Annotated in this window: 60 protein-coding genes and 2 pseudogenes (2 of these 62 running past the window's edge); 20 read left to right on the top strand and 42 right to left on the bottom strand. The window is 72.5% G+C overall.

Translation table 11 applies throughout. From position 1 onward, the window contains the following. Positions 1-214: the start of an NB-ARC domain-containing protein gene (locus tag ACIQE0_RS27345; RefSeq protein WP_366335474.1), read on the bottom strand. The gene continues 1,817 nt to the left of window position 1, outside the view; 214 of the gene's 2,031 nt are visible here — the first part of the coding sequence; it begins with the start codon at positions 212-214; the stop codon falls past the left edge of the window. Positions 215-852: 638 nt separating this feature from the next. Between ACIQE0_RS27345 and ACIQE0_RS27340 the strand changes: the two genes are divergently transcribed. Further along, a complete protein-coding gene (locus tag ACIQE0_RS27340) occupies positions 853-1,011 on the top strand; it encodes a hypothetical protein (protein WP_402337030.1) in 159 nt (52 codons plus the stop codon). Between the two features lie 112 nt (positions 1,012-1,123). Here ACIQE0_RS27340 and ACIQE0_RS27335 read toward each other — a convergent pair whose 3' ends face one another. Together ACIQE0_RS27335 and ribA are read right to left on the bottom strand one after the other, a co-directional pair. Next, on the bottom strand, positions 1,124-1,564 hold the full coding sequence (locus ACIQE0_RS27335) for an SPW repeat protein (protein WP_402337028.1): 441 nt from the start codon (positions 1,562-1,564) through the stop codon (positions 1,124-1,126). Between the two features lie 157 nt (positions 1,565-1,721). Next, the gene (ribA, locus tag ACIQE0_RS27330; RefSeq protein WP_366335468.1) at positions 1,722-2,375 is read right to left on the bottom strand and encodes a GTP cyclohydrolase II; all 654 of its coding nucleotides are present in this window, start codon (positions 2,373-2,375) and stop codon (positions 1,722-1,724) included. A 98-nt stretch (positions 2,376-2,473) separates the two neighbouring features. Between ribA and ACIQE0_RS27325 the strand changes: the two genes are divergently transcribed. Continuing rightward, positions 2,474-3,223, top strand: a complete 750-nt coding sequence (locus ACIQE0_RS27325; protein WP_402337025.1) for a creatininase family protein — start codon at positions 2,474-2,476, stop codon at positions 3,221-3,223. Then, a complete protein-coding gene (locus ACIQE0_RS27320; RefSeq protein WP_402337022.1) occupies positions 3,207-4,073 on the top strand; it encodes a RibD family protein in 867 nt (288 codons plus the stop codon). The genes ACIQE0_RS27325 and ACIQE0_RS27320 overlap by 17 nt, the downstream gene beginning before the upstream one ends. A gap of 20 nt (positions 4,074-4,093) precedes the next feature. Here the strand turns inward: ACIQE0_RS27320 and ACIQE0_RS27315 are convergent, their stop codons facing one another. From ACIQE0_RS27315 to ACIQE0_RS27270, 10 genes are all read right to left on the bottom strand, one after another. Further along, on the bottom strand, positions 4,094-4,474 hold the full coding sequence (locus ACIQE0_RS27315; RefSeq protein WP_366335462.1) for a hypothetical protein: 381 nt from the start codon (positions 4,472-4,474) through the stop codon (positions 4,094-4,096). After that, positions 4,471-4,728, bottom strand: coding sequence for a hypothetical protein (locus ACIQE0_RS27310; protein WP_366335460.1), 258 nt, complete (start codon positions 4,726-4,728; stop codon positions 4,471-4,473). The genes ACIQE0_RS27315 and ACIQE0_RS27310 overlap by 4 nt, the downstream gene beginning before the upstream one ends. A 519-nt stretch (positions 4,729-5,247) precedes the next feature. Next, the gene (locus ACIQE0_RS27305; protein ID WP_366335454.1) at positions 5,248-5,502 is read right to left on the bottom strand and encodes a type II toxin-antitoxin system RelE/ParE family toxin; all 255 of its coding nucleotides are present in this window, start codon (positions 5,500-5,502) and stop codon (positions 5,248-5,250) included. Continuing rightward, on the bottom strand, positions 5,499-5,846 hold the full coding sequence (locus ACIQE0_RS27300) for a hypothetical protein (RefSeq protein ID WP_366335452.1): 348 nt from the start codon (positions 5,844-5,846) through the stop codon (positions 5,499-5,501). Before ACIQE0_RS27300 ends, ACIQE0_RS27305 begins: the two co-directional genes overlap by 4 nt. 251 nt (positions 5,847-6,097) lie before the next feature. Further along, on the bottom strand, positions 6,098-6,307 hold the full coding sequence (locus ACIQE0_RS27295; protein ID WP_402337017.1) for a hypothetical protein: 210 nt from the start codon (positions 6,305-6,307) through the stop codon (positions 6,098-6,100). Positions 6,308-6,672: 365 nt separating this feature from the next. After that, a complete protein-coding gene (locus ACIQE0_RS27290; protein ID WP_402337014.1) occupies positions 6,673-7,746 on the bottom strand; it encodes a lysylphosphatidylglycerol synthase domain-containing protein in 1,074 nt (357 codons plus the stop codon). Next, on the bottom strand, positions 7,746-8,633 hold the full coding sequence (locus ACIQE0_RS27285) for an SAM-dependent methyltransferase (RefSeq protein ID WP_402337210.1): 888 nt from the start codon (positions 8,631-8,633) through the stop codon (positions 7,746-7,748). Before ACIQE0_RS27285 ends, ACIQE0_RS27290 begins: the two co-directional genes overlap by 1 nt. Then, positions 8,630-9,742, bottom strand: coding sequence for a glycosyltransferase family 4 protein (locus tag ACIQE0_RS27280; protein ID WP_402337012.1), 1,113 nt, complete (start codon positions 9,740-9,742; stop codon positions 8,630-8,632). Before ACIQE0_RS27280 ends, ACIQE0_RS27285 begins: the two co-directional genes overlap by 4 nt. Before the next feature lie 13 nt (positions 9,743-9,755). After that, positions 9,756-10,154: a 6-pyruvoyl trahydropterin synthase family protein gene (locus tag ACIQE0_RS27275; protein ID WP_402337009.1), complete on the bottom strand. Its 399-nt coding sequence runs from the start codon at positions 10,152-10,154 to the stop codon at positions 9,756-9,758. A gap of 58 nt (positions 10,155-10,212) precedes the next feature. After that, positions 10,213-11,202: a zinc-binding alcohol dehydrogenase gene (locus tag ACIQE0_RS27270; protein ID WP_402337007.1), complete on the bottom strand. Its 990-nt coding sequence runs from the start codon at positions 11,200-11,202 to the stop codon at positions 10,213-10,215. A gap of 123 nt (positions 11,203-11,325) precedes the next feature. Between ACIQE0_RS27270 and ACIQE0_RS27265 the strand changes: the two genes are divergently transcribed. Beyond that, positions 11,326-12,072, top strand: coding sequence for a CDP-alcohol phosphatidyltransferase family protein (locus ACIQE0_RS27265; RefSeq protein WP_402337005.1), 747 nt, complete (start codon positions 11,326-11,328; stop codon positions 12,070-12,072). Between the two features lie 16 nt (positions 12,073-12,088). Here ACIQE0_RS27265 and ACIQE0_RS27260 read toward each other — a convergent pair whose 3' ends face one another. After that, complete coding sequence (locus tag ACIQE0_RS27260; protein ID WP_366335441.1) at positions 12,089-12,490, bottom strand: DUF6126 family protein; 402 nt, start codon at positions 12,488-12,490, stop codon at positions 12,089-12,091. A gap of 373 nt (positions 12,491-12,863) precedes the next feature. On the opposite strand from ACIQE0_RS27260, the gene ACIQE0_RS27255 reads away from it, so the two are divergent. Further along, on the top strand, positions 12,864-13,643 hold the full coding sequence (locus ACIQE0_RS27255; protein ID WP_402337001.1) for an alpha/beta hydrolase: 780 nt from the start codon (positions 12,864-12,866) through the stop codon (positions 13,641-13,643). A gap of 7 nt (positions 13,644-13,650) precedes the next feature. On the opposite strand, the gene ACIQE0_RS27250 is transcribed toward ACIQE0_RS27255, so the two are convergent. Beyond that, complete coding sequence (locus ACIQE0_RS27250) at positions 13,651-14,523, bottom strand: siderophore-interacting protein (RefSeq protein ID WP_402336998.1); 873 nt, start codon at positions 14,521-14,523, stop codon at positions 13,651-13,653. Between the two features lie 370 nt (positions 14,524-14,893). On the opposite strand from ACIQE0_RS27250, the gene ACIQE0_RS27245 reads away from it, so the two are divergent. The 3 genes from ACIQE0_RS27245 to ACIQE0_RS27235 all read left to right on the top strand — a co-directional run bounded on the left by ACIQE0_RS27245 (position 14,894) and on the right by ACIQE0_RS27235 (position 18,330). After that, the gene (locus ACIQE0_RS27245; RefSeq protein ID WP_402336995.1) at positions 14,894-15,733 is read left to right on the top strand and encodes a TetR/AcrR family transcriptional regulator; all 840 of its coding nucleotides are present in this window, start codon (positions 14,894-14,896) and stop codon (positions 15,731-15,733) included. 344 nt (positions 15,734-16,077) lie between these two features. Further along, complete coding sequence (locus tag ACIQE0_RS27240) at positions 16,078-17,178, top strand: right-handed parallel beta-helix repeat-containing protein (protein WP_366335433.1); 1,101 nt, start codon at positions 16,078-16,080, stop codon at positions 17,176-17,178. A gap of 120 nt (positions 17,179-17,298) precedes the next feature. Next, the gene (locus ACIQE0_RS27235; protein WP_402336992.1) at positions 17,299-18,330 is read left to right on the top strand and encodes a methyltransferase; all 1,032 of its coding nucleotides are present in this window, start codon (positions 17,299-17,301) and stop codon (positions 18,328-18,330) included. Between the two features lie 80 nt (positions 18,331-18,410). Here ACIQE0_RS27235 and ACIQE0_RS27230 read toward each other — a convergent pair whose 3' ends face one another. The 7 genes from ACIQE0_RS27230 to ACIQE0_RS27200 form a co-directional block, all read right to left on the bottom strand. Then, the gene (locus ACIQE0_RS27230; protein ID WP_384091520.1) at positions 18,411-18,740 is read right to left on the bottom strand and encodes a TcmI family type II polyketide cyclase; all 330 of its coding nucleotides are present in this window, start codon (positions 18,738-18,740) and stop codon (positions 18,411-18,413) included. Between the two features lie 57 nt (positions 18,741-18,797). After that, on the bottom strand, positions 18,798-19,274 hold the full coding sequence (locus ACIQE0_RS27225) for an SRPBCC family protein (RefSeq protein ID WP_366335427.1): 477 nt from the start codon (positions 19,272-19,274) through the stop codon (positions 18,798-18,800). A 1-nt stretch (position 19,275) separates the two neighbouring features. Then, positions 19,276-19,542 carry an acyl carrier protein gene (locus tag ACIQE0_RS27220; protein WP_366335425.1) on the bottom strand — a complete coding sequence of 89 codons (267 nt, stop codon included), beginning with the start codon at positions 19,540-19,542 and terminating at the stop codon, positions 19,276-19,278. 12 nt (positions 19,543-19,554) lie between these two features. Continuing rightward, positions 19,555-20,808, bottom strand: a complete 1,254-nt coding sequence (locus ACIQE0_RS27215) for a beta-ketoacyl synthase N-terminal-like domain-containing protein (protein WP_366335423.1) — start codon at positions 20,806-20,808, stop codon at positions 19,555-19,557. Further along, positions 20,805-22,073 (bottom strand): beta-ketoacyl-[acyl-carrier-protein] synthase family protein, encoded by a 1,269-nt coding sequence (locus ACIQE0_RS27210; RefSeq protein WP_366335421.1) that lies wholly within the window; start codon positions 22,071-22,073, stop codon positions 20,805-20,807. Before ACIQE0_RS27210 ends, ACIQE0_RS27215 begins: the two co-directional genes overlap by 4 nt. Then, positions 22,070-22,513 (bottom strand): cupin domain-containing protein, encoded by a 444-nt coding sequence (locus ACIQE0_RS27205; RefSeq protein ID WP_366335419.1) that lies wholly within the window; start codon positions 22,511-22,513, stop codon positions 22,070-22,072. Before ACIQE0_RS27205 ends, ACIQE0_RS27210 begins: the two co-directional genes overlap by 4 nt. A gap of 93 nt (positions 22,514-22,606) precedes the next feature. After that, positions 22,607-23,725 carry a SchA/CurD-like domain-containing protein gene (locus ACIQE0_RS27200; protein ID WP_402336985.1) on the bottom strand — a complete coding sequence of 373 codons (1,119 nt, stop codon included), beginning with the start codon at positions 23,723-23,725 and terminating at the stop codon, positions 22,607-22,609. 291 nt (positions 23,726-24,016) lie between these two features. On the opposite strand from ACIQE0_RS27200, the gene ACIQE0_RS27195 reads away from it, so the two are divergent. From ACIQE0_RS27195 to ACIQE0_RS27180, 4 genes are all read left to right on the top strand, one after another. Beyond that, on the top strand, positions 24,017-25,654 hold the full coding sequence (locus ACIQE0_RS27195) for an FAD-dependent oxidoreductase (protein WP_402336982.1): 1,638 nt from the start codon (positions 24,017-24,019) through the stop codon (positions 25,652-25,654). Positions 25,655-25,890: 236 nt separating this feature from the next. Further along, positions 25,891-26,160, top strand: coding sequence for a hypothetical protein (locus ACIQE0_RS27190; RefSeq protein WP_366335413.1), 270 nt, complete (start codon positions 25,891-25,893; stop codon positions 26,158-26,160). Further along, positions 26,157-26,645, top strand: a complete 489-nt coding sequence (locus tag ACIQE0_RS27185) for a glutathione peroxidase (protein ID WP_402336978.1) — start codon at positions 26,157-26,159, stop codon at positions 26,643-26,645. Before ACIQE0_RS27190 ends, ACIQE0_RS27185 begins: the two co-directional genes overlap by 4 nt. A gap of 277 nt (positions 26,646-26,922) precedes the next feature. Further along, positions 26,923-27,264, top strand: a complete 342-nt coding sequence (locus ACIQE0_RS27180; RefSeq protein ID WP_402336975.1) for a hypothetical protein — start codon at positions 26,923-26,925, stop codon at positions 27,262-27,264. Positions 27,265-27,407: 143 nt separating this feature from the next. Here the strand turns inward: ACIQE0_RS27180 and ACIQE0_RS27175 are convergent, their stop codons facing one another. Beyond that, positions 27,408-27,539: a hypothetical protein gene (locus ACIQE0_RS27175; RefSeq protein ID WP_366335408.1), complete on the bottom strand. Its 132-nt coding sequence runs from the start codon at positions 27,537-27,539 to the stop codon at positions 27,408-27,410. Between the two features lie 637 nt (positions 27,540-28,176). Next, on the bottom strand, positions 28,177-28,524 hold the full coding sequence (locus ACIQE0_RS27170) for a hypothetical protein (RefSeq protein ID WP_402336972.1): 348 nt from the start codon (positions 28,522-28,524) through the stop codon (positions 28,177-28,179). Positions 28,525-29,962: 1,438 nt separating this feature from the next. Between ACIQE0_RS27170 and ACIQE0_RS27165 the strand changes: the two genes are divergently transcribed. The 3 genes and pseudogenes from ACIQE0_RS27165 to ACIQE0_RS27155 form a co-directional block, all read left to right on the top strand. Further along, a complete protein-coding gene (locus ACIQE0_RS27165) occupies positions 29,963-30,844 on the top strand; it encodes a helix-turn-helix transcriptional regulator (RefSeq protein ID WP_366335406.1) in 882 nt (293 codons plus the stop codon). After that, positions 30,841-31,038 (top strand): DUF397 domain-containing protein, encoded by a 198-nt coding sequence (locus ACIQE0_RS27160; RefSeq protein WP_366335404.1) that lies wholly within the window; start codon positions 30,841-30,843, stop codon positions 31,036-31,038. Before ACIQE0_RS27165 ends, ACIQE0_RS27160 begins: the two co-directional genes overlap by 4 nt. Positions 31,039-31,141: 103 nt before the next feature. Then, a pseudogene (locus ACIQE0_RS27155) lies at positions 31,142-31,252 on the top strand (glutathione peroxidase); the annotation flags it as partial. Between the two features lie 354 nt (positions 31,253-31,606). Here ACIQE0_RS27155 and ACIQE0_RS27150 read toward each other — a convergent pair. The 4 genes and pseudogenes from ACIQE0_RS27150 to ACIQE0_RS27135 form a co-directional block, all read right to left on the bottom strand. Next, a pseudogene (locus ACIQE0_RS27150) lies at positions 31,607-31,975 on the bottom strand (GNAT family N-acetyltransferase); the annotation flags it as partial. Positions 31,976-31,993: 18 nt separating this feature from the next. Then, positions 31,994-32,215, bottom strand: coding sequence for a hypothetical protein (locus tag ACIQE0_RS27145; RefSeq protein ID WP_402336968.1), 222 nt, complete (start codon positions 32,213-32,215; stop codon positions 31,994-31,996). Between the two features lie 190 nt (positions 32,216-32,405). Next, a complete protein-coding gene (locus tag ACIQE0_RS27140) occupies positions 32,406-32,927 on the bottom strand; it encodes a DUF6879 family protein (RefSeq protein WP_402336965.1) in 522 nt (173 codons plus the stop codon). A 246-nt stretch (positions 32,928-33,173) separates the two neighbouring features. Next, a complete protein-coding gene (locus ACIQE0_RS27135; protein WP_402336962.1) occupies positions 33,174-33,731 on the bottom strand; it encodes a GNAT family N-acetyltransferase in 558 nt (185 codons plus the stop codon). 849 nt (positions 33,732-34,580) lie between these two features. Here ACIQE0_RS27135 and ACIQE0_RS27130 point away from each other — a divergent pair. From ACIQE0_RS27130 to lnt, 3 genes are all read left to right on the top strand, one after another. Further along, positions 34,581-36,155: a GAF domain-containing protein gene (locus ACIQE0_RS27130; RefSeq protein ID WP_402336959.1), complete on the top strand. Its 1,575-nt coding sequence runs from the start codon at positions 34,581-34,583 to the stop codon at positions 36,153-36,155. Positions 36,156-36,343: 188 nt separating this feature from the next. Beyond that, positions 36,344-38,341, top strand: coding sequence for an ABC transporter ATP-binding protein (locus ACIQE0_RS27125; RefSeq protein ID WP_402336957.1), 1,998 nt, complete (start codon positions 36,344-36,346; stop codon positions 38,339-38,341). A gap of 203 nt (positions 38,342-38,544) precedes the next feature. Next, positions 38,545-40,122 (top strand): apolipoprotein N-acyltransferase, encoded by a 1,578-nt coding sequence (gene lnt / locus ACIQE0_RS27120; protein ID WP_402336954.1) that lies wholly within the window; start codon positions 38,545-38,547, stop codon positions 40,120-40,122. Here lnt and ACIQE0_RS27115 read toward each other — a convergent pair. Further along, a complete protein-coding gene (locus ACIQE0_RS27115; protein ID WP_402336951.1) occupies positions 40,103-40,999 on the bottom strand; it encodes a Gfo/Idh/MocA family protein in 897 nt (298 codons plus the stop codon). The two genes, lnt and ACIQE0_RS27115, sit on opposite strands and share 20 nt — an antisense overlap. A gap of 75 nt (positions 41,000-41,074) precedes the next feature. Beyond that, a complete protein-coding gene (locus tag ACIQE0_RS27110; RefSeq protein ID WP_366335388.1) occupies positions 41,075-42,280 on the bottom strand; it encodes an FAD-dependent monooxygenase in 1,206 nt (401 codons plus the stop codon). Positions 42,281-42,459: 179 nt separating this feature from the next. Here ACIQE0_RS27110 and ACIQE0_RS27105 point away from each other — a divergent pair, with 179 nt between their 5' ends. Beyond that, entirely contained in the window at positions 42,460-43,080 is a 621-nt protein-coding gene (locus tag ACIQE0_RS27105; RefSeq protein ID WP_402336947.1) for a TetR/AcrR family transcriptional regulator, read from the top strand. Between the two features lie 83 nt (positions 43,081-43,163). On the opposite strand, the gene ACIQE0_RS27100 is transcribed toward ACIQE0_RS27105, so the two are convergent. The 9 genes from ACIQE0_RS27100 to ACIQE0_RS27060 form a co-directional block, all read right to left on the bottom strand. Next, on the bottom strand, positions 43,164-43,730 hold the full coding sequence (locus tag ACIQE0_RS27100; RefSeq protein ID WP_402336944.1) for a hypothetical protein: 567 nt from the start codon (positions 43,728-43,730) through the stop codon (positions 43,164-43,166). Between the two features lie 137 nt (positions 43,731-43,867). Next, positions 43,868-44,536 (bottom strand): uracil-DNA glycosylase, encoded by a 669-nt coding sequence (locus ACIQE0_RS27095; protein ID WP_402337207.1) that lies wholly within the window; start codon positions 44,534-44,536, stop codon positions 43,868-43,870. 128 nt (positions 44,537-44,664) lie between these two features. Continuing rightward, entirely contained in the window at positions 44,665-45,627 is a 963-nt protein-coding gene (locus ACIQE0_RS27090; RefSeq protein WP_366335382.1) for an aldo/keto reductase, read from the bottom strand. Positions 45,628-45,763: 136 nt separating this feature from the next. Then, complete coding sequence (locus ACIQE0_RS27085; RefSeq protein WP_366335380.1) at positions 45,764-46,534, bottom strand: SDR family oxidoreductase; 771 nt, start codon at positions 46,532-46,534, stop codon at positions 45,764-45,766. A 43-nt stretch (positions 46,535-46,577) separates the two neighbouring features. Further along, positions 46,578-47,339: a 3-oxoacyl-ACP reductase FabG gene (fabG, locus tag ACIQE0_RS27080; protein WP_366335378.1), complete on the bottom strand. Its 762-nt coding sequence runs from the start codon at positions 47,337-47,339 to the stop codon at positions 46,578-46,580. A 219-nt stretch (positions 47,340-47,558) separates the two neighbouring features. After that, the gene (locus tag ACIQE0_RS27075; RefSeq protein WP_402336939.1) at positions 47,559-47,954 is read right to left on the bottom strand and encodes a DUF3037 domain-containing protein; all 396 of its coding nucleotides are present in this window, start codon (positions 47,952-47,954) and stop codon (positions 47,559-47,561) included. After that, positions 47,951-48,775 (bottom strand): HipA family kinase, encoded by an 825-nt coding sequence (locus ACIQE0_RS27070; RefSeq protein WP_366335515.1) that lies wholly within the window; start codon positions 48,773-48,775, stop codon positions 47,951-47,953. The genes ACIQE0_RS27075 and ACIQE0_RS27070 overlap by 4 nt, the downstream gene beginning before the upstream one ends. Positions 48,776-49,113: 338 nt before the next feature. Further along, positions 49,114-49,611, bottom strand: a complete 498-nt coding sequence (locus ACIQE0_RS27065; protein ID WP_402336936.1) for a hypothetical protein — start codon at positions 49,609-49,611, stop codon at positions 49,114-49,116. 253 nt (positions 49,612-49,864) lie between these two features. After that, positions 49,865-50,263, bottom strand: coding sequence for a VOC family protein (locus ACIQE0_RS27060; protein ID WP_366335372.1), 399 nt, complete (start codon positions 50,261-50,263; stop codon positions 49,865-49,867). Between the two features lie 112 nt (positions 50,264-50,375). Here ACIQE0_RS27060 and ACIQE0_RS27055 point away from each other — a divergent pair, with 112 nt between their 5' ends. Further along, a complete protein-coding gene (locus ACIQE0_RS27055) occupies positions 50,376-51,371 on the top strand; it encodes a helix-turn-helix transcriptional regulator (protein ID WP_402336933.1) in 996 nt (331 codons plus the stop codon). A gap of 4 nt (positions 51,372-51,375) precedes the next feature. On the opposite strand, the gene ACIQE0_RS27050 is transcribed toward ACIQE0_RS27055, so the two are convergent. The 3 genes from ACIQE0_RS27050 to ACIQE0_RS27040 all read right to left on the bottom strand — a co-directional run. Further along, positions 51,376-52,638 (bottom strand): MFS transporter, encoded by a 1,263-nt coding sequence (locus ACIQE0_RS27050; RefSeq protein ID WP_402336930.1) that lies wholly within the window; start codon positions 52,636-52,638, stop codon positions 51,376-51,378. 115 nt (positions 52,639-52,753) lie between these two features. After that, positions 52,754-52,969, bottom strand: a complete 216-nt coding sequence (locus ACIQE0_RS27045) for an MbtH family NRPS accessory protein (RefSeq protein WP_366335366.1) — start codon at positions 52,967-52,969, stop codon at positions 52,754-52,756. A gap of 112 nt (positions 52,970-53,081) precedes the next feature. After that, positions 53,082-54,357: the end of an amino acid adenylation domain-containing protein gene (locus tag ACIQE0_RS27040; RefSeq protein WP_402336926.1), read on the bottom strand. 13,904 nt of this gene lie beyond the right edge of the window; 1,276 of the gene's 15,180 nt are visible here — the last part of the coding sequence; its start codon lies beyond the right edge, outside the window; its stop codon occupies positions 53,082-53,084.

Raw genomic sequence — 54,357 nt, 5'->3', positions numbered from 1 at the left:
CGCCCTGTAACGGCCACATCGGGGCCCACCGGACGCCGTCGGGAAATCGCGGGGCTGCGGCCCTGGCGGCCCGCACCGCGATCCTGGTCTTGCCCACCCCGCCGGGGCCGGTCAGAGTGATCAGCCGATGCTGCATCAACTCGCTGCCAAGGCGCCGCAGTTCGGCTCGGCGGCCGACGAAACTCGTCGACTCCTCGGGAATGTTGCTCGCCACCGGCCCAGTTTGCCCCACGAGACCGGCCGCGCGTCCCCCGCGGACCCGGCGGAATCAGGAGGTGACGGAGAGGAAGGCGGGGTTCGGGGCGCTGAGCAGGGCGAGCAGCCCGTGGCGGGCCGCACCGGGCTCACCCTCCTGAGTGACGGCGGTCAGGACGCGACCACGGGGCCGTTCCCCGAGCCGGGGTGCGGCGAGGCGGGGACACGGGCCGACTCCGGTGGCCGGCACGTCCGATGCGGCCGGACATGTCCCGTGAGGGGCCGGGGCTCGGGGCGCGGGCGGTCGTGCCGCGGCCGGCCGTCGGCGCCGCGCGGTCCCGCTGCGGTGATGTCCGATCAACGGCGTTACGCGCGGGCCCCGGCAGGGCACAACAACGCCTGTGTGCCGTTGCGCACCACCCAGGGCCGCCTCTGGTCACACGCCTCTAAGCTGACCCGACCTTCGCGGCCCTGCCGCACCTCCACCGCCTGTCCGTTCGGCGCGAATGGCAGCACCACCCGGGAGAGGAGGGACGCTCCCTGTCCCCCGACGACGATCGTCAACTCCGCGACCTCGCGGAACAGTTCCCACCCGACGCCGCCCCCTGTCCGTCCGCCGGCATACCGGCGGCGCCGACGACACCGTTCCGGCGCGGCGTGGTCTGGCTGATACTGGCCACCGCGCTCGTGGTCCTGGTCACCGGTGTGGCGCTGGCCCAGGGGCTGATCCTGGCGGGCGGGCTGGTGCTGGCCGGGGTCGCCGGCCAGCTCTTCGCTCCGCCCCGCACCGTCCGAGGCCGCCACGACCGCTGGTAGTCACCCAGGGACCATCCGCAGGCCGCCGGACGTGCCCGGCCCGCTTGCCGTCGTTCCAAGACCGTTCGATGGGCAAGCGGGCCGGTGGTCTGAGCGCCCCCGAAGGCGCGCCTCATGTGGCGCGGCGACTCTTCATCGCCACGGCGACACAGAGCGCGCCCAGCAGGAACGTCAGGGCGCCGATGACGATGTTGTTCCAGATGACCCCCGCGTCGGGCCCGCGCCCGACGACCCAGGGCGACACGATCATCCAGGCGCCGATCGCGCACATCGCGCCACTCAGGCCGTACATGCGTTCCGGAGTGACGGTGAACCCGATGGCCAGGAGGGCGATCGCGATGCCGACGATGAGGTTGTGGGTCATCAGCGCCGGCTGCGAGGCCGTGAAGTGCACGACCCACGGCGATACCGCGCAGTACAGACCGACCAGGAACACCGGTCCGTCGACGAGCACCACGTCCCGCCCGCCGAGCGTCCGCTCGAACCGGTCCCTCATCTCGGAAATGTCGGGGTGACCTGCGAGATCTCCCCTGTGGTGTGAGACGTCGGCCATACGACTCGCCTCCTTCGGTCTCCAGCCGGGGCCGCGTCGCGCGACCGCAGCCGCGCATCTTTATCTTGCCCTTACACGGCCATTTTGCCCTTATGTCGACTTTATGTGTAGGCGTCGCGCTGAGAATTTGGCGGGATTTGACGGAGGGGGCCGCCACTCAGGACGGACCCGGGCCACCCTCCAGATGCGGGAGGTCGTGGTCCAGTCGCTCCCGTTTGGCACGGAGGTAGCGGAGGTTCTCCGCGCCGGGCGCCACCAGCAGCGGAACCCGCTCGGCGACCGCCACGCCGTACCGCTCCAGCGCCTCGCCCTTGCGCGGGTTGTTCGACAGCAACCGCACCGAGCGGACGCCGAGATCCTTGAGCATCCCGGCCGCGGCGCGGTAGTCGCGAGCGTCCACCGGCAGCCCGAGCGCGAGGTTCGCATCCACCGTGTCCAGGCCGTCGTCCTGCTGGAGCTTCATCGCCCGCAGCTTGGCCAGCAGCCCGATACCGCGGCCCTCATGCCCCTGGAGGTAGACCAGGACACCGCGCCCCTCCCGCGCGATCGCCCGCAAGGACACGGCCAGTTGCTCACCGCACTCGCAGTGCCGGGACCCGAAGGCATCGCCGGTCAGGCACTCCGAATGCAGCCGGGTGAGCACCCGTTCGCCCGCCGGATCCCCCTGGACCAGGGCCACTTGCTCCGCCCCCGTACGACCGTCCAGATAGCCCACGGCCCGGAACTCGCCGTAGGCGGTGGGCAGTCGGACCGCGACGACCCGTCGCACACCCGGATCCTCGACGTGCACAGCGGCATCTGAGTCCGTCATGGCATGATCGTACCCACGTTCGGACCGACTTGGCGGCCGTAGCCAGACCGCCAACTCCCCTCCCCGCACAGCGGGTTGCCGCCGATCGGAGACCGTCGATGCCAACGACCGCGCCAGGCCCGACTTCGCCCACCGCACTACCGACCGACACCACCGAGGACATCCGCACCCGGCGCCCCGCCCTCGCCCTGCTGCCCATCGGAAGCTTCGAACAGCACGGCCCCCACTTGCCGTTGACCACCGACACCCTGATCGCCTGCGCCATCGCCGAGGAGATCGCCGCCCGCCACGAGGTGCTGCGGCTCCCGCCGCTGACCGTCTCCTGCTCCCACGAGCACGCCGACTGGCCCGGCACCGTCAGCATCTCGGCCCGCACCCTGCACACCGTGGTCACCGACATCGCCGCCTCACTGCACCGATCCGGTCTCACCGCACTGGTACTGGTCAACGGCCACGGCGGAAACTACGTACTGCGCAACGTCGTTCAGGAGGCCTCGGCGGGCGACGGCATCCGGATGGCCCTCTTCCCCGGCCCGGCCGACTGGGCCGCCGCCCGCGCGCGAGCCGGCCTCACCACCCCCGCCCACGGCGACATGCACGCCGGCGAGACCGAGACCTCGATCCTGCTGCACACCCGGCCCGACGCGGTCCGGGCCGGATACGCCGCCGCCGACCACCGTGCCGACGAGCGGCCGCACCTGCTCACCCTCGGCATGGCCGCCTACACCGCCTCCGGGGTGATCGGGACGCCGTCCCTGGCCTCCGCCGAGAAGGGCGCGGCACTGCTGGCCGGGCTGGCCGAGGCGTTCGACGACTACCGGGAGGCATGCGGTGCCCACCGCCACTGACCCGCTCGGCGCGGACGCGGCCTGGGAACTGCTGCTCGGCATCCGCGACGCCCGCGCCGCGGCGGACGCCGGGCTGCTCCCGGACGGCGCGGACGACGGCCGGCACTGGGCACGGCCGGCCGCACCCGCGGCGGAGGAACTGGCCGCGCGGTACCTCCCTCTGTGCCTGGCCGGCCCCCGGACCGTCTTCGCCCAGCTCGGGCAGAGCCTGGACGGTTTCATCGCGACCCGCACCGGCGACGCGGACTACGTCACCGGCGAGGCGGACCGCCGCCATCTGCACCGGCTCCGGGCCCTGGCGGACGCGGTGCTGGTGGGCGCCGGGACCGCGGTGGCCGACGATCCCCGGCTGACCGTCCGCGCCTGCCCCGGCCCCGACCCGGTACGGGTGGTGCTCGACCCGCACGGCCGGGTGCCGCGGACCCGGCGGGTGTTCACCGACGGTGCGGCACCGACGCTGTGGCTGATCGGCCCCGAAACGGCCGCGGAGCGCCTCGGGGACGGGGTCGAGGCGCTGGTCCTGCCCGGCCCGGACGCCTTCGCGCCCCGGCGGCTGCGCGCGGCACTGGCGGCACGCGGCCTGGGCCGGGTGCTGGTCGAGGGCGGCGGGGTCACCGTCTCGCGGTTCCTGCGGGCCGGCGCACTGGACCGGCTGTACCTGACCGTGGCACCGGTCCTGCTCGGCGACGGCGTCCCCGGCCTGCGCTTCCCCGGCACACCGGTGATGCGCCACGCCCTACGCCCGCCGGTACGGCGCACCGCACTCGGCGAGGACACACTCTTCGAGCTGGACCTACGGCCGGCGGGGCGGACGCCGCCCGGCGGCCCGGCGGACGAAGCGCCCCAGTAGGGCGGAGGGGCCGGCCCCGTTCAGGGAGTGAGGTCGAGGACGCGGACGGGCTGCCCGTGCCAGCGTTGCGGGTCGGTGGTGGCGATGACCGCGCCCTCAGGACGATCCGGTGTCGGTTGCGCGGTGTGCCGGCAGTGCGCAGCCGCCCACGACGCCTGCCGGGCGACGGCGAGCGCGGCGGGGAGGTCGAGGTCGAGGACTCTGATGCCGGGCAGTGCTGCAAGGTGTTCGGCAGTGCCGGGGCGGGTGCGATCGGCTTCGACTAACGCGCAGGTCGGGGCGTAGAGGTACCAGCCGGGCTCGGCGTGGGCGCGGTGGATGAGCCGGGAGGCCAGGACGTTGCCCTTGCCGGCGGCGGCCATCGCGGTCTCGTCCAGGATGATGTGCAGCGCGTCGCTCACCGTCCGGCCGCCTCGGCCAGACGCCGATCGAGCTCGTCGTCGAGATCCTGTTCCTCGGCCGAGGTGGGGGCGTAGCCGCTCCACTCCTGCAGAACCGCCCGAGCCTTCTCCGCGCGCTCGGCACGCTCAGCCGGGGTCAGCAGGGTCTCGGCCAGCCGCGCCAGGTAGGCGCGCAGCGAGAGACCTTCGGCGGCGGCTATGGCGGCGAGGCGGTCTTTGGCTTCTTCGGGGATGCGGATGTTCGCATCGGACATCGTCAGGCTCCCTTCCCTTTCCAGGGTACGGGTACGTACCCGTTTCACACCCTGCCTCCCCTGGCCCGCCTCTGTTCACGAGATGAAGAAGCCGATCGACGGCCTGGACAGCCGCGTAAGCGAACTGGACCGAGAACTACGATCGGCGTTTCTCACAGAGATCAGCGACTCAGGCACCACGATTTTCCGGACTAAGGCCAGCCGGACCTGTGTTCGATGGGTAGAGGCAAGTGCGCGATCATCTGGACCGTGACCTCTGTGACTCCACCCCAGCCTGTCGCTGCTGAGAGCAACCGGATCAAGGTGTGGTACCGCGTGAAGGCTGGCTTCCCTATGGCACTGAGGGGTTGTGGGCCACGCGGCCGGCGGTGGCCTTGCCGGGGTCGCAGCGGTGCCGGGACGGGCACGGCCGGCTTCAACTCACGTGCAGGGCTGGCATATCCGGGTGGCAGTCGGGCTTCGGGTCGGCTGAGGATCGCGATCGCCGCCTGCCGAATTTCCCTGCGGACGTCTGCAGCGTCAGGCTGGTGTGGCGCCGACGGTCAGGATCTTCACGGCGATGTGGGCTCCGTCGATCTCGTAGGTGGCACGGAAGTCCCCGACCCGTAAGCGGCGCAGGTTGGTGCCGCCGAGCTTGCTGCTGCTGATCGGCTCGGGGGTGTCGGCAAGGGAGTTGACGGCTCGAACGAAAGGTTTGACGGCCTCGCCGTATTTGGCGCGTAGGCGCTTGAGTCCTTCGGAGGCGGCGCGTTCCCAGATGACGGTGTGGCTCACGAGGCCTTCCTCGCGATCATCTGCTCGACTTCGTCGGACGTGTACGTCGGCCCGCCCTCGGCGCGGACGTGGAGTGCGATGGCGACGTCGGCGAACTCGATAGCCGCTTCCTTGGCCTCGTCGTCGAGGGTGGCATCGGCCAGGGCCTGGGTCCACCAGTGATTAAGGAACGCCTCGAAAGCGCCGCCGCCGTCGAGGGCGCCGAGTTCTTCGTCGAACTCCTGTCGCCGGTCGGCCCGTAGGCGTTCTCGGACCGCGTCGACGGTGCGGGGGATGTCCTCGCCGGCGTAGCCGGTTGCTTCCCGAGCCTGGTCCACGGCCCCGGTCCAATCGAGCTCAGCCATGCTCTGCTCCCTTCCTTTCGCGCGGGCATCACGCTACTCCGATATCGCTGGCGTGCGGACGCGATCGCCCCCTGCACCCGTCGGCCGGCGCTGATCACACTTGCCTTCATGCCCTGCGCCTTCCTGCTGGTGACGCGGCCCTGGCGGTAGCCATAACCACGCTCACGTGAACACAACGCAAGCTTGGGTGTCCGGGGCCGGGTCCGGGTCGAGGAAGCACCTGTGCAGATCGCCGGCGGCGTGGAGAGTTCCTAGGGCGAGGGGGCCGGAGGGGCATCGCGGCCGTCGAGTGTGCGGCGCAGCAGAGCTGCGGTGGTGCCGGCGGCCCTGCGCTCGGCTTCGTCCTCGCTGACGCGGGCCCGTTCCTCCAGCAGCACCGCGGCGGCCTGGAGGAGGCCGGCCTGGGCCGGCACCGTCTCCAGCGCTGCGAGCGCGGCCGCGGCCTGTTCCGCGGCCGGCATGCCACCGGATCCGCCTTGCGGAATCAGCATGCTGACGCCGCATCCGAGAGCGCGGTCGCGGGGCGACGGGGACGGGACTGTGGTCACCGGCACATCATCCCACTGCTCATGGGCTGTTCACCGGAACGGGGACGGGACTGTGGTCACCGGCACATCATCCCACTGCTCATGGGCTGTTCACCGGAACGGGGACGGAGGGACAACGAGCACCTCGACAACTGCATCGGCCTGCGGAACGACCCCGAGCATGCCCGTCGACCATGCCGTCGTACCGGGAAACTCCAAGATCCCCGGCAGGGGCAAGCCAGGGCGTGTCGTCAAACTGACGCCTGCCGTACGGCTTCTGGCACGCATTCCGCCACGTCTCAAGGTCGCGGGGGACCCTCATGCGGCGTTGTCGGACTGTCCCGGCCAGTTTCGGGGCAGTCCTCCGCCATGCGAGCGCACGCACCGGACGCCGCACGGCCCGGCCTCCGGCCGGACACCGCCAGTGTGACGGCACGCCCCAGCAGCACCCCGGCACCCGGCAGGCTCGCGGCCAGGGCGAGCACGCCGTAGACGACGGCAGTGGCCAGGCCCTGCGCGGCGCCCAGCCCGGCGGCGCCGAAGGCCCAGGCCGCGACGCCCTCCCGCGGCCCCCAGCCGCCGACGTTCAACGGCAGCGCCATGGCCAGCAGGGCCAGCACCACCAGCGGCACCAGGTCGACGACCGGCGCCCGCACCCCGGCGACCCGCGCCGCCAGCAGGAACGTCCCCACATAGCCGGCGAGCACGACCACCGACGCGGCGGCGACACCCGGCCAGATCGCGGGCGCCACCAGCAGCCGCCGAGCCCGGGCCACCGCACTCCGCCCAGCACCACCGCGCCGTTCGGGCGCCCCTTCGACCCGCCGCCGGCGCGCCCGAGCGACCAGCCAGAACCCGACGACGCCCGCCACGGCCACGGCGACCACCGCGGACACCGCTACGCCCGCCGGCCCCCCGAGCACCCTGCCGAGCGCCGCCCGGACCGGGGACGGACGGACGGCCAGCACCACCGCGCCGACCGCCAGCAGCACCACCTGTCCCGCGGCCCGCTCCCAGACCACGGCCCGCACGCCCCGCCCCACGTCCCCGGCGTCCCGCCCGTGGCGCACCGCCCGGTGGACGTCCCCCCACACCCCGCCCGGCAGCGCCGCGTTCAGGAACAGCGCCCGGTAGTAGTCCGCCACCGCCCGCCCCAACGGGAGCCGCAGGCCCAGGCCGCGGGCCACCAGGCACCATCGCCAGGCGCTGCACACCGTCGTCAGCGCCCCGATGCCCACACCGGCGGCCAGCGCGGCCGCGTCGATCCGGCGCAGCCCGTCCAGGAGGGCGACGGAACCGAGGTGCCACACCAGCCCGACCAGGAGGGCCACGCCCCCGAACACCCGCAGCCACGGCAGGAGTCGGCGCCTCATCAGGCCGCGACGAAGGCGCCGGGCAGCGACGGACCCGGCAGCGCCAGCAGGTCGGTGTGGTGCACGGCGACCGTCAACTCACCCGCCGCGCACGCCTCCAGCCGACGCCGCAGATACCCCTCGGCCCCGGCGGCCAGCTCCGGCCGCTGCTCCCGGGCGGCGCCCACCCATCCGCGCAGCCAGCGCTCGGTCAGTGCGGACTCGGGCCCGCCCAGCCGCCATGGGCTGGGACGGGTCACCACCCGCGCCCCGCGCCGGACGAACGCCTCGGTGGCCGCCGCGACCGCGTCCGGGCCCAGCAGCCGGCGGCCGCCCTCGGTGCGCCGCTGGTGCGCGTTGAACGCGGCGGAGACGGCCGCGTCGAGGGGGTCGGCCGGGGTGAGTTCGACCCGGCCGGTGACCGAGAGCGTCAGCAGGGCCGGGCAGCCGGCGCCCGTGCAGGCCGCGGCGACGCTCTCCAGCGCGTCCCGGGTCAGCAGATCGAGCAGCGCGGAGGCGGTGACCAGGGAGGTGCCGGCGAGCTCGGCGGCGGTCAGGCCGGCCAGATCGGCGTAGGCGGTGACGGCCGTAACGGGCCGTCCGTCGGCGGCACTTGACGGCATCCGGTGCGCGGCCTGGACCAGCAGGACCGGATCGTGGTCCTGAAGGACCCAGTGCTGGGGGCCGGGCAGCCGGACCGCGAGCCAGCGCCCCATCGCGGCCGTACCGCAGCCCAGGTCGCGGATCACCAGGCCGTCCGTGCCGCCGAAGCGCTCGGGGGCGGGGGCCGCGGCGAGCCGGTCCCGCAGCGGGCGGAGCAGCTCCGGCGCGCGGGCCGCGGCGTCCGCCCGCTCCCGCAACTCCAGCCACTTCGGGCAGAACCCCGGTCTGCCGACGGCGTCCGTCAGGGGCCCCGCGGCGCGGTCCGCAGCCGCTCCAGCACTCCGGCCAGACTGTGCGACGTCATCTCCCACCCCTCCAGCATGGCACGGCGACCGCGTGCCGAGGCCGCCAGTCGCCGCCGCAGTTCCGGATCGCCGAACCAGGCGCGCAACGCCGCACCGAGCGCGGCCGGTTCACCGGACGGGACCAGCAGCCCGGGCACGCTGCCGTCCGGGGCCCGCCCGACGGCCTCCGGCACCCCGTCCACGGCCGTCGCCAGCACCGGGACCCCGCAGGCCAGCGCCTCGGTGAACACCATGCCGTAGGTCTCGGCATGGGAGGCGAGCAGCATCAGATCCGCGGCGGCGTAGCAGTCCGCCAGCGCGGTGCCGGTCAGCGGCCCGGCGAACCGGATCCGCTCGCCCAGGCCCAACTCCCGCACCCGTGCCCGCAGCTGGGCGACGTACTCCGGGGCGTGCCCGGTGCCGCCGGCGAAGGTGCAGGTCCACGGGGCGTCGGCGACGGCCGCGAGGGCGTCGACCAGGCGGCGGTGGCCCTTGCGCGGGGTGATCGACGCCACGCACAGCAGCCCGCCGGCGCCGTCGGTCCCCGCGGCGAGCGGCGCCCGGTCGACTCCGGGCCGGGCGACCGTCACCGGCGGCAGCCCGGGCCCGTGCAGGGCGTCGATCCGCCGGGCCGCCCAGTCGCTGGTGGCGATCACCGCATGGGCGGTGTGCAGCGCGCGCCGTTCGCGGCCCGCCAGCTCCGCCGCCGTACCGGGGGCCAGGCCGGTCTCGTCGGCGAGCGGCAGATGCACCAGGACGGCGAGCCGCAGCCGGCCCGCCGCGGCCCGGAGGACATCGGGCACCCCGCACGCCACCAGGCCGTCCAACAGCACCACCGCACCGTCCGGCAACTCGGCCAGCAGCCGGGCCAGTCCGGCGGTGGCGGCCGCGTCCGGGCGCGGCCAGGCACCGGGCAGCGGATGGCGGTGCACGCACCAGCCCAGGGCCGGCAGGTCCCGGCAGACCCGCAGGTCGTAGACGTTGCCGCCGCTGAGCGCCGTGGGGTCGGCGACGCCGCCGGGCAGCACGGCGTGCACCACCCGCGCACCGCCCGGACCGGGCCGGATCACCGGGCCCGCCGCGTCACAGCGCGCGCTCGTAACTGGCCCAGGCGATATGGGACTCGTGCAGGGTGACGGTGATCCCGGCCAGCTCGCGGGCGCCCTCGCCGAGGTTGCCGGCGTGCACCCGGTCGGCGAGCCGGTCGGCGATGACCTTGGCCAGGGCCTCGGTCGAGGTGTTGGTGCCGGCGAAGTCGGCTTCGTCGTCGAGGTTGCGGTAGTTGAGCCCGGCGACCACCGCGCCGAGTTCCCGGGTGGCCAGGCCGATGTCGACCACGATGTCGTCGCCGTCCAACGCGGGGCGGCGGAAGGTGGCGTCCACGAGGTACGTCGCGCCGTGCAGGCGCTGGGCGGGCCCGAAGACCGCGCCGCGGAAACTGTGGGCGATCATCAGGTGGTCGCGGACGGTGATGCTGAACACGGGGGCACCTCCAGGGGCGTCGTCAACGGGATGGCGCGGGCGGGGAGTCGCCTACGGGTCACTGCCCGTCGCCGGTCGGGTAGCGGATGCGGTGGCAGAGCGCCGGGAGGGCCCCGGAGGCCAGCCGCGGCAGCACCGACGGCAGTTCGGCGAAGGCGGACTCACCGGTGATCAGGGCGTCGTAGGCGGGGTCGGCGAGCAGGTCGAGCGCGAGCCGGAGCCGGTCGGCCACGGAGCGCCGGCCGCGCCGGGCCGGGGCGACCGCGCCCACCTGGCTGCTGCGCACGGTGAGCCGGCGGGAGTGGAAGGACTCCCCCAGCGGCAGGCCGACCCGGCGGTCCCCGTACCAGCTCAGCTCGATCACCGTGCCCTCCGGGGCGAGGAGTTCGAGGGCGCGTGCCAGGCCCTCCTCGGTGGCGCTGGCGTGCACCACCAGATCGCAGTCGCCACGGGCGTCCGCCGGCAGCGCGAACGGCACGCCGAGCGCCGCCGCGGTACCGGCCCGCGCCGGATCGGCGTCGACCAACTGCACCCGCGCGGCCGGGTATCGGGCCAGCAGCGCGGCCACCGCGCACCCCACCATGCCGCCGCCGACCACCGCGATCCGGTCCCCGAGCAGCGGCGCGGCGTCCCACACGGCGTTCACCGCCGTCTCGACGGTGCCCGCGAGGACGGCGCGCGCCGCCGGCACGGCATCCGGAACCGGCGTCACCGCCTCCGCAGGAACGACGTAGTGGGTCTGGTGCGGATAGAGGCAGAAGACGGTGCGGCCACGGAGTGCGCCCGGCCCCTCCTCCACCACGCCCACGTTGAGATAGCCGTACTTGACCGGCCCCGGGAACGCGCCGTCCTGGAACGGCGCCTGCATCGCCCCGTATTGGCTCTCCGGGACACCACCGCGGAAGACCAGGCTCTCGGTACCCCGGCTCACCCCGGAGTAGAGCGTGCGCACCAGCACCTCGCCGGCGCCGGGTCGCGGCAGCGGGGCCGCCCTGATCTCGCCGCGACCTGGGGCACTGAGCCAGAACGAGCGGGCGACGCGCGGCAACGAATCCTCCTGGACGGTGCGGTGATGCGTCGTGAATGCTGAGCAACGCGTGCCGGGGATCATGGCGACGCCGTCACGATACGCGGCACCCTCCGGCTCCGCCACAGTGTTCAAGGAGGCGCGGTGGCCGTACAAGAGCGGTACGGGACAAGGCTGTTCGCCCCGGATCGGGCGGCCGGCCCGATCGCGCAGCTGGTGCTCCTGGAGGTGCTGTGCCGGGCGGTCGGGCTGGGCCCGGCGGGCTGGCTGACGGGCTCCGCCTTCGCGGTGGGCACCTGGGCCGCGCTCACCCGTGCGGTGCGCGGGTCCTGGCTGCGCTCCTTCGGACCGGCCAACCGCGTCACGCTGGCCCGGGCCACCCTCGTCGGCGGGGTGACCGCACTGGTCGCCGACTCCTTCGGCCACCGGGCGCCGGTGGCGGCGCTGGTCGGACTGGCCGTGCTCGCACTGCTCCTGGACGCGGTGGACGGCCAGGTGGCACGGCGCACCGGGACGGCGACGGCGCTGGGCGCGCGGTTCGACATGGAGGTCGACGCCTTCTTGATCCTGGTGCTGTGCGTCTACGTCGCGGTACCGCTGGGCCCGTGGGTGCTGGCCATCGGGGCGATGCGCTATCTGTTCGTCGCGGCGTCCTGGGTGCTGCCGTGGCTGCGGGCTCCGCTGCCGCCCAGCACCGCCCGCAAGGCGGTGGCCGCGCTCCAGGGCGTGGTGCTCGTGGCGGCCGGCGCCGGGATCGCGCCGCGGGGGCCGGCGCAGGGTGCGGTGGCACTGGCGCTGGCGCTGCTGGTGTGGTCGTTCGGGCGGGACGTGGGGTGGCTGTGGCGCACCCGGGAGCGGGCGGCCGTCGGCGGGACCGTGCCGGAGGCGTAGCCCTGCCGGGGGACCGTCAGGTCCCGGCGTGCCGCCCGAGGTAGACGACCAGCGCCAGGAACAGCAGCACCAGATGGGTCACGGCGACGTAGAGCAGCACCCGTATCCACAGGCTGCGCCGGGCCGCCTCATGGACCACGATCCGCCGGGGCACCAGGACGGTGCCGGGCAGCCGCGCCAGCCGGGTACCGGGACGGACCGCGGTGGTCCGGGCCCGGCGGACACCGCAGCGGGGCGAGGCGGGGTGCAGGGCGGCGATCTCCGGGCAGGTCCGCCCGTGTCCGCGGGCGGACCGCAGCGGGTCCCGGCCGAGGTGGCGGCGCCCCCGGCAGGCCCGCCCGAGGCCGATGGGTATGCAGGTGCGGGAGCGGACCGCGCGCCATGGCGGCGGTCCCTTGCGTCGCTGTGTGCCGGACATCGGCGGTCACCCGGTTCCGGTGGCGCCGGCGTCGGCGGACCGCCGGCGCGGTGCCGCGGCGACGGCGGCCCGTACCACACGCACCCGTTCCCGTACCGACTCGGCGAAACCGCCCACGCATGCCCTCCGCGTTCAGGCCAACCGGCCATCGCGTTCATCCGTTGAAAAGGGGAATTCCTCAACTGTAGACGAAGCGGCCGCCGGGTTGAACGGGCGGGGCGTGACCAACGGGTCCGCCCACGGTGACGAATCCACGGCCCGCACCGGGTACTTGCGCCCTTGAATCTCCCGCTGCGGGAGCTTCTACGGTCACCGGACCGCGGCCGCCGCACCCGGCGGCCACCCCGCGGACCACGAAGGAGAGGGGCACGTCATGACCGCATTCGTCCTGGTGTCAGGCGGCTATACCGGTGGCTGGATTTGGCGGGAGGTGGCCGCGCTCCTCCGGGAGCAGGGGCACACCGCGCATCCGGTGACCCTGACCGGGATGGGCGACCGACGCCATCTGGCCGGAGCGGACACGGATCTGGACACGCACATCGAGGACATCGTGCAGGTGCTGGACCACGAGGACGTCAGCGAGGCGGTGATGGTGGGGCACTGCTACGGCCTGCACCCGGCGCTGGGCGCCGCCGACCGCCGCGCGGAGCGGGTGGCCTCGGTGGTCTATCTGGACGGCGGGATGCCCTCGGACGGCGACGCGGGCGTCGACGTGATGCCCGAGGCCCTACGGGACCGGCTGCTGCGGCGGGCGGCGGAACTGGGCGGGGGACGGATGGCGCCGCCCCCGCCGCTGGACGACAAGGAGTTGTGGGGCGACCTCACCGGGGTCTCGCCGGCCGACCGGGAACGGATGAAGCGGCTGGCGGCACCCCAGCCGATGGGCACGCTGACCCAGCCGCTCCGACTCACCGGCGCGGCCACCGAGTTGCCCGGCACCGGCGTCTTCTGCACCGCCAACGGGCTCAGCATCGCGCTCGTGGAGGCCCTGGTGGCCGCCGGTGACCCGCGCTCCGCACGGCTCACCGACCCCAAGGTGGGCTACTTCGACCTGGACACCGGGCACTATCCGATGCTTTCGCAGCCCGGTGAGCTGACGGAGGTGCTGATCCGGGCGGCGGCCGGTGAGGGCCGCCGCCTGAAGCGGCCCTGACGCGGGCTCAGCCAGCCTGCTCCCGGGCCGCCGCGAGCCGCTCCCGGGCCTCGGCGAGGTCCTCCTCGGTCGGGGCGTCGTCCTGGGTGAGACGGCGGCGCCAGTAGCCGGTGAAGTCGATCCCACGAGCGTCGAGGCCGCGCTCACCTATCAGGTGCCGCCGCAGCCCGCGGACCGCGCCGGCCTCGCCGGCCAACCAGGCGAAGACCGGCTCCTGGGGGAGGCGGGCCGCGCGGACGGCGGCGAGCAGCGCGCCGTCCGCACCGGCCGGGGCGCGGTCCCGGTGCACCCAGTGGACGGTGAGGTCGGCGCGGGTCGGCAGGGGCTGCTCCTCGGCCGGGTCCGCGACCTCGATCCAGGCCGTCGCCCGGGCGGTGGCCGGCAGCGCCTCGGCGAGCGAGCCGAGGGCCGGCAGCGCGGTCTCGTCACCGGCCAGCAGGATCAGGCCGGGGGCGTCGAGGGGCAGCGGCCGGGCGTACTCGGCGGCCGGCCCGTAGCGGGCGAGGGTGTCGCCCACCTTGGCGGCGGCCGCCCAACGGGTCGCGGGGCCGGCCTCCTCAGGCGTCCCGTGCAGGACGAAGTCGACGGTCAGCCGCTGCCGTTCGGCGTCGTGGGAGCGCACCGTGTAGCTGCGCATCACGGGCCGTTCCGCCTCGGGGATCGCAAGGAACGCCTGGTACCAGCCCATCGCGTCGTCCCCGGGTTCCTCCGGGAGCCGGGGGACGGTCTGGCCCGGCCGGGGGAAGAGCAGCTTGAGCTGCTGGTCGGGCCAGGAGGGGAGGGCGTCGAGGCCGTCCCCGGCGAAGGTGATGCGCGCCATGCGCGGGGTGATCCGTCGGACGTCGGTGACCTGGATGAGGGCGACGGGTACGGCCGTCATGGAACCTCCTGCTGACGTGAAGTGGACGGTGGGTCGGTGGGTCAGGGGGTCAGTGGCCCGGGGTGGCGCCGAGGTGGTGGCGCGGTCCTGCCGGCGGTGGCGCGAGCACGCATTTCCCGCATCGGAAAACGCCCGGGCAGACCGCCGTCCGCCACTCGTCCGACGCTCGGGAATATCGACGCACCTCCCAGCCGGACCGCTCTCCCGATGCCCGGGACCTCGATGACCTCGCGGCCGCCCATGGCGACGACCTGCCGCGAGGCGGCCTGCGCTCCGCCACCCCACGCGACCCCCTCCCCCACCCCCTGATATCTTTACACCATAAAGAGTTGGACGGAGACAATAACTTTACGCCCTAAGGAGTAGCAAGTTGGTGGTATTCGCGGGCCAGGGCGACCCCCGCCGATCCCTGTCCCTGCTGTGGCGCACAAAGGGCGACGACGGCGGCCGGCCCCGCACGTCACGGGGCCCCAAACCGGCACTGAGCGTCGACGCGATCGTCGACGCGGGCATCGCGGTGGCCGACACCGACGGCATGGCGGCACTGTCGATGCGCACGGTCGGCGAGCGACTGGGCCGCACGGCCATGGCCCTCTACACCTACGTCCCCGGCAAGACCGAGCTGGTGGACCTGATGCACGACCGCGCACTGGCCGAACTCCCCACCGACTACGACCTGACGCCCGGCTGGCGGTCCGCGGTGACCTCCTGGGCCACCGACACCTGGGAGTTCTACCTGCGCCACCCCTGGGTGCTCCAGGTCTCACAGGCCCGCCCGGTACTGGGCCCCCACGAGTACACCTCCCTGGAGACCCTCCTACGGGTGCTCTACACAACGGAGTTGGACTCCGCCGCACTGCGCAGGATCGTCGGCGCCCTGTTCCACTTCGTCCGCGGCGCGGCCCGGACCGTCGCCGAGTCCCGGGAGGCGGCCACCGCCACCGGCGTCTCCGACGAGGACTGGTGGCACTCCCGCTCCGCCATGCTGACCGAGGTGGTCCCCGACTTCGCCGAGCGCTTCCCCCTGCTGGTGCGCCTGGAGACCGAGGGCGCCCCGCCGCCGCCCGAGGAGGACGCCGACGACGCCCCCTATCTGGAGCGCGAGGCACGGGCGACCTTCGAGGCCGGGCTCACGGTGCTCCTGGACGGCATCGAGGCGGCCGTCGCCCGGCGGGCCACGACGCCGACCGGGCAGGGGCCGTTGGAGTGATGAAGCAGGCGGGAGCGCCGCGGGCCGGTGTCGTCGGAGCGCGTGCCGGCGTTGAGCATCCGTGACCACCCCCCGCCTCCGTCCGTGGTTCCTGCCCGCCAGCCTCGCGGCCCTGTTGGCGGAAGCGCTGCCGGACGAGTCGGCTGACGCCCCGTCCGATCCCCGGCCGCACCCGGCGGCTGATCCGGCTTCGGCCGCCGGGCGCGCCGGGCCGCCACCGGCCGCGCCGCACTCCCCCGACCCCCGCCCGGCCGGCCCAACCCCGGAAAGCTGACCCCGCACGCACCGTGGTCAACGGACTACCACATGTGGCGAGCGCCCTTGATCGCCCATAGCTTCGCCTCATGGCGCTACGACAGATGCCCCGCGGGGCACAGCGGATGACGTATCTGGGCTGCGCGACGGCGGTCCTGGCCGGCCTACTCGGTGCGGCCTCGCCGTCGCAGGCCGCTCCCGACCGGGACGACGGAGTGCTCGTCGTCCGGCCCGGGGAGTCGATTCAACGAGCGGTGGACGCGGCCCCACCAGGCGGCACGGTGGTGCTGCTGCCCGGGGTGTACCGGGAGAGCGTGCGGATCAACAAATCGCACCTGACGCTCCGTGGGGCCGGCAGCCGGACCGTGATCGTCCCACCCACCGCACAGGCGGCAACCCCCTGCGGACAGGCCGGTGACGGGATCTGCGTCTCCGGCGCCGCGGGCGCACCGCTCACCGACGTCCACCTCCGGTCACTGACCGTCGGGGGCTTCAAACGCAACGGCATCTGGGCCTCGGGCACCGAGGGACTGACGGTGCACCGCGTCGCCGCGCGACGCAACGGCCAGTGGGGCATCGGACTGGAGAAGTCGGTGCACAGCCTGCTCCGCGACAACCTCGCCGTGGACAACGGCGACGCGGGCATCTTCCTGGCCAACACCGCCGAGGAGGAGGCCGGCGCACTGGACACCCGCGGCACCGTGGTGGTCGAGAACCGGCTGGGCAGAAACCGCATCGGCATCACCGCCCGCCGGCTGCGGAACCTGCTGATCGCCCACAACACCGTGATCGGCAACTGCGCCGGGATGTTCGTGGTCGGCGACGAGAACCAGCCCAAGGCCGGGATGCTCACGGTCCGGGACAACAACGTCTCGCGGAACAACAAGTTCTGCCCGGCGACCAAGCGGCTCCCGTTCCTCAAGGGCAGCGGAGTGGTCCTCACCGGCACCGAGGACTCCCTCGTCCAGCACAACCTGGTACGCGACAACATCGGCAACTCGCCGCTGTCGGGCGGCATCGTCCTCTTCCCCAGCTTCGTCAAGGCCACCAGCGACCGCAATCTCATCCGCGACAACGTGGTGCGGCACAACGCCCCGGCGGACCTGATCAACGCGGACCCGAAGGGCCAGGGGAACGTCTTCATCCGCAACGACTGCCGGACCTCCAGGCCGCCCGGCCTGTGCCGATAGCCGCGCCGGCCGCGGCGGCTCGCCGACCGCGGCCGGCCGCCGCGGTCACCGCGGACCGTCCCGCCCGACGGGACGCCCACGGAACGTCAACGGGAACGCCAACGCGAGAAGAGAGACGGAATGACCACCGTGAGCCCCACCCCCCAGCCCGCGATGCGGCTGCGGGAACTCGTCTTCGGCGCCGCGTGCGCGGCGGCCGTCCGGGCGGCCGCCCGGCTCGGCGTGGCCGACGCGCTGGGCGAGCAGCCCACCACCGTGGAGGAGCTGGCCGCCTCGGTGAGCACCGAACCACGGCCGCTGCAACGGCTGTTGCGCGCACTGGCCTGCTACGGGATCTTCCAGGAGACCGAGGACGGCACCTTCGCCCACACCGAGATGTCGCGGCTGCTGCGGGAGGACACCCCCAACAGCCTGCGCTACATCTCGCTGTGGTGCACCGAGCCCTGGACCTGGCAGGCCTGGCCCCGCCTGGACGAGGCGGTGCGCTCGGGCCGCAACGTCTTCGACGACCTCTACGGCAAGGGATTCTTCGACTACCTGCACGAGGACGCCCACGACTCCGCCCGGGTCTTCGACCGGGCGATGACCACCTCCAGCAAGCAGTCCGCCCGCGACATCGTCGAACTCCTCGACCTCACCGGAGTGTCGTCGGTGGCGGACATCGGCGGCGGACAGGGCCACGTCCTGGCCGGCCTGCTGGAGAAGTACCCCACCCTGCGCGGCGCACTGCTCGACCTGCCCTCGGTCGTCGCCAACGCGGACCCCCGGCTGCGGGACGGCGGCCCGCTCGCCGAACGGGCGCGCATCGTGCCCGGCGACTGCCGCGAGGACATCCCCGTCCAGGCCGACCTCTACATCATCAAGAACATCCTGGAATGGGACGACGACAGCACCCGCAGAACACTGCGGAAGGTCGTCGAGGCGGCCCGGCCCGGCGCCCGGGTCGTGGTCATCGAGAACCTCGTCGACGACAGCCCGTCGATGAAGTTCACCACCGCCATGGACCTGATGCTGCTGTTGAACGTCGGCGGCGCCAAGCACTCCAAGGAGAGCCTGGTCCGCCACATGTCCGAGGCCGGGCTGCTGGTCCACGACATCCTCGTGGTCAACCCGTATCTGCACGCCTTCGAGTGCACCGTCCCCGCCGAGTGAGCACAGGGACGGCGGCGCGGCGGCGGCCTCCCCGCAGGACATGACGGGGAGGCCTGCCACCGGGCGCCGGCCCGGATCAGCTAGGCGCCGTCCCGCTCCCAGCGGTAGAACTCACGGGCCATCGCGTCCTTGGGACTGCGCCAGGTCGCCGGATCGTACGCGCTGACGTACGCGGACAGCTTCTGGCTGACGGCCGTGAACTCCGGGTGCTGGTGCACCTTGGCGATCTGCGGGCCGGGCGGGAGGTCGGACTCGATGAGATGCAGATACACCTCACCGAACTGGAACAGCGTCCGCCGGTTGATGCCCACCAGATGGGGCAGCTCCGTGCGGTCCGAGGCCGCGAAGACCTCGGCGATGTCGGGCGCCGACCCGGGCTTCATCCGGGCGACGATCAGAGCGTGGTGCATCGGGGAGGTTCCCTTCGTTGCCGCCGGACAGCGGTCCGGAGTCGGGCTGCGGGAGCGTCAGCGGTTCGGGGCACCGGCGCGCAGCTCACGGTCCCGCTGCTCGATCCGGTCCCGGATGAGCTCCATCTGGATCAGCGAGTTGCGGTTGATGTGCGCGGTCATTCCCTTGTCGTCGACCGGGGCCTCGGGCTTCATGGCGAAGTCCTGGGTCCAGTGCATCGACGTGCCGCCGGGGATCTCCCTGTACTTCCAGAAGATGTCCATGAACTTGAACGGACCGGTCTCCACCCGGCGGGCGCGGACGGTCAGCGCACCGCGGTCGGGCGTGCGCTCGGAGACCCAGCTCCAGACCTGGCCGTTCTCGTCGGGGTGCATGGTCAGCCGGAAGGTGGTGGTCTCGCCCTTGTGGGCCAGCACCTCCACCGAGGCGTACTCACTGAAGAGATGGGGCCAGTTCTCCAGGTCGTTGGTCATGTCCCAGACGAGGCTGAGCGGGGCGGCGATGGTGATCTCGTTCTCGGTGTGGCCGGGCATGTCAGGCTCCTGTCGTGGTGACGGTGTCGTCGGTGTTGACGAGGTCGAGGAAGTCGCGCGGCGTCTTGGCGCGTTCGGCGTCGGGGGGCAGCGACCGGCCGTAGCGGTTCTCCAGCTCGCCCACGATGCCGAGCAGGCCCAGCGAGTCCAGGCCGTACTCGGCGAAGGTCACTTCGGGCCGGTTCGCCATCTCCTCCGGGTCGACGGTCAGGCCGGCAGCCGACTTCATCAGCGCGGCCAGCTCGTCGAGGGTCAGTTGAGCGGTCATCGGAATCTCCTCTCAGGAGGGGGACTTCTCGCACCGGCGCAGCACCATGGCCGCGTTGGAGCCCATCAGTCCCCGGCTCAGCACCAGCGCCGTCCGCAGCTCGGCGGGCCGGGACTTCCCGGTCACCACATCGAGGTCCACGTTGACGTCGACGACGTTGGGGGTCGGCGGCACCACGGAGCCCTCCATGGAGAGCACCGCCGCCGCGATGTCCAGGACAGGAGCACCGCAGTACGCCCGGCCGATACCGGTCTTGGGCGCGGTCACCGGCACCTCGGCGGCATGCCGGCCCAGGGCGTCGGCCAGCGCCAACGCCTCGGCCCGGTCCGCCGCGGGCACCCCGAGGGCGTCCGCGAACACCACGTCGACCTCCTCGGGGGCACACCCGGCGTCCGCCAGCGCACCCTCGATCGCCCGGGCCAGCCCCTCCCGGGACTCCGCCCACAGGGCGGCACCGGTGAACGTGGCGGCGTGCCCGGCCAGTACGGCCCGCGGCCGGGAGCCCCGCTCCTCGGCGGCCGACCGCTCCTCGACGACCAGCATCGCGCCGCCCTCGGCAGGCACGAACCCGCACGCCCCGTCGGTGAACGGGCGGTAGGCCCGGTCCGGATCGGCGCAGCGGCTGAGGTCCTCGTACCCGAGCTGGCAGACCACCGAGTACGGCGCCAGCGGCGCCTCGGCGGCGCCCACCACCACGGCCTCGGTGCCGCGGCGGATGGTGCGGGTGGCGTGTGCCAGCGCGTCCAACCCGCCCGCCTCGTCGCTGGCCACCACACCGCACGGCCCCTTGAAGCCGCCGCGGATGGAGATCTGGCCGGTACTGGCCGCGTAGAACCAGGCGATGGACTGGTACGGGCCGACGTAGCGCGAGCCCTGGCCCCACAGCCGTTGCAGCTCCCGCTGGCCGAACTCACCGCCGCCGGAGCCGGCCGCGGTCACCACACCCACCGCGAACGGCGAGCGGTTGTAGTCGGCCCGGCCCAACAGGGCATCGTCCAGGGCGAGGTTGGCCGCGGCCATCGCGAAGTGCGTGAACCGGTCGGTCTGGACGAGGAAGCGCTCCTCGATCAGCTCGGTCGGGTCGAAGCCGCCGACCTCGCCGGCGACCTTCAGCGGCAGATCCTCACACCCTTCGCGGGTGACCGTGTCAAGGACGCTGATGCCCTCCTTCGTGGCCTTCCAGAAGGCCTCGGTGTTGGCCCCGTTGGGGGCGATCACACCGATGCCGGTGACGACGGAACAACGGTCCTTGTGCGGGGAGTTCATCTCGTCCTCCCACCCGGACGGGTCAGGACCACGGCCGACTGGAATCCGCCGAATCCGCTGCCCACGGACAGCACCGACGCAAGCGGCAGCTCCCGTGCGGTCTTCGGCACGTAGTCGAGGTCGCACTCCGGGTCCGGGTTCTCGTAGTTGGCGGTCGGGGGGACCACCTGGTGGGTCAGGGCCAGCACGCAGGCGACGATCTCGATCGCGCCGATCGCGCCCAGCGAGTGGCCCACCATCGACTTGATCGAGCTCATCGGCACCTTGTAGGCGTGGTCGCCCAGCGACTTCTTGACCGCGGCGGTCTCATGGCGGTCGTTCTGCTGGGTGCCCGAGCCGTGCGCGTTGACGTAGTCGACCTGGGTGCGGTCCAGTCGCGCATGGGCCAGTGAGCGGTTGATCGCCTCGGCCATCTCCAGACCTTCCTGGGTCAGACCGGTCATGTGGTAGGCGTTGCCGAAGGTGGCGTAGCCGCGGATCTCGCAGTGCACGGTGGCCCCGCGCGCCCGGGCGTGCTCCAGCTCCTCCAGGATCAGGACGCCGCCGCCCTCGCCCATCACGAACCCGTCGCGCCGGGCGTCGAAGGGACGGGAGGCGTGGGCGGGGTCGTCGTTGTTCGCGGAGGTCGCCTTGATGGCGTCGAAGCAGGCCACCGTGATCGGGGAGATCGGCGAGTCCGACGCACCCGCGACGCAGACGTCGGCCCGGCCCTCCTCGATGGAGTGGAAGGCGTAACCGATCGCGTCGAGGCCGGAGGTGCAGCCCGTCGAGACGGTCTGCACCGGGCCGTGCGCACCGATCTGCTCCGCCACCGCGGACGCCAGCGAACTGGGCGAGAACGCCCGGTGCAGATGGGGCCCGGCAGGCCGGTGGTCGACGTCCCAGCGGCGGCCGGAATCGCTGACCGCCACATAGTCGTGCTCCAGGCGCGTGGTGCCGCCGACCGCGGTGCCCAGGGACACCCCGACCCGCCACGGATCCTCCCGGGCCATGTCCAGCCCGGCCTCCCGCAGCGCCTCCGCCGCGGCGACCAGAGCGAACTGGACATACCGGTCGGACTTCGCCACCTGCTCCTCGTCCAGCCCGTGCGCGGCCGGATCGAAGTCGCACTCGGCGGCGATCCGGGACCGGAAGCCGGTCGGGTCGAAGAGCGTGATGCCACGGGTGGCCGTCCGCCCGGTGGACAGCAGGTCCCAGAAGGCCGGGATCCCCACGCCGCCCGGGGCGACGATGCCGACACCGGTGACCGCCACGCGGCGGGTCATGACACCGGCTCCGGACGTTCGGGTGGGGCGGCCGGTGTGCTCTCCTGCGCGCCCTCGGCGGCCTCCGTGTCCACATGGCCCAGCTCCGGGCGCGGGGCCAGCGGACCGAGGTGGAAGACCATCCGGGCCTCGACGTCCCCGACGTTGCGGAACCGGTGCCGCATGTACGGCGGGATCATCAGCCCCTGGTCCGGGCGCAGCGCACAGGTCTCCCCGTCGAGGTCGACCTCCAGCGCGCCCTGGACGACGTAGACGAACTCCTCGGAGTACGGGTGGTAGTGCTCCCCGATGCGCTCGCCTGGCTGTACGAGGGCCATGCCCATGAAGCCGCTCGTGGATCCCACCGCGCTGGGCGTCAGCATGGCGCGCAGATCACCTCCGCGCCGGCGGTTGGGCTGGGTCTCGCTGAGGTCCACGATGCGTGGGCGGTGCGTGGTCATGGCTGATTCCTCCAGGGCGTGCTGCCGGTGGACAGGTGGGGGTGGTGCCGCCTGGTGACGGCCTGCGGAGCCCGGTCGACGGGCGGTCGGCGGTCAGGCGTCCGACGCCCGGCGGTCGGTGATGAGATCCATGTCGGCGCGGGCCAGGAAGTGCGCCAGCTCGCGGTCGGTGGTCAGCCCCCCGGCCACGTCGCTGTCGAGCAGCCGCCGCAGCACGGCGAGCTTGCGCGGGCCGCGGGCGCCGAGCGAGAGCAGCGGGTCGCGGTCGATGGGCTCCCGCAGGTCGATCAGGCGGACGACGATGTCGTCGCGCTGGAAGATCGTGCTGCCGTAGACCGGGCACGCCGGGTCGTCGGCGGCCTCCTCGTCCTGACGGGCCAGCATCTTGGCCAGCGTCATACCGAAACCGGGCTTCGCCGGGTAGTACAGCGCGTGCCGGGCGATGTCCTCCGGCTCCCGGCCGCCCGCCGCCACATGGTGCACCGCGGGCAGCGCGGCGCGGGTGAAGAACACCCGGGCCGAATTGGGGTCGTTGAGGTCCCGGTCCTGCTCCAGGTACGGGTTGATGGCCTCCTCCACGGCCCGGACCTCGGGCTGCTGGGAGACGTGCCGCAGCGCGGCGACGAGGTCGCCCTGCACCTCGACGGTCCGCACGACGCGGTTGCCGTACATGAAGAGGGAGGTGCGGCGCAGCCGGGTCTGGTCGTCGACCCGGGCCGCCGGGGAGGTGTAGCCGGAGAGGATGTCGGCGACCATCGACTCGCTGCCGGGCTTCACCGTGAAGGTGAGGGCGTGCCGGACCACGCCGTCGCCGACGCGGGGGTTCGCCTGGAACCGCCCCTTGAGGGGTTCGGGAGCCCGGGCGGCGACGTTGGAGGTCTCGCGCAGGACGCTGAAGCGCAGGGAGCGGGTGTTGCGCACGCAGCTGTGCAGCGGCTGCACCATCTTCACGTGCTCCTCGCTGTTGACCCAGGCGAGGAACGGCGGGGCGCTCTCCCATTCGCTGGTGATCAGCCACTGGGAGGGGTTCTCGATGGACTGGCACAGCTGGTCGGTGATGTGCCCGGGGACGGAGGCCACCTGGTTCCGGAGCTGCTCGTAGGCTTCGAGGAAGCGCTGCTGAGCGCCTTCCTGGAGGTCCAGCAGGAGGACGACCCGGAGTCTTGAGCCGTCGAAGGCGGACTGCGATATTCGTTCCGACAGCGTTGTCATCGTCTACGCATCTCCTCCGGGGCACGAGGCCCCTGTGGTGCGTCGTCAGTTCCGGCGCGATCCGGGATCCCGGTGCCTTCCGTTACTCCCGATGCGGTCCGGTCGACTGAGCCGGATGGGCGGACCTCCGGCCCGGCGTGTCGCGGGGGGCGGTCCGGATTCGATCGTGGCCAAGACCCACGGCCGGCGCGAGATCTGTGAGCCATGCAGGTGAACCCTGATGCAAGGGGGCACAGGCCGGGCATGCGTTGCTCCATCTCCCGTACGCGCCGCTGGAGCTGGAGCCAACACATGAACCCCAAGGCCGAAGACCGGGTACCGGTCCTCATCGTCGGCGGGTCCCTGGTGGGCCTGTCCGCCTCGCTGTTCCTCGGACGCCTGGGCGTCCGGCACATCCTGGTCGAGAAGCACGCGGGCACCTCCCGGCACCCCCGCGGACGGGGGAACAACGTCCGCACCATGGAGCTGTACCGCGTGGCCGGCGCCGAACGAAGAATCCGCGAGGCGGCCTCGGTCCTCGCCGACAACCACGGCATCCTCCAGGCCCGTTCACTCACCGGCGACGACCAGGAATGGCTGTTCCGGCACATCGATCCGGGGGGCGGGCTGGCCAAGTTCAGCCCGTCCGGGTGGTGCCTGTGCAGCCAGAACGACCTGGAACCGGTACTGCTGACCTGCGCCCGGGAACTGGGCGGCGATCTGCGGTTCAGCACCGAGCTGATGACGTGCGACCAGGACGCCGACGGGGTGACCGCGGTCGTCAAGGACCGGAACACCGGCGAGCACACCACCCTGCGCGCCGACTACCTCATCGCCGCGGACGGCCCGCGCAGCCCGGTGCGGGAGCGGCTGGGCATCGGGCAGACGGGCCCCGGCGACCTCTTCCACAACGTCAGCATCACCTTCCGGGCCCCGGAGCTGGCGGACGCGGTCGGCGACCGCCGCTTCATCGCCTGCTACCTGACCAACCCGGAGGCCGACGGGGCCCTGCTGCCGGTGGACAACCGCGCGGAATGGGTCTTCCACGCCCCCTGGCACCCCGACCGCGGCGAGTCCCTGGAGGACTTCGACGACGAACGCTGCATCGACCACATCCGACGGGCAACGGGCGTACCCGGTATGGCCGTTGAGATCACGGGCAAGGCACCCTGGCACGCCGCCGAACGCGTCGCCGAACGGTACGCCGCGGGCCGGATCTTCCTCGCCGGCGACTCGGCCCACGAGATGTCGCCCACCGGGGCGTTCGGTTCCAACACCGGCATCCAGGACGCGCACAACCTCGCCTGGAAACTCGCCACCGTCCTCGACGGCGCGGCCGACCCCGCACTGCTGGACACCTACGAGGAGGAGCGCCGCCCGGTGGCCGAGGTGACCAGCGCCCGCGCCTCCGCACGGTCCGCCGAGCACAGCCACCCCGGCTACGACCCGGCGCCCGGTGGCGGCGGCGGCCGGCAGCGCGGCGTGCTCACCGTGGCGCTGGGCTACTGCTACCCGCGCGGTGCGGTCCTCGGCGCCGACACCGACCTCCCGGTCGTCCCCGAGCAGATGCGGCTGACCGGCGAGCCGGGCACCCGGGCCCCGCACCTGTGGCTGCGCGCGGACGGCGAACGGCGCTCCACCCTCGACCTCTACGAACGGTCCTTCGTCCTGCTCACCGGCACCGAGGACGGCAAGATCTGGCGCGCCGCGGCGGAGAACACCGCCGCCCGCTGGTCGGCCCGGCTGGACCACTACCGCGTCGGCACCGGCGCCGACGCCGACCTGGTCCCGGACGAGGGCGTCGACTGGGCCGAGGCGCACGGGACGGCCCCCGACGGCGCGGTACTGGTACGCCCGGACGGCTTCGTGGCATGGCGCGCGGAGGGCCGGGTGGCCGACCCCGAGGGGGCACTGCGCGAGGTCCTGGGCGGCCTGCTCCGCCGGGCCTGACACCGCGGGGCCTCCGCCCCCTCCCCGCCACGGGACCCCAGGGGCCGACGGGCACAAGCCGCCCGCCGGCCCCTGGCGCGCGTCCACCGACCCCTGGAACGTCCCTGTCGGCCCCTGGAACGTCTCCGTCGGCCCCTGGAACGTATCTTCTGCCCCTCACCGCCGCAGGGGGCTTCTGAGGCCCGCACCGGCCCGGTCCCGCCGCTCACGGAGCGCAGTGGTGTTGAGTCCGGACCATGGACGCCAAGAAGACCCCGGGCCACCCCTTCCAGCGCCTCCCGTTTCCGCACCAGCCGCCCCGGCAGCAACCGCGCCCCACCCGGCGCCGCCGCGCCGAGGAGGACACCCCCATCTTCGACCAGCTCCTCAAGGAGTGGCGGGCCGGCGCGGTGCGGCCGGTGGCGGCCTGGTCGGCGGACGAACGCGGGAAGACCCGGCAGGGCACGGTTGTTGGGGGCGAAGATGGACGCCCCCGTCCACGGAACCGCACTGAGGAGCCCGCATGAGCCTGTACGACATCCCGCTGCGCACGCTGACCGGTGAGCCCGCCTCCCTCGCCGACTACCGGGGCAAGGCCCTGCTGGTGGTGAACGTGGCGTCCAAGTGCGGGCTGACCCCGCAGTACACGGGGCTGGAGAAGCTCCAACAGCGGTTCGCCGACCGCGGGTTCAGCGTCCTGGGCTTCCCCAGCAACCAGTTCGCGGGCCAGGAGCCGGGCACCGCCGAGGAGATCGCCACGTTCTGCTCGACGACATACGGCGTCAGCTTCCCGCTGTTCGAGAAGACCGACGTCAACGGCACCGACCGGCACCCGCTGTACGCCGAACTGACCGGCGCCCCGGACGCCGAGGGCGAGGCCGGCGACATCCAGTGGAACTTCGAAAAGTTCGTCATCGACCACACCGGCGCGATCACCGGCCGCTTCCGCCCCCGGACCGAGCCCGAAGCAGAAGACCTGGTCGCAGCAATCGAGGCGGCACTGCCGGCCTGATCGGCGGCCTTGGTCTTCCTGGGGCCGGCCCGGACCACAACACCGGACCGGACCGGCCCCGGGCGGCACCACAGCCACCCGAATGGGCCCTTGCAAGCGAAGCTTGCTGCTCACAGCCGAACTGCTCCACACTGTCACCCCAGAACGCGCCTTGGGGAGATGCCCGGCGCCGCCACTGTCTGGCCCCCTCCCTCAACGGGCACCGCGACACCGACACCGCGTTGGAGCTGGCGGGCCTCGGCCTGCTCGACGATCCGAACGGCGAAGGCATCGCTGAGTGACCACCAGCCGATCTCCGTCGGACCCGGCCGCGGTCGCCCTCGAACTGAAACGCAGCCGCCGGACGATCGAGGTCGGGTTCACCCGCACCGACGGCGCCCTCGCACTCGTCGTGCAGCGCCACGGCCAGACCGACGCACAGATCAAGGACCACGCCCGTCGCCTCGACGACCACGACGTCCGCCTCGACGTTGTCGAGCGTGGCGAGACCGACCGGCAAAAGCGCGATACCGCGCGCCTCGACTCCCTGGAGCGGGCACGGTGGCCGCTCCCCTCCGTGGCGGCCCTGGTCGGTGTTGTCGGCCTCGCTCTCTCCCTGTGGCAGCTCGCCGCCCGTTGATCAGCTTTGCGCCCCCGCCACCGGCAAAACGCCGTGGCGGGGGCGCTTTGGCCGTTCACTACGAGCCTCCGGATGCAACGCATGTGGACAGCGAAGGGCCCCGCCCATGCACCACGGGGGCAGTGCACGGGCGGGGCGTTCGATCACCGCATCCAGGCCGGTTCGAGCGCCCGGACTTCAGAGCAGTACGCGGCCACGATCTTGAAGAACGTGGCAGGGTCGCGGTCGACCATCTCTGACAGTTCGCAGTACAGCTCGTATGCCCCTTCCGGCATCTCGTACGGGCAGGTGCCTACGCTGCACAGCCACCAGGCCCCCGGGGTATTGACGAGAGGACTGCCGCACCGGGGGCACGGCTGGTCTATGCGGGCTGGCTCGTTCCGCACCCGTAGCAGATCAACCAACCGTCCTGGTTCGGAGTCATTTCCTGGCCGCACTTGCTGCACGTTGCCCGCGTCTCATGTAGATGCCGAATGTCGTACTTCACTGGCCCTCCCGGGGAGAGTTGATTGTTCCACTGTCCGCCCGCTAGCGGCAGTAGGGTGTACGGCTGTCGTTGAACGTCAGGCCGTTGACAGCCGACTGACCCGCAAGGGGTCTTGGTACCCCGCCCTGACGCACCGTCTGTGCCTGGTGTCGTTGGGCGGGGGTTTCGAGCCACCCGGCCGACTGCTGCTGTCGTGTAGGCAGACGGCCGGGGTTCCTGCCCGCCCCCGCCGAGACTCAACGATGTTCGGGAGAACATTTCGAGGGTCAGTCGGCGGGGGTGGAGACTATCGGGCGTTATTCACCACCCGTGGTGCGCCACCGGTATCGGGGAGGGAGCGGGTTGCGTCCGTTCCGCCACTACTGACCTCGAATCTTTTCCTTCATTTTCTGTACGAGGTCCGCCTTTCCCGTGGTCAGTTGCGGCTATGCGCCGCCACACAGCGGGCAGGGCGTCAGGTGTCTCTGGCGCGCCTTTTCCGGGGACGTGACGCAGATATCTGCGTCACCGGCACGCTCCAGGACCATGCACTTGGGGGTCCCGTGGTAAAAGCTGCCAGTCGGCGTCACGTAGACGACCGCGGCGATTGCCCCTTCCTGCTCCTCCAGATCCTGGCACTCCGCGACCGTTGCCGGCATGCACCAGGAGGTGAGTGCGTCCCACGGCTCATGGTCCGGCCTGCGGAGAACTAGGCAGTCCCCGTTGATGGCAACGATTCGGCCGACCCGCCCTCGTGTGGAGTCCCGGGCTATCTCCTGCTCGGTAAAGGTCATCGATAATCCCTGTGTTGTGGCGCACCTGCGGGGTACTGGGGCGGGGAGGGTGGCTGCCCATGTCCGGGAGGGGGTGAGCATGGGCGGCGTGGGGGCCTGACCAGCGCCCCAAGCGGATCAGTCAGGCCCCGCGCTCCCTTTCGCCTCCTGGGTGGGGAGGCCGGGAGCCTCAGGCAGGGTGAGGCTCAACCGTGGGGAGCGGCCCCGGCGGACTCTCCGGGGTTGAACCATGGGTGCCTGACTTTCGGATACTGACGCGCCGTTCCCCTCCTTCCTGCTCAAGTGCATCGAGGTTTACACAGGAGGCATTCCTCGGACGGAAATCGCGAGTGTTGTCTCTTCATGAGGCCCTTCGCACTTCTGGGACGCTTGGCAGAAAAAGCCACGCCGGCCACATGCCCAGCACCCCCGGCCAGTCATTTCCCTGAAGCCAGCGAGGGTGGAGGTCACACAGAACACGTAACCCACTACCCACCCCCGTCCACCGCACCCCCGGCATTGCAAGTGGGGTCCGGGGCACGTGCCTACGTCCACCAACGCCGCTGACCTTCCGCCTCGGCGTAGTGACGCCCTTTATGCCTGTGGCGCTGCTCGCATCGCGCCCATTTCTGAGGCGGTTGGGGAAATTCAACCTGGAAGTACGCGAACAACCGGACTTGACCGCGAGTCGGCGCGAGCGACGTTCTTGCCGCGCACCGCCTCCGCCTCATGCGCCCACCGGCCCGTGAGGGTGGCCGCGAATCTCGATGTTGCGATCGATCGCTGCCGACTCGTCCCCCTTGGCCCTCGCTGCCTCACGCTGACGAGCACACGCAGCGCACACGTCGCACCCGGCGGCCGGCTCGGGGTCAGACCGCACACCCGGGTCCGGCAGGTGGACGGGGTCGCTCATGTCGGGCATTGACCGGCCTCCGTCGCCCCATGAATCCGGTGCGGCCCGAGATCGACCCCATGCGGGGCGAACCGCAGCACCCGCCGGGGCCGCCCACACCGCGACCGCCACTCTTCCGGCGGGAGGACGTACGGCCTAACCAGGGGGCCGTCCTCACCCCACTGCTCGTCATCCAACTCGGGGTGGACGACGCACACTCGGGCCAGTGCGACCGTCGGGGCGTCATTGCCGGTTACGGGCAGTACGCCCGCCCGGTGCCGGCCCCGCGCGGGAAGCAGCGCGCGGAACAGCGAGTCGAGGGCCGTGCGACGTTGGCGCATCATGTCAGCCCCCGCAATCCTGATTCAACCCGCTGCCAAATGGCGCGAGTTAGACGGTGGCACTGGCCGCGGGGGACTCCCATGGGCAACGGCATCCGCTTGCCGAACCAGACGTACTGGCCGCCGTTGCCCCTGACTTGAGCGTGGGAGAGCCGTGCGGGCATAGTTCGCTCCTCTCCGTAGCGAAGGTGCTACCAGGGGAGTTCAGCGTGGCGACCAACTGGGCATGAAGCAACTTGGCTACACAGGAAAGAAAGTTGGCGAACGGACTGTGAACAAGAACGAGTTGAACCCGGACGCTTCTCCTCTGGCAGCCTACGGAGCGCGTTTACGCAGGCTGCGCGAGGCACGGGGGTGGACTCAGGTAGCCCTGTCCGAGCGCATGGAGTTCTCTGCCGTGCACATTTCCAGCATCGAGAACGGTCGGAAGTTTGCTTCTCTCCCGTTCTCGCGTAGCGCCGATCGCGCCTTCGGCCTTGTGGGCACGGAAGATTCGTTCGAACGCGAGTGGCGCAACATCAAGTTCGGTGGCTTGCTAGAGGGCTTCCCGGAGTACGTCAAGCACGAGGCCAGAGCAGCAGAGATCAGGCTGTACGAAATCGGGATCGTGCCTGGACTGCTACAGACACCGGAGTACGCACGGGCGTTGGCAGACAGCGCCGTGCGGCGAGGTGCCATCACGCCCGACAAGGCGGATGAACGCGTTTCGTTCCTGGCGGAACGCCAGGCCGCCTTGGAACGGTTCCGTCTCCCCATGATGCTGGTGGTGATGGATGAGAGCTGCATTCGCAGACAGGTCGGCGGCCCGGAGGTCATGTGCGCTCAACTTGACCGGCTGGTGGAGTTCGCCGAACTGCCGAACACCGTGCTCCAGATCGCCCCGTACGGCATAGGGGAGCGCCGCACCTTTGACCTTCCAATGAACTTGCTGACGATGTCGGATCTGTCTGTAATCGCGTACGCGGAATCCCAGTTGCGGGGGCACGTAGAGCGCGAGACGGCATCCGTGCTGCCCCTACTGACGGCCTACCATCAGTTGCAGGCCGAAGCTCTGCCCCAGGCGGCATCGGTGGCCATGATCAATGAGGTACGAAAGGGCACCCTGTGACGACCGAATCTCCCCGCTGGTTCACGTCCTCCTACAGCAACAACGGCGGCAACTGCATCGAGGTCGCCACCAACCTTGTGACCACGCTGGGCGTGGTCCCCGTCCGGGACAGCAAGGACCAGGACGGCCCCCATCTACACCTGACCCCGCGCGCCTTCGCCGGCCTGGTGGCGTTCGCGAAGACAGATGGCTGACCAGATCCAAGCGGCTGCTTGTTGCCCTAGGGCATTAGGCCCCCGGGGCTTGAGTCGACGTTTCCAGCTCAAGCCCCGGGGGTGTTCATTGGAGAAGAAACCCGAAAAGCTCGTCATCGACCACACCGGCGCGATCAACGGCCGCTTCCGTCCCCGGACCGAGCCCGAGGCGGAAACCCTGGTCGCAGCAATCGAGGCGGCACTGCCGGCCTGATCGGCGGCACACCTGGGGCTGGTCAGGGCCGCAGCACCGCCCCTGACCAGCCCCGATCCGCACCGCGAGCACCCGAACGGCCCCCTTACCGCCAAGCATGGGGCGCGCGTCGCCCCGGCCACCGCAGCGCGGCAGCTCGACCTCGCCGATGACCAGCGCCGCGCTGCTTGAGCGCGCGACGGAGACCGCACTGACCGCCGGGACCGTAACGGGCCGCAAGGTGCTGCGTGCGGTGATCTACGCCCGGGTGTCGAGCGCCCCGTCCCTACAAGCTGTTTCGGCGAGCCCCGAGCGGACCGGTCCTAAGCGGTTCGCTCGGGGCGCTTCTGTTTTGCGTTTGGGGCAGTTGAGCCGTCAGGCACGGTCGTCGGGGGCACCGCCGACGAAACCCGGTGCAGGGGTGCGGTGGATCTCGTAAACCGGGTAGGCCACAGGCGCGCCGTCCACCCGGCCCTGACAGGCGGTGGTGCGGGTGAAGCCGGCCTTGGACAGCACGCGACCGGAGGCGGGATTGTCGGGGTGATGCTTGGCGCTCAGCCGGTGCAAGTCGGTGGCAGTGAACGCGTACGCGATGGCCTGTCGGACGGCGTCTGTGCCGTACCCGCGCCCCCAAGTTCCTTCCCGCAGGATGTAGTTCAAGGTGGCTTGGCCGGCGCCACGGTTCCGAAACTTGATCAACCCGACCAGGTCGTCATCGGCGGTGACGCCAAAGCACCACCGTTCGCGGGGAGTCTGCCGGGCCTACTCCCCTACCTGCTGGGGTAGTTGGCGGATGTTACTGGGGCAGGTGTCGCTCTGGCAGTAGCTCGTGACGACCACCATGGATGGGGTGCCACCGCGCTCCCGCCCGGTGAACGTCAGCCGTTCGCCGCAGTGGTCACACCCAATGGGCTCGCCAGTCCCCCAGCCCTTGGTTGCGGACTTGAGGATGCGGTGGATGTGGTCACCGTCGTTACTGCTCATAAACTCACCGTAGCCGAGACCAGTGAGTGGCGGAAACGAACAGTCTGAGCCGCACACTGGGGCCGGTCCAGAGCGCAGCATCGGCCCGGACCGGCACAGGACGGCACCACAATCACCTGAATATCCCCCCCCACGCAGCTGGGCGCCCAACACCTCCTGTGTCTTTTGCGCTTGGTGACTCACACGTCAGTCAGGGCTTGTACTCGTTGTGCGGGATGGCCATCTCCCAGAGCAGATCCCGGACGCGGACGCACTCGGCGACGACGGCGGGGGCCTCGATGACCTCAGAGCCGAGAACACGCCCTGTGTCGTCGAAGTGCCCCACGGCCAAGAGCTTGTCGTCGAAGAGCCACCAGTCGTTACCCGCCACGGGGAACGCGAGCCCCTCGGGCAACTTGCGCCGTGGCAACCACCGGATGGCTTCGCCGGTCGCTTCGTTCACGTGGGTGGTGACGTACTCCCACTGGATGCAGGGGCTGTGCGGCTCGGTGACGACACGGACCCGGCGTACGGTCATTCCTGAATCGGTGACGCGCTTCATGAGCTGCGTCCACGGCGTCATGAACGAGTCGTCGGCTGTCCCATGCAGCCAACTCTCATACGGGCCTTCCTCGTTTGGGACTGAGTAGTCGTCCCTCAGCTCCAAGTGGAAAGCGTCGTGCGCGAAGCGCTCGAAGAACTGGTTGCGCTCGGTGCTGGAGATCAATTCCATGTGGTTCCTCCGGTAACGCTGTGATCGCGGCGGCCGTGGGGACCTCGACCGACGTCTCGTAGTCCGGAATCTCCGTCCATGCTCGGCCGATAGGTCGGTCACGTGAGCGGCTCCGGTCGGTCTGCGGCAGACAATGCCGAGAGGGCGGCCGTGCTCATGATGCGCTGACGAAGTCGAGCGGTAGGCGTTGATCCACGGTACTGCGGAGTGCCAGCTCGTCAGCACGGTCAGCCATGCCGAAATCGCCTATGCGCGAGGGCGGACGTCATGGCAATGAGGCGTACCTGTGCCTGGCAAATCGCCCTGGATGCAACCGTGTTCGTGCATGTCGTGCCAGCCGTCGAGGTGGAGAGCGGCGCTTCGGCGGATGCCTTCTCCCGCAAAGCCGGCCTTCAGCGCAGTGCGGCATGAGGCGACGTTGGCAATCGAATGGGCCAGGGCGAGGCGATGCAGGCCCACATCATCAAATGCCCATCGAGCAGCCCTTTGCAGAGCGCGGGGACTCCAACCGAGGCCGCGGCTGCTTCCCAGCAGCCAGTAGCTGCAACGTCCGGTACCGGCAGGGAGGTTGACCTGCTGAAAAGCGACGTGGCCGACCGGCTCGCCGCTGGGCGGAACCACGGCCCAGCCGATCGCGGATTCGCCCTGCCAGGTCTTCTGCCAGCGGCCAAGCCATGCACGCGCGTCATCGTCCGAGCTTCCCGAAAGCAGGATCCATCTCCGAACTTCTGGGTCGGCGAAAGCCCTGCGGATGACAGGAACGTCCGCCAGTTCCCAGGGGCGCAGGACCAGGTCACCGTCCACGAGGGTCGGTTGATCCGAGGAACTGAGGCTGCCGGGATTCACCACCGGCGGAACTAGTGATGGCACAGGGTTCACTTCACCACGCCTTCTTCTCAGTTCATTCCCTACGCAGCGCCTGCGGCCGATTCTGCTCAAGTCCGGAACAACGGACGCCTTTCGCCTGCGTGCATCACGTCAACGACCCGACAGGCCATGACGGCACGCCCCTTTGTCCGGCGGGCGGCCGTTCAACTCGCGTCTCTCGTTGAGCATCCCGCTCCCAGGGCAGGGCCGGCCCGGCGAATCCCTCGTCGGGTAGGGAACTGAAGGCGAGCGCGGCGGGCAGAGCGCTCCTGGCGCAGCCGGTCTGGTCCAGGCCGTCAGCAGGTACCGCCCCGTGGAGATCACGCGCGCCGGTGACTTCCGCCCTGCCGCTGGGACACCAGGGGCTGACCCGCGCGACCGGAATTCGGGTCCATTGGTCAGTGCGGTCTTGCCGACGCACGCGTCTCTGTGAGCGCCTTTACGTCCCGCACACAGCATCGGAGCGTTTCTCGTGACCGGGGACAGCCCCGATGCAGTCAAAGGCATCGGCGTCGGCGTCGGCGTCGGCGTCGGCAGATACCAAAGCAGCTTCTTCTCCGGAAATGCCTTGGATTCGGTTTCGGGTAGGCGAGCGACCGGGGACGCCTCACACTTCAGCCGTCACATGGTCGACCAGGCCGCGCACGCACGCCGCGACGGGGGCGTGGGCTGCCAGCGCGTGCATCGGTCCCGGCGGCACCATGCCCGCCCTGATGTCCCGCTTACGGGCGAATTAGACTGGTCGGAGTCGTACCGTTCCATGCCGTCAGCCCAGAAGTCGTCTTCATGTCGCCTGTGCCGCTGTTCCCCGAGCCCGCCGAACCGCAGGACGGTGGCGGGCCGGCGGACTCGGCGGCGGAGCTTGCCGAGCGCACCGCGCAGGACCTGCGGCAGCTGGCGGGCGGGCCGCTGGCCTGGTTCCCGCAGTTGCTGGAGGCGATGGTCGCGATCGGCTCGGATCTGGACGTGCACCGGGCGCTGCACCGGATCGCGGAGACCGCCGCGTCGCTGACCGGCGCTCGCTACGCGGCCGTGGAGGTGCTGGACGAGGACGGCGACGGGCTGCGCGATCTGATCACCCACGGCACCCCGCCCGAGGACAGGCCGGCCGCCCCGTTCGCCCTCCGGGTGCCGATCAAGGTGCGGGGCGAACTGTTCGGGAGCCTCTACCTGGCCGGGAAGCCGGAAGGTTCGGCGGTCCGGGCCGGTGCCGCGGCGGTGCCGTTCAGCGAGGTGGATCGGCATCTGGTGCGGGTGCTGGCCACCGAGGCCGGGATCGCCATGGGCAATGCCCGGATGCATGCGGCGGCCCGGCAGCGCGGGCGCTGGATCGACGGGGCGGCGTCGGTGACCACCGCGCTGCTGGCCGGTCCGGAGAGCGGTTCCACGGCGGAGCACGCGCTGACCGTGGTCGCCGAGAAGGGCCGGGAGCTGGCCGAGGCGGCGACCGGGGCGGTGCTGCTGCCGCGTGCGGACGGCGCGATGGAGGTGGTGGCGATCTCGACGGTGCTGCCGGAGCCCGTACGGGCCGAGACGTTCGGCGGCGCGATCCCGCCGGAGAGCCCGGTCATGCACCAGATACACGCCGGACTGGCGGTGTTCTCCGACGACTTCGCCGGCGACCCCCGTGCGATCTCCCCGATATCGCGCCACTACGGGCCGACGATGCTGCTGCCGCTGCGCAGCGGAGGCCAGGTGCTGGGCGCGCTGGCGCTCTGCCGGGTGTCCGGCGACCCGCGCTTCACACACCTGGAGCGGACGCTGGGCACCCAGTTCGCTTCCCAGGCCGCGCTGGCGCTCGTACTGGCCCACCGCCACCGCGACCGCCGGCGGCTCGCGGTCTACGAGGACCGCGACCGGATCGCCCGCGATCTGCACGACCTGGTGATCCAGCGGCTGTTCGCCACCGGCATGCTGCTCCAGAGCGCCCAGCGCACCGCTGTCCGCCCGGACGTCAAGGAGGACGTGGGGCGGGCGGTCGACGAACTGGACGCCACGATCCAGGAGATCCGTACCGCGATCATCGCGCTCCAGCAGGAGCCTCCGGAGGCGCCGGCCGGGCTGCGCACCCGGCTCCTGCGGGAGGCCGGTGCGGCCGCGGAGGCGCTGGGCGCGCGGCCGTCGGTGCAGTTCGTCGGGCCGGTGGACGCCCGGGTCGGGGAGGAGTCCGGCCGGGCACTGGTGACTGCGGCGCGGCGGGTGCTGGCGGAGTTGGCGCCGGCGGCGGAACCGGCCCGGGTCGTGGTGGACGCCACCGTCACGCTGGCCGACGGCCGGGACGGCGTCCGGCTGACGGCGGCCGCCGGGGGCGACGACGGCACGGCCGCGCCGGTGGTCTGGGAGGGCCCGCTCCAGCCGTAGGCCGGGCCGCGTCGGCCGCGACGACTCCCGGTGGCGGCCGGTGCGGCCGGCGGCGACGGTCCGGGTACTCCCCCGGGTGACGGAGGCCGGAATCCCTTGACCTCAAGATTGGTTGAGGTTCTAGGTTCTTTCGTGTCGCCGGTCATCCACGGCGATCCCGTGACGACCCCGGCAATCAGGAGGCCGCGATGGACATGGAAGTCACCGCCTGGCATTCGCTGCACAGCACGATGACCGCTCAGCAGGGCAAACGCCGCCTCTCCCGCGGGACGCTGCGCCGGATCGCGGCCTTCGCCCGCCCGCACCGCCGGATGCTGGTGTGGTTCCTGGTGCTGAGCACCGCCACCGCGCTGCTCGCGGTGGCCACCCCGCTGCTCGCCGGCCGGGTGGTGGACGCGATCGTCGCCGGGAAGTCGGCCGATCTGGTCCTGGGGCTGTCCGGGCTGATCGCGGCGATCGCCCTGGTGGAGGCCGGGCTGGGGCTGCTGACCCGCTGGCTGTCGGCGAGCATCGGCGAGGGCCTCATCCTCGACCTGCGCACCACCGTCTACGACCACGTCCAGCGGATGCCGATCGCGTTCTTCACCCGCACCCGCACCGGGGCGCTGGTCAGCCGGCTCAACAACGATGTGATCGGCGCCCAGCGGGCGTTCAGCGACACCCTGTCCGGGGTCGTCAGCAACATCGTCACGCTGCTGCTCACCCTCGGCGTGATGCTCACCCTGTCCTGGCAGATCACGCTGATCGCGCTGGTGCTGCTGCCGATGTTCGTCCTGCCCGCCCGGGTGGTCGGCCGGCGGCTGGCGGCCCTGCGGCGGGAGGGCGCCGACCACAACGCCGCCATGGGCACCCAGATGACCGAGCGGTTCTCCGCGCCCGGCGCCACCCTGGTCAAGCTGATGGGCCGCCCCGCGCGGGAGTCCGCGGAGTTCGCCGCCCGGGCCCGCCGGGTGCGCGACATCGGCGTCCGCTCGGCGATGGTGCAGACGTACTTCGTCACCGCGCTCACCCTGGTCTCCGCGCTGGCCCTGGCCGTGGTCTACGGACTGGGCGGCTTCCTGGCGCTGCGCGGGCAGCTGGAGGCCGGCGCGATCGTCTCGCTCGCGCTGCTGCTCACCCGCCTGTACGCCCCGCTGACCGCGCTGTCCGGCGCGCACATCGAGGTGATGAGCGCGCTGGTCAGCTTCGAGCGGGTCTTCGAGGTGCTGGACCTCAAGCCGCTGATCACCGAGCGGCCGGACGCCCGCCCGGTGCCCGAGGGCCCGGTGTCGGTGGAGTTCGACGCGGTGCGCTTCGGCTACCCGTCCGCCGACAAGGTCTCGCTGGCCTCCCTGGAGGAGGTCGCCACCCTCGACACCCGGGGCGGCGAGGAGGTCCTGCACGGCGTCTCCTTCCGCGCCGAGCCGGGCCAGATGATCGCCCTGGTCGGCTCCTCGGGCGCCGGCAAGTCCACCATCGCCCAGCTGCTGCCGCGGCTCTACGACGCGGACGCGGGCGCGGTCCGGCTGGCCGGGGTGGACGTCCGCGAGCTGACCGCCGCCTCGCTGCGGGACACCCTGGGCATGGTCACCCAGGACGGCCACCTCTTCCACGACTCCATCCGGGAGAACCTGCTGCTGGCCAACCCCGAGGCCACCGAGGACGAGCTGTGGGACGCGCTGCGCCGGGCCCGCCTGGACGCACTGATCGCCTCGCTGCCGGACGGACTGGACACCGTCGTCGGCGAGCGCGGCTACCGGCTCTCCGGCGGTGAACGGCAGCGGCTGACCATCGCCCGGCTGCTGCTGGCCCACCCGCGGGTGGTGATCCTGGACGAGGCCACCGCCCATCTGGACAACACCTCGGAGGCGGCCGTCCAGGAGGCGCTCACCGAGGCGTTGGAGGGGCGGACCGCCCTGGTGATCGCCCACCGGCTGTCGACGGTGCGGGCCGCCGATCTGATCCTGGTCGTCGAGGGCGGCCGGATCGTCGAGCGGGGCACCCACCGGACCCTGCTGGCGGCCGGCGGCCGGTACGCCGAGCTGTACCGGACCCAGTTCGCGGCCGCGCGGTCCGACGCGGTGGACGCGACGGACGCCGGGGAGCCGGTGGCCGCGGCCGACGCTCCGGCCTCGCCGGTGGCGGCCGGCACCGGACCGGAGGACGGCCGCCCCGACCTGTCCGTCGAACCCACGCTGGTGAATTGACGCCCCGGCCCACCGGGCACCGCAGGCCCCCGTCCCCGTGGCGGGGGCCTGCGGCGTCCGCGCGGCGGGCGCGGCGGGCAGCCCTTAGGGGTGCACGAGAAGTGGCGGGAGCCGCGCATGCCTGATCACCCTGGAGCGTGGCAAGAGACATCGGCGTCGCACGGCAGCACACGCTGGGGCGAGCACAGCGGCAGGGGGCCCGTATGGACACACCGCTCGGCCACCGGGCGCGCGGGCCCGGCTCCCTCTGGACGCGCGGCCCGGCCGCCGCCCTCGCCGGCGCGCTGCCCGCCCTCACCTTCCCGGTGCCGTCCTGGTGGTGGCTGGCCTACGGGGCGCTGGTGCCGTGGCTGCTGGTGGTACGGGCGGCCCCGACCGGGCGGCGGGCCGCGCTGTACGGCTGGCTGGGCGGCGCCGGGTTCATGCTGGCGGTGCACCAGTGGCTGCTGCCGAGCCTGCACGTCTTCATCCTCGTCCTGGCGCTGCTGCTGGGGGCGTTGTGGGCACCGTGGGGGGTGCTGGTGCGGGCGCTGCTGGGCGGGGCGCCGAGCCGGGGGCGGGTCGCCGCGTCGCTGGTACTGGTGCCGTCCGGCTGGCTGATGGTCGAACTGGTCCGGTCCTTGCAGTACTTGGGCGGCCCCTGGGGGCTGCTGGGCGCCAGCCAGTGGCAGGTGCCGCCCGCGCTGCGGCTGGCCTCGCTCGGCGGGGTGTGGCTGCTGAGCCTGCTGATCGTGGCGGTGAACACCGCGCTGGCCGCGCTGATCGCGCTCCCGGCGGCCCGTCCGCCGGCCGTCGCCGGACTGCTGGTGTGCGCGCTGACCGGCGCCGCGGCCTGGTGGTGGGCGCCGCTCCCGCGGCCCGCCGGGACGGTGCGGATCGCGATCGTCCAGCCGGGTTTCGGCCGCACGCCCACCCAGCGGCTGGACCGCGGCGCGGCGCTCACCGCCGCGCTGGCGGGCCGCGGGGTGCGGCTGGTCGTCTGGGGCGAGAGCAGCCTCACCCGGGACCCGGCCGACCACCCGGCGCTCGCCGCCCGCCTGGCCGCGCTGTCCGCGCACACCGGCGCCGACCTGCTGGTCAACGCCGACGCACCGGACTCCGGCCGGCACGGCATCGCCAAGACCGCGGTCCTCATCGGCCCGCACGGCCCGACCGGGGACCGCTACGCCAAGATGCGGCTGGTGCCGTTCGGCGAGTACATACCCGCCCGCTCCGTGCTGGGCTGGGCGACGAAGGTGGGCAAGGCCGCCACCGTCGACCGGCGGCGCGGCACCCATCAGGTGGTGATGGCCCTGCCCGCCGCGGGCGGTCTGCGGGCCGGCCCCCTGGTGTGCTTCGAGACCGCGTTCCCGGACATGAGCCGCCGCCTGACGGCCGACGGCGCGCAGCTGCTGGTGGCCCAGTCCGCCACCTCCACGTTCCAGGACAGCTGGGCGCCCGCGCAGCACGCCTCCCTGGGCGCGCTGCGCGCTGCGGAGAACTGGCGCCCCATGGTGCACGCCACCCTCACCGGGATCAGCGCGGTGTACGGTCCGCGCGGCGAGCCGGTCGGCGAGCGGCTCGGCACCGAGCGCAGCGCGGCCGCCGTCTACGACGTGCCGCTGGCCCGGGGCACCAGCCCGTACACCCGGTGGGGAGACTGGGCGCTCCAGGGGGCAGTCGCCGCACTGCTGGTCTACGGGCTGACCGAGACCGCGCGTGCCTTCAGGCGGCGCGGCGCCGGCCGCTCCGGTGGACCGGGTGCCCCCATGGGGCAGCGGCCTACCCGACCGCCTCGGTGACCACCCGCTCGCACAGCTCATGGGTGCGCAGCGCATCCTGTGCCGACGGCCGCCGCCCGGCCCGGACGTCGGCCAGGAACGCCAGCACGACCTGCTCGATGCCGCGCTGGCGGGCCACCGGCTCCCAGTCGCCGCGCCGCCGGACGCTGGGCTGTCCCCGGTGGTCGACGACCTCGGCCAGGTTGACGACCTGGCGCCGGGCGTCCTGCCCGGAGACGTCCAGCAGTTCCTCGGCGGAGCCGCTGCGGCGGTTCATGGTGCCGATGGCGGTGAACCCGTCGCCGGAGAGTTGGAGCACCACCTGCTCCATCAGGCCGTCGCGGACCCGGGCCCGCACGTCGACGTGGTCGATCTCGCCGGGCGCCAGGAACCGCAGGGTGTCGACGACGTGGATGAAGTCGTCCAGGACCATCGTGCGCGGGGTCTCGGGCATCCCGGTGCGGTTCTTCTGCATCAGGATCAGCTCGCGGGGGTGCTCCCGGCACTGCGCGTACCCGGGCGCGTGGCGGCGGTTGAAGCCGACGGCCAGGCCCACCCCGCGCTCTTCGGCGAGGGCGACGATCCGCCGGGTGTCGGCGATCTCGTAGGCGATCGGCTTGTCGACGTAGGTCGGGATGCCGGCCTCGATCAGCCGGGTCACGATCTCCGGGTGGGCGACGGTCGCGGCGTGCACGAAGACGGCGTCCGGGCGGGCGGCGAGCAGCGCGTCCAGGTCGGCGTGGAGCTGCCGCCCGTCCAACCGGTAGGTGTCGCCGACCTGCTGGAGCGTGTCCGGGTTGCGCGTCTGCAGATGCAGCTCGATCCCGGGCTGGGCGCCGAGTACGGGGAGGTACGCCTTGCGTGCGATGTCTCCGAGTCCGATGCAGCCGACCTTCACGCGAATTCTCCCTTGGCGCTCAGCGGTTCCGGCACCCGGATCCGCGGGGACGTCCGGGCGTGTGGCCACCGCAGCTTACGGGGCGGTCGGCGGCCGCCAGTCGGCGATCCCGTCCAGAGCGCGCAGCGCGAGGTCCGGCCGCCACCGGGCGGTGGCCGCGAGCAGGGCGTCGCGCAGCGCGCAGGCGGGCCCGGACCGCCAGGTGGTGACCCGGCCGATCCGCCCCGACCTGCGGACCACGTCCATGGTGCGGGGCAGCCGCTGCCGGGTGTAGGCGGCCAGCGCGGTCGCCAGGGAGGCGTCCGGGGCGGCCTCGTGGGCGAGGACCACGGCGTCCTCGACGGCCTGGCAGCCGCCCTGCCCGAGGTTGGGCGTCATCGGGTGCACCGCGTCGCCGAGCAGGGCGACCCGGCCGTGGTGGAACGCGGGCGGCGGGGCGGCCGCGGCGTGCACGTCGTTGCGGAGCACCGCGGCCGGTTCGGCGGCGGCCAGCAGTTCCGGGACGGGCCGGTGCCAGGTGCCGAACCGCCGTACCAGCTCGGCCCGTTGGTCGCCGCCGCTCCGGCCGCCACCGGGCGGGACGGCCGCGGTGGCGTATACGTAGATCCGCCCGTCGTGCAGCGGCAGGGTGCCCCACAGTCCGCCGGGGCCCCAGGTCTCGTGCGCGGCGGCGGCGAGTCCGGCGGCGTCGGCGGCGGACACCACGAAGCGCCAGGCGGTGAAGCCGGCATAGCGGGGCGCGGGGTGGCCGGGGAAGAGCGTCCGGCGGGTGGCGGAGTGGATGCCGTCGGCGGCGACGACGAGGTCGGCGGCCAGTTCCTCCGGATCGCGGTCGGGGGCGTCGATCCGTACCCGGGCGGGCCGGTCCTCCCGTAGCGGATCGCCGGCGTCGACGAGGGCCGCCGGGGCGCCGGTGCGGACCGCGCCGTCGGGCAGTCGGCCGGCGAGCAGGCCGATCACATCGGCGCGGTGGGCGATCACGACCGGCCCGCCGAACCTCCGGACCGCCGCCGCGTTGTCCGTACGGGCCAGCAACCGCCCGTCGGGGCGGCGGATCTCGCCGGTCAACTGCCAGGAGGCCATGGCGCGTACGGCGTCGCCCACGCCGATGGTGTCCAGGGCCCGCTGGGCGTTGGGGGCCAGCCCCATGCCGGCGCCCACCGGCTCCAGCGTGGCGGCCCGCTCCAGGACGGTGACCCGCCACCCCCTCCGGTCCAGGGCCACCGCTGCGGTGAGCCCTCCGATCCCGCCGCCGATCACGAGCGCACTGCGCTGCCGCATGCCGCCGCCTCCCTCGTCTCCACCGCGTACGGACGCGCCCGAGCCTCTGGCGCGCCTGCCGCATGACATGACTACATCCGTAGTTCCGACTACCCGGGAGACTACACCTGTAGTGCGCGATGTCCATAGGCAACTACGGCCGTAGTGACCGGCCGCACTCCCCCGCTAGGCTCACGGGCATGAACCCCCGCAAGACCGCCCCGTCGCCCACTGCCCTCCCCCGGCACCGGCTGGTCGCCGACACCGCCCTGACCCTGCTCGCCGAGCGCGGGATGCGGGGGCTGACCCACCGGGCCGTCGACGAGGCGGCCGGGCTGCCGCAGGGCTCCACGTCGAACCTCGCACGGACCCGGGCGGCGCTCCTGGAGGCGGCGGTGCGACGGCTGGCCGAACGGGAGGCGGCGGTGCTCGCACCGCAGGAGATCGCGGACACCAAGGACCCGGCGGCGGCCACCGGCCCGACGGCGCTCGCCGACGCCCTCGCACGCGCCCTGCACCGCTATCTCTCGCACCACCGCGAGCTGCTGATCGCCCGCTACGAACTGGCACTGGAGGCCACCCGCAGACCGGAGTTGCGAGAGGTCTACGACCGGGCGGGCCGGACCTTCCGGGAGCCGGTGGTGGCACTGCTGACGGCGGCCGGCTCCACGGCCCCGGAGCGGCACGCACTGTCCCTGGTGGCCTGGTGCGACGGAGTGCTGTTCGCCCACGTCGCGGGGCAGTTCCACGCCGCGGTACCCACCCGCGAGGCACTGCGCGCCTCCTGCGCGGAACTGCTCGACGGGATGCTGCGCGGCTGAGGCGGCGGGCCGGTTCGGTCCGGCACTGCGGTGGGGATACGGAAACGGGCGCGGACCGGCACCCAGGCCCCGGACTGCGCCTCCTACCGGGACGGACCCGCCGCGCCCTCGATCCGCAGTTCCAGGTGCCCGATCGCCTCGGTGAGGCGCCGGCGGTAGTCGCCGTCGGCGAGGGCCCGCACCGAGGCACGGGCCCGCCGGAGCTGGGCGCGGGCGTCGGCCGGACGGTCGAGTCCGGCGTAGTCGGCCGCGAGGTTGAGATGGAGGGCCGGAAAGAACGCCCGCAGCGCGGCGAGCGAGCGCCGGCGGCCCGGCCCCCCGGCCGGCCCGGCACCGCTGGGCCGCACCCGCGCCGGCCGCTCCGTGACGAAGCCCTCCGCCGCCTCCAGGGCACGCAGGTCCCAGTCCAACTCGTCTTGGGGGTCGTCCTGGGTGTCGGCCATGTAATGCGCCAGGGTGCAGCGGTGGAAGGCGTCACCGCGCGGCCCGATCTCCTGCCACAGGGCGGCGAAGCGGTTGCGGGCCTCCTCCCGGTCGCCGGCGCGGTGGAGCATGATCGCCTGACCTATCCGGGTCGGTATCCCGTCCTCGGGCTCCGCCGCCCGCCACTGCTCCGCCACCGCGCACTCCCCGTCCTCGCTCGCCGCCACCGCCTGGGGCCGCCGTCGGCTTCCCGCCCGCCCCGTGGGCGACGACGGGAAGGTGACGACAGGCCCGTGCCTCCCCCCGACGCTAACCGCCGGGCGGAAGCTCCGCGCGGTGTGCGCGACGCACCGGGTGCCGCCGATCAGCCCAGGTCGGGGATGCGCCAGTCGATCGGGGCGTGGCCCTGGGCGGCGATCGCCTCGTCGATCTGGGTGAAGGGGCGGGAGCCGAAGAACTTCTTCGCCGACAGCGGGGAGGGGTGCGCCCCCTGGACCACCACGTGCCGCTGCTCGTCGATGAGCGGCAGCTTCTTCTTGGCGTAGTTGCCCCAGAGGACGAAGACGGCCGGGTCCGGCCGCTCGGCGACGGCGCGGATCACCGCGTCGGTGACCTTCTCCCAGCCCTTGCCCTTGTGCGAGTTGGCCTCGCCGCCGCGGACGGTGAGCACGGCGTTGAGCAGGAGGACACCCTGCTGGGCCCAGGGCATCAGATAGCCGTTGTCCGGCACCGGGTGGCCCAGCTCCTCCTTCATCTCCTTGTAGATGTTCCGCAGCGAGGGCGGCGTCTTGACGCCGGGCTGCACGGAGAAGCACAGGCCGTGGCCCTGACCGGGGCCGTGGTACGGGTCCTGGCCGAGGACGAGCACCTTCACCTCGTCGTAGGGCGTGACCTCCAGCGCCGCGAAGACCTGCTCACGGGGCGGATAGACCGGCCCCTCGGCCCGCTCCTGCTCGACGAAGTCGATCAGCTCCTTGAAGTAGGGCTTCTCCAACTCCTCGCCCAGGACGCCGCGCCAGGACTCGGGCAGCATGTCGGTGACCACGTCAACAACCTCCGGTGTGCGTTCCGTTCTCGTCACAAGAACCTACCGGCGACCACTGACAGTCCCCGCCACGGGCCGCTCCGCGGGGCCCGTGCACCGCAGGATCCCCCGTCCCCTCACGCGGTGTCCAGCCGGGCCCGCTGGCACGGATCCAAGGCGAGGTCCAGCGCGGCCAGGCACTCATCCAGCTGGGCCGGGGAGCTGACGCCTATCACCGGCACCACCGGCACCGGGCCGCCCATCAGCCACGCCAGCACCACCTGGTTCACGGTGGCCCCGCACTCCGCGGCGACCTCCGTCAGCACCCGCATCCGGACGACCGTCCCGGGGTGGTCGTAGCGCTCCGGGAGCGGCCGGTCCGCGCGGCCGTAGGCGCCCTCGATCAGGGGCGAGTAGCCGAGCAGGGTCAGATCGGGATGCGCGGCCGCGTAGTCGAGGAGTTCCTCGTCGGTCTCCCGCTGGACGCCGGCGGACGGCTCGGGCCGCGGCCGCAGATAGGTGTGGCGCTGCTGTACGGCGCGGAAGCCGGGCAGTCCGCGGGCGGCGGCGTACTGCCGGGCCTCGGCCACCCGCCAGGTCGCGTGGTTGCTGGCCCCCAGCATGCCGACCCGGCCGTCCCGGACCAGCCCGGCCAACGCCCCGACCGTCTCCGCGAGCGGAACGGTGCGGTCCTCGATGTGCGCGTAGAAGAGATCCACCCGGTCGGTGCCCAGACGGCGCAGGCTGCCGTCGAGGGCGGTGCGGAGCGCGGCCGCGCCCAGGCCCTCGGCGTTGGCCGGCCAATGGGGGCCGCGGGCCGGATCGGGCCGGGCACCGGCCTTGGTCGCGAGCACCGTGCGGCCGGCGGCGCGGCGGCTGCGCAGCCAGCGCCCCAGCACCACCTCGCTCTCGTCACCGGTCGCGCCGGGCACCCAGCAGGCGTAGTTGTCAGCGGTGTCGACGAAGGTGCCGCCGGCGTCGGCGAAGCGGTCCAGGAGGGCGAACGCGGTCCGCTCGTCCACCGTGGTGCCGAACGCCAGCGCCCCCAGGCAGACGGCGCTGATCCGCGGCCCGTCGCCGCCGAGCGCGCGGTAGTGCATGGCATGCCCCCCTCACAGGTCCCTCGACGCAGGTGGTGCCGGCCCCTTTGCGGGACCGGCACCACGCACTCTGCCTCTTGGAGCGCACACGAAGGCAAGTCCGGTCGGGGCCGCCCGGTCCGGCGGCCCCGGACCGTCACACCCCGGCGTTCAGGAACAGCCCGCCGTCCACCACGAGGTTCTGCCCGGTGATCCAGCCGGCGGCGTCGGACAGCAGGAAGGCCGCGGCCCCGCCGATGTCCTCCGGGACGCCCAGCCGCCCCATCGGGTAGGCGGCGGCCGCCTCCTCCTCGCGGTTCTCGTAGAGCGCCGCGGCGAACTTGGTCTTGATCACGGCGGGGGCGATGGAGTTGACCCGCACCAACGGCGCGAACTCGTGCGCCAGTTGGAGCGTCAGGTTCACCATCGCCGCCTTGCTGATCCCGTAGGCGCCGATGAACGGCGAGGGCGCGACGCCGGCGATCGAGGCGATGTTGACGATCGCGCCGCCGTTCTCCTTCTGCCAGGCGTGCCAGGTGCGCTGGGCGAAACCGAGCGCCGAGACGACGTTGGTCTCGAACACCTTGCGCGCCACGCCGAGGTCGAGGTCGGCGATCGGGCCGAACACCGGGTTGGTGCCGGCGTTGTTGACCAGGTAGTCGACCCGGCCGAAGGTCTCCATGGCCCGCTCGACGACGTCGGCCTGGTGCGCCTCGTCGTGCGCCTTGCCGGCGACGGCGAGCACCCGGTCGGCGCCCAGCGTGCCGGCGGCCTCCTTGAGGGCGTCCTCGTTGCGTCCGGTGATGACGACCCGGTCGCCGCGGGCGACGAGGGCCTCGGCGATGCCGTACCCGATGCCGCGGCTGGCCCCGGTGATCAAGGCCACCTTGCCGGAGGGCTCGGGGAGCCCGCTGTCCTGCTCGGTCATGTCACGTTCTCCTGCTCGTGTGCTCCTGCGGTCGGTCCGGCGGTCAGCAGAGCGGGCCGCCGGCGACGTAGAGGACCTGGCCGGAGACAAAGCCGGCCGCGTCGCCGGTGAAGAAGGCGATGGCGTTGGCGATGTCGTCGGGGTTGCCGACACGCTGCACCGGGATCTGGCCGGCGGCCGCGGTCTTGAAGTCCTCGAATTCCATCCCGACGCGCGCGGCGGTGGCGGCGGTCATGTCGGTGGCGATGAAACCGGGTGCGACGGCGTTCGCGGTGACCCCGAACTTGCCGAGCTCGATGGCGAGGGTCTTGGTGAAGCCCTGCAGACCGGCCTTGGCCGCCGAGTAGTTGAGCTGACCGCGGTTGCCGAGCGCGGAGCTGGAGGAGAGGTTGACGATCCGCCCGAACTTGGCGTCCACCATGTGCTTCTGACAGGCCCGCGACATCAGGAACGCGCCGCGCAGATGCACGTTCATGACGGTGTCCCAGTCGCTGTCGCTCATCTTGAACAGCAGGTTGTCGCGGAGCACACCGGCGTTGTTGACCAGGACGGTCGGCGCACCGAGCTCCGCGGCGACGCGCTCGACCGCGGCCGCCACCTGGTCGCTGTCCGAGACGTCGCAGCCGATCGCGACGGCCCGGCCGCCGGCCGCGGTGATCTTCTCGACGGTGTCCTTGCAGGCCGCCTCGTCGAGGTCGAGTACGGCGACGGCGCGGCCCTCGGCGGCCAGGCGGACGGCGGTGGCCGCGCCGATGCCGCGGGCGGCGCCCGTCACGATGGCAACGCGCTGCTCGGTGGTGGACATGCGGGTTCTCCTCAGCCTCGTTCGTCGGAACGTCGAACACCTCGACCGGCGGCCGCTCCGCTCCAGGTGAGCAACCGCTTAGTAGCCTCAGCAGGGCTGACGCTAGAAGCCCCGCCACCCCCTGTCAACGCCCCGCCACCGCAGGCCCACCCGCACCCACGGAACGGGGCGGGCCTCCCATGGGAAACCCGCCCCGCTCACCGCGCGCTCAGCGCACCGTCACCGCACCAGCAGCTCCAACAGCCGCTCCGCCTCAATGGTCGGATCGACGGTCAGACCGGTGTGCACCGGCCCCGGTTGGACGATGGTGCTGCGCGGCGCGATCAGCCACCGGAAGCGCTGCCCCGGGTCCTCGTCCGCGGCCTGCCCGGCCCGCGCACCGCCCGCGCAGACGCCCTCCACGGCACCCAGCGCGGCCTGTACACCGGCCACGTCCACCGTGGGGTCCAACGCCAGCAGCCGCGCCTCGTCCAGATGCGTACGGGCCTCGACGAACCGCCGCGCACGGCAGTACACCACCACCCCGGCGTTGATCATCTCGCCGCGCTCGACGCGCGGGACGACCTTCAGCAGCGCGTACTCGAAAACGTCGCGCCCGTTGTGCAGTCCGCTCACTTCACGGCCCTCCGCGGCAGTTTGCCCGCCAGCCACTCCGGCGCCTGTGAGGGCTTGTCCTTCGTCGGCTCCCCGACGGTGATGTGGTCGCTGATGGTCCGCGCCCGGGCCAGCAGGATGCGTACATACGCCCGGCGCAGCTCGTCCGGCGAGTCGAAGCCGGGCTCGCCCTCCAGCCACTCGTCCGGAACGGCGGCGGCGACCTCGGTGAGCAGTTCCTCGGTGATCTGCGGGGCGAACTCCTCGGCCGCGGCCGCGACATCCGGCCCGTACGTGGCCAGGGCGTGGTCGGAGGCGTTGTACGGCCGGCCCGAAGCCTTCTCCGCGGTCGGCCAGTTGTGGTGCCAGATCATCGCTGCGCCGTGGTCGATCAGCCACAACTGACCGTGCCACACCAGCAGGTTGGGATTGCGCCAGGACCGGTCGACGTTGTTGATCAGCGCGTCGAACCACACCACCCGGCCGGCCTCGCGCGCGCTCACCTCGAAGGCGAGCGGGTCGAACCCGAGCGCCCCCGGGAGGAAGTCCATCCCCAGGTTCAGCCCCCCGCTGGCCTTCAGCAGCGCCTGGACCTCCTGGTCCGGCTCGCTCAGCCCGATGACCGGATCGAGCTGCATCCCCACCAGGTCCGGCACCCGCAGCCCGAGCCGCCGCCCCAGCTCCCCGCAGATGACCTCCGCGACCAGCGTCTTGCGGCCCTGCCCGGCACCGGTGAACTTCATGATGTACGTCCCGAGGTCATCCCCCTCGACAAGCCCGGGGAGCGACCCACCCTCACGCAGGGGCGTGACGTAGCGGGTTGCGATGACCTCCCTCAGCATTTTCTCAGGCCCCACGGATCATTTTCCTTAGTTTTCATGGTCAACCTCAAAGGAGTGCGCATCAGGGGAGCGCCGGCGATCCGCCCTGGGGAGAGCCTGGGGAGTTTCGGCCGACACCGTCGTCCCCCTCCCCTCCGAGCAGCCCGTCAGGGGCGTTCCGCCCTTCACTTCCGGCCTCCGGCATGAAGTGAGCATAGTAACCGAGCGTGATGGCCGGGGCTGAGTATTTATCCGTGGCCCCGGGCCGGCCAACGGCCCCGCGGCCTCATCCGCAACGGCCGCCGACCGCTCTCCCCCACCGCAGCCCGCCCGAGGGACGGAGTACGGAGGCGATGCGGTCAGGCGGCGGGAAGGATCGGCCACGCACCACCGCCGCCGGACGGGCAGGCCCAACAGGCAACGCCCGCCACGACCTGCACCACCGCCGGGTGGCGGTGGCCGGGACAAGGCGGTTGGGGTACACCGCCGGTCTCTTCCAGCACCGCGTCCTGGAGCCGGTCCGCCAGCAGGGCCACGGCTTCGGCCTCAGCCATCGGCTGCACGAAGTGGACGCCGACCGAGGACCCGTCGGCAAAGGCCAGCGTCACCAGGATTCCGGTGTCCTCGCCGCCGAAGCCGCTGCCGTCGGGGCCGCCGTCCGGGGCCAGCGACAGCGCGGAGCCGAACGCCTCCCCCGCCGCCACCGCGGCACCCTCCGCCGCGCCGCCGTCCGCCTCGACCCCGGCGCCGGCGGGGAACCCCGGGCCGGAGACGGTGAGGGTGTGACCGGCCGGCGCGCCGAGCTGCGCAAGGACCGTCTCGGCCCAGCCTTGGACGAGGGCGCGCGCGAGGTGCATGCTGACTCACTTCTTCGTCGTGACGTTGCCGGTCCAGGGCAAGGTACCGGTGCGGGTCCGGCCGCCGACGTGACGGAGCCCGCCAGGGGGGCGCGACGAGCCAGGCGGGCCGAGGAAGCGCCGGCCCCGGCCCCTGTCTGGCGATGCTTCCCAGCCAGAGCAGGTCGCGAGCCCGGGTCATGGCCACGAAGAGCTGGCTGCGCAGCAGTTCCTCGCGCTCCTGAGCCGGGCCGCGGGGCGGACGTGCTTGGCGTCAGCGTGCGAACTTCTCGATGGCGGCCGGGGTGACGGGGGTGAAGAAGTTGACGAGGTTGCCGTCGGGGTCGCGGAACAGCAGCGACCGGTTGCCCCAGGGCATCGTGGTGGGCTCGGTGACGAAGTCGGTGACGAAACCGGTCAGGTTCTGGTGCACGCGGTCCACGTCGTCGACGAGGAACTCAGTGATCACGCTGTGGTTCTCCGCCGGGCGGGCGGAGCCCGGGGCGAACAGCGGGACGGTGCGGGTACCGGCGATCGCGAGGGTCGCGCCCGCGGTCCTGAGTTCGGCGAAGTCCTCGGTGGCCCACGTCGCCCGCGCCCCGGTGGCGCGCTCGTAGAACGCGACGAGGCGCGGTACGTCGCCGGTGATGATGCGGATCGAGACGAAGTCCATGAGAGCTCCCTGACTGTGCTGGGCTGTGCTGGAGACGTGCACTGCGCAGGCTAGGGAAAATAGTGGACAGAATCGGTCCTGTATTCGCAGGTATTCGCATTAGGTTGTGCACATGCCTCGACCCACCGGCCGCGTGCTGACACTCCTGGAACTGTTGCAGTCGGGCGGCACCCGGACCGTGGCCGAACTCGCCGACCGGCTCGGCGTCGAGGGGCGCACCGTGCGGCGGTATGTGCACCAGCTCATCGACCTGGACGTGCCCGTGGAATCGGTGCGCGGCCGCTACGGCGGGTACCGGCTCGCCCCCGGGTACCGCCTGCCTCCGCTCATGCTCAGCGACGACGAGGCGCTGGCCGTGCTGCTCGGCCTGGTCGCCGGCCGCCGAGCGGGGCTGACGACGACGGAGCGCACGGCGAACGAGACGGCGGCGGCGAAGATCCGGCGGGTGCTGCCCCGGCACCTCGCCCATCGGCTCGACGCCCTCCTGGAGGCGTTGGACTTCACGGATCGGCCCGGCGAGTTCGACACCCCGGACGCCGGGGTCCTGCTCGCCCTCGCCGATGCGGTGCGCCACCGCCGACCGGTCTCGATCCGCTACACCGACCGCGACGGACGGCGCAGCGACCGCACCCTGCACGCATACGGGATCGTCGCCCATGCGGGCCGGTGGTACGTCACGGGCAAGGACGCCCGGATCGGCGAGGACCGGACCTTCCGGCTCGATCGGATCGCAGAGGCGAGGCCCCAGCCCGGCTCGTTCGAGGCGCCCGTGGGCCCCGGTCCGGCGGAGCGCGTGGTGTCGGGGTTCGCCACGGCCGCGTACCGGCACGAGGTGACCGTGCGGATCCACGGGACGGTCGAGCAGATCCGCGCCCGCCTGCCCGCCGGCGTCGCGAGCCTGGCGGAGGACGAGCCCGCGGCGGACCAGGACCGGGCGGCCGAGCGCTGGCTGCGCGTCGAGATACGGGCGGAGCGGCTCGACTGGTTGCCTCCGGTACTCGCCGCGCTCGACCGGCCGTTCGTCATCGAGCGCCCCGACGACTTGCGCGACCTCGTCCTCGCGCACGCCGATCGCCTCGCGTCCTACGCCCGCCCGCCGCGTCCCTGACCTCTCAACTCCCCGCCGGAGCAGGCTCGGTACGCGGTGGAGCGGGCTCGGCGGGCCGGCGGGTGTCCATGGCGCGCCAGACCGGGGAGGCGTACGGGAAGAGCGTGGCGACCAGGTAGACGGCTCCGAAGCAGAGCAGGGCGGTCGTCAGGCCCGTGCGGTCCAGCAGGACGCCTGCCGCGAGGGTGCCCAGGGGCATGGCGGCCAGCGCGCAGGCGACCACGAGGCCGAGGACCCGGCCGCGCAGGTCCTTGGGCACCCGGTCGTAGGCGACCGCCATCATCACCGGGGTGAGCATCCCCGAGCCCAGGCCGGAGAGCACGAGGGCGGGCAGCAGGAGCGCCGGGGGCGGGGCCAGGGCCAGCAGCAGGAAGCGGGGGGCGCCGACGACGGTGAAGCACAGGGCGAAGGTCAGGCGGCGGGACCAGCGGTGGCCGGCCCAGGCGTAGAGCGCGGCGCCGGTCAGGGAGCCGACCCCGACCGCGGTCACGAGCGTGCCGAGCAGGGCGCTGCTGTGCAGGACGCGGGTGCCGTAGGCGGGGTAGAGGACGCCGTTGAGGCCGCCGTCCATCGCGTTGGTGATCAGCAGCATGGCGGTCAGCGCGCGCAGCAGCCGGTCCTGGCGCAGAAAGCGGAAACCGCCGCGGAGTTGGGTCAGATAGCCGCCGCCGGCGGGGGGCCGGGGCGCGGCGGGTGGCGGGGCGGGGAGGAAGAGCGGGATCAGGGCGGCCGACAGCAGCAGGGTGGCGGCGTCCGCGTAGAGCACCTGCACCGGGCCGACGACGGCGATCAGCGCGCCCGCGAGCGGTGCGCCGAGCATGGTGCCGATGCGCTTGCCGCCCTCGAAGGCGCTGGTGCCGCGCTCGACCGGGGTGCCGCCGCGGGCGATCGCCTCGGCCAGCAGCACTTGTTTGGCGGTGTCGGCCGGGCCCCTGGTCAGCCCCATCGCGAAGGTCAGCAGCACCGCGGCGGGCAGCGGCAGGCCCACCGTCGCATGCGCCAGCGGCATCAGGGCGACCGCGGCGGCGGTCAGGGCGTCCGCGGCGACGCTGGCCCGGCGGGCGCCGATCCGGTCCACGACCGGCCCGCCGAACACGGCCGAGACCAGGAGCCCGAGGGTTTCGGCGGCGGCGACCACGGCGGTCTGGGTGCCGGAGCCGGTGGCTCGCAGGACGAACCAGGGGATGGCCATCAGGGTCATGGCCAGGCCCAGTGCCGAGATGCCCGATACGCCGACGAGGGCCAGCAGGGGTGCCCGCCTGGTCACGGCTGCTCCGTTCATGGTGGGTGGTGGGGTGGCCGCGGGCGGGGCCCGCACCGCTTGAGCGATGCGGGCCCCGGGCGGCGGTGCGCCGCGGGCCGTACGGGGTGGGCGGTACGGGTCAGTTGGCGGAGGCGGTGGCCCGGCGCAGGCTGAGCGGCCGCATGTCGGTCCACACCTCGTCGATGTGGTTCAGGCACGTCTCCTTGTCGCCCTGGACGCCGACCTCGCGCCAGCCCTCGGGGATCTCGCGCCCCGCGGCCCAGATCGAGTACTGCTCCTCGTCGTTGACGACGACGGTCCACTGCGGGGCGGTCCGGTCGGTGGTGGTGCTCATGGCGTTCTCCTTCGATGCGTGGGTGGATGGCCGCAACGGCCGTTGGCGGTACGGGGTTCGGTGAGCGGTCCGGTGTGGGCTCTGCCGCAGTGCGGTACCGGATCCGGGAGGGTCAGGCGTCGCCCACCGCCTCCTCCAGCGCGGTGGTCAGCAGCTCGGCGAGCCGGGCGGCGTGCGGGGCGTCCATCAGGGTGTGGTGGTTGCCGGGGATGGCGACGGGGTGCACCGCGGCGCCGGTGCGCTCGGTCCACTCCTCGGCGTCGATCAGCGGGGTGCGCAGTTCGGTGTGCACCTCGCCGACGGTGAACACATGGAGGTCGCAGCGGAGCCGGCCGGTGGGCCGGTAGCCGTGCGCCGCCTGCTCGTTGGCGGCCGAGACCTGGACCATGCGCCGCATCGCCGCGGTCTCGGCCCGCTGCGGCAGCCGGCCGTCCTGGTGCCCCTTGCGGACCAGGGCCGCGATGACGGCTTCCTCGTCCAGGCCGCGCAGTTCCTCGGCCTTCATCCCGGCCGCCATGCCGAAGCGGACCAGGCCGCGGTCGCCCGCCGGCCCGTCCTGACCGGCTTCCCGCGGGGTGTCGCCGTCGCGGTGCCCGGGGGCCCGGCTGTCGATCAGCCCGAGGAAGCCGACGTCCTCGCCCGCCGCCTCCAGCCGGGCGGCGATCTCGTAGGCGACGGTGCCGCCGAAGGACCAACCGGCAAGGAGGTACGGCCCGTTGGGAGCGACCTGCCGGATCTCGGCCAGGTAGCGGTCGGCCATGGCGGCGACCTGCCGCAGCGGCGGCTCGTCGGTGTTGTAGCCCACCGCCTCGATGCCGTACACCGGGCGCCGCCCGCCCAGGGAGCGGGTCAGTTCGAGATAGCAGCAGACGTCGCCGCCCTGGGGGTGGAAGAGGAACAGCGGCGTACCGGACGGCTCGCCGGTCTCCTCCCGCTGATCCTCCGGGCCGCCCTGCGCCAGCGGCACCAGCAGCCGGTCCGCCGTCGCGGCACCGTCCGGCAGCGCCTCGCACAGCGCCTCCACCGTCGGCTTGCGGAAGACCGTATGGAGCGGAAGCGAGACGCCCAGCTCCCGGCGGACCGCCTCGATGAGGGCGAACGCCTTGAGCGAGTGGCCGCCGAGCGCGAAGAAGTCATCGCGCACGCCGACCTGCGCGACGCCCAGGACCCGTTCGAAGATCCGGGCCATCCGCAGCTCCGTGCGGTCGCGCGGGGCCAGCAACGGACCGCTGTGGCGCGCGAGTTCGGGGGCGGGCAGCGCCTTGCGGTCGAGCTTGCCGTTGGCGGTCAGCGGCAGCCCGGCCAGATCCTGCAGCACGTCCGGCACCATGAAGTGCGGCAGCCGCTCGCGCAGGAACGCGGTCAGCCGTGCCCGGTCCCCGCCGCCG

The organism is Streptomyces sp. NPDC093097 (assembly GCF_044754325.1).
GTDB lineage: Bacteria > Actinomycetota > Actinomycetes > Streptomycetales > Streptomycetaceae > Streptomyces.
Note: the sequence above shows the minus strand (reverse complement) of the source record. Positions and strands in the feature narration are given on the sequence as shown.

Excerpts from the sequence above, each read along its gene's own strand:
- ACIQE0_RS27200 (WP_402336985.1), bottom strand. The coding sequence starts at position 23,725 with ATGACAACGCTGTCGGAACGAATATCGCAGTCCGCCTTCGACGGCTCA.
- ACIQE0_RS27190 (WP_366335413.1), top strand. The coding sequence starts at position 25,891 with ATGGACGCCAAGAAGACCCCGGGCCACCCCTTCCAGCGCCTCCCGTTT.
- ACIQE0_RS27165 (WP_366335406.1), top strand. The coding sequence starts at position 29,963 with ATGAAGCAACTTGGCTACACAGGAAAGAAAGTTGGCGAACGGACTGTG.
- ACIQE0_RS27055 (WP_402336933.1), top strand. The coding sequence starts at position 50,376 with ATGCCTCGACCCACCGGCCGCGTGCTGACACTCCTGGAACTGTTGCAG.
- ACIQE0_RS27290 (WP_402337014.1), bottom strand. The coding sequence starts at position 7,746 with ATGAGGCGCCGACTCCTGCCGTGGCTGCGGGTGTTCGGGGGCGTGGCC.
- ACIQE0_RS27205 (WP_366335419.1), bottom strand. The coding sequence starts at position 22,513 with ATGACCACGCACCGCCCACGCATCGTGGACCTCAGCGAGACCCAGCCC.
- ACIQE0_RS27260 (WP_366335441.1), bottom strand. The coding sequence starts at position 12,490 with ATGTCCGGCACACAGCGACGCAAGGGACCGCCGCCATGGCGCGCGGTC.
- ACIQE0_RS27125 (WP_402336957.1), top strand. The coding sequence starts at position 36,344 with ATGGACATGGAAGTCACCGCCTGGCATTCGCTGCACAGCACGATGACC.
- ACIQE0_RS27090 (WP_366335382.1), bottom strand. The coding sequence starts at position 45,627 with ATGCACTACCGCGCGCTCGGCGGCGACGGGCCGCGGATCAGCGCCGTC.
- ACIQE0_RS27070 (WP_366335515.1), bottom strand. The coding sequence starts at position 48,775 with ATGCTGAGGGAGGTCATCGCAACCCGCTACGTCACGCCCCTGCGTGAG.
- ACIQE0_RS27140 (WP_402336965.1), bottom strand. The coding sequence starts at position 32,927 with ATGGAATTGATCTCCAGCACCGAGCGCAACCAGTTCTTCGAGCGCTTC.
- ACIQE0_RS27065 (WP_402336936.1), bottom strand. The coding sequence starts at position 49,611 with ATGCACCTCGCGCGCGCCCTCGTCCAAGGCTGGGCCGAGACGGTCCTT.
- ACIQE0_RS27210 (WP_366335421.1), bottom strand. The coding sequence starts at position 22,073 with ATGACCCGCCGCGTGGCGGTCACCGGTGTCGGCATCGTCGCCCCGGGC.
- ACIQE0_RS27045 (WP_366335366.1), bottom strand. The coding sequence starts at position 52,969 with ATGAGCACCACCACCGACCGGACCGCCCCGCAGTGGACCGTCGTCGTC.
- ACIQE0_RS27060 (WP_366335372.1), bottom strand. The coding sequence starts at position 50,263 with ATGGACTTCGTCTCGATCCGCATCATCACCGGCGACGTACCGCGCCTC.
- ACIQE0_RS27195 (WP_402336982.1), top strand. The coding sequence starts at position 24,017 with ATGAACCCCAAGGCCGAAGACCGGGTACCGGTCCTCATCGTCGGCGGG.
- ACIQE0_RS27300 (WP_366335452.1), bottom strand. The coding sequence starts at position 5,846 with ATGGCTGAGCTCGATTGGACCGGGGCCGTGGACCAGGCTCGGGAAGCA.
- fabG (WP_366335378.1), bottom strand. The coding sequence starts at position 47,339 with ATGTCCACCACCGAGCAGCGCGTTGCCATCGTGACGGGCGCCGCCCGC.
- ACIQE0_RS27220 (WP_366335425.1), bottom strand. The coding sequence starts at position 19,542 with ATGACCGCTCAACTGACCCTCGACGAGCTGGCCGCGCTGATGAAGTCG.
- ACIQE0_RS27175 (WP_366335408.1), bottom strand. The coding sequence starts at position 27,539 with ATGCCGGAAGGGGCATACGAGCTGTACTGCGAACTGTCAGAGATGGTC.
- ACIQE0_RS27335 (WP_402337028.1), bottom strand. The coding sequence starts at position 1,564 with ATGGCCGACGTCTCACACCACAGGGGAGATCTCGCAGGTCACCCCGAC.
- ACIQE0_RS27235 (WP_402336992.1), top strand. The coding sequence starts at position 17,299 with ATGACCACCGTGAGCCCCACCCCCCAGCCCGCGATGCGGCTGCGGGAA.
- ACIQE0_RS27095 (WP_402337207.1), bottom strand. The coding sequence starts at position 44,536 with ATGCTGCCCGAGTCCTGGCGCGGCGTCCTGGGCGAGGAGTTGGAGAAG.
- ACIQE0_RS27170 (WP_402336972.1), bottom strand. The coding sequence starts at position 28,524 with ATGACCTTTACCGAGCAGGAGATAGCCCGGGACTCCACACGAGGGCGG.
- ACIQE0_RS27325 (WP_402337025.1), top strand. The coding sequence starts at position 2,474 with ATGCCAACGACCGCGCCAGGCCCGACTTCGCCCACCGCACTACCGACC.
- ACIQE0_RS27130 (WP_402336959.1), top strand. The coding sequence starts at position 34,581 with ATGTCGCCTGTGCCGCTGTTCCCCGAGCCCGCCGAACCGCAGGACGGT.
- ACIQE0_RS27225 (WP_366335427.1), bottom strand. The coding sequence starts at position 19,274 with ATGCCCGGCCACACCGAGAACGAGATCACCATCGCCGCCCCGCTCAGC.
- ACIQE0_RS27145 (WP_402336968.1), bottom strand. The coding sequence starts at position 32,215 with ATGAGCAGTAACGACGGTGACCACATCCACCGCATCCTCAAGTCCGCA.
- lnt (WP_402336954.1), top strand. The coding sequence starts at position 38,545 with ATGGACACACCGCTCGGCCACCGGGCGCGCGGGCCCGGCTCCCTCTGG.
- ribA (WP_366335468.1), bottom strand. The coding sequence starts at position 2,375 with ATGACGGACTCAGATGCCGCTGTGCACGTCGAGGATCCGGGTGTGCGA.
- ACIQE0_RS27110 (WP_366335388.1), bottom strand. The coding sequence starts at position 42,280 with ATGCGGCAGCGCAGTGCGCTCGTGATCGGCGGCGGGATCGGAGGGCTC.
- ACIQE0_RS27295 (WP_402337017.1), bottom strand. The coding sequence starts at position 6,307 with ATGCCGGCCGCGGAACAGGCCGCGGCCGCGCTCGCAGCGCTGGAGACG.
- ACIQE0_RS27240 (WP_366335433.1), top strand. The coding sequence starts at position 16,078 with ATGGCGCTACGACAGATGCCCCGCGGGGCACAGCGGATGACGTATCTG.
- ACIQE0_RS27215 (WP_366335423.1), bottom strand. The coding sequence starts at position 20,808 with ATGAACTCCCCGCACAAGGACCGTTGTTCCGTCGTCACCGGCATCGGT.
- ACIQE0_RS27250 (WP_402336998.1), bottom strand. The coding sequence starts at position 14,523 with ATGACGGCCGTACCCGTCGCCCTCATCCAGGTCACCGACGTCCGACGG.
- ACIQE0_RS27255 (WP_402337001.1), top strand. The coding sequence starts at position 12,864 with ATGACCGCATTCGTCCTGGTGTCAGGCGGCTATACCGGTGGCTGGATT.
- ACIQE0_RS27230 (WP_384091520.1), bottom strand. The coding sequence starts at position 18,740 with ATGCACCACGCTCTGATCGTCGCCCGGATGAAGCCCGGGTCGGCGCCC.
- ACIQE0_RS27105 (WP_402336947.1), top strand. The coding sequence starts at position 42,460 with ATGAACCCCCGCAAGACCGCCCCGTCGCCCACTGCCCTCCCCCGGCAC.
- ACIQE0_RS27185 (WP_402336978.1), top strand. The coding sequence starts at position 26,157 with ATGAGCCTGTACGACATCCCGCTGCGCACGCTGACCGGTGAGCCCGCC.
- ACIQE0_RS27085 (WP_366335380.1), bottom strand. The coding sequence starts at position 46,534 with ATGACCGAGCAGGACAGCGGGCTCCCCGAGCCCTCCGGCAAGGTGGCC.
- ACIQE0_RS27310 (WP_366335460.1), bottom strand. The coding sequence starts at position 4,728 with ATGTCCGATGCGAACATCCGCATCCCCGAAGAAGCCAAAGACCGCCTC.